Origin of the sequence: Nocardia aobensis NBRC 100429 (assembly GCF_000308375.1) — a bacterium.
GTDB classification, from domain to species: Bacteria; Actinomycetota; Actinomycetes; order Mycobacteriales; family Mycobacteriaceae; genus Nocardia; species Nocardia aobensis.
In genome coordinates, this window is sequence record NZ_BAFQ01000292.1 from 1 (window position 1) to 54,555 (window position 54,555).

The window sequence follows — 54,555 nt, forward strand, 5'->3', positions numbered from 1 at the left end:
GAGCCAGCGCGGCAGCTGCTGTTGCGGATACTCTTGCGGCGGAGCCACATTCGGCACCGTCGCACCACCGCAGCGCGGACCGTACTCGTCGCCGTAGTGCGGGCAGTCCTTCGCGGTGTACTGCTGGAACGGAGTGAGCGAGGCGTCCATCGCCCACACCATCTGTTGTTTCGGACCCCAGTGGAACGTGGTCTTCAGACGCTGCAACGCCGTGTTGAGGTTGGCGGCGGTGAACGGAATCGCCTCCGGATCCCTGGCCAGGCCGCCGAACAGATCGTCCAGACCGGCGACGAGGAATTTGCCCGAATCCGGATTGCGTGCGAACAGGTGGTTGACCGAGTCGACGGCGCCGCCCGCATTCGTCAGCAGCGCAACGAGATTCGAGCGGCGCTCGGTGAGGGTACGCGCGGTCGTCACCGAATCCGACAGCACTCCCACCAATTCCGGCGCCGACTGGCTCAGTGCGGTCGCGGCACGGCCCAGATCACCCAGCATGTCTCCGATACCGGGAATGTCGTGCACCTGGGTGAGCCAGGTGTCGAGCCGCTCCACGGTCGAACCCGGCACCCGCGCCGACGGTTCCAGCGCCGCGGACAGCGTCGCCAGCACCCGGCCCAGCTTCTCGGGCTGAATGTTGCTCAGCACATTGCGCAGCACGTTGAGCGTGGTCTGCAGTTGGATGGTCGCGGCACCGGTGTCCTGCGCGATGGTCGAGCCGGAATGCAGTGTCGCGGCGTCGGGCCCGTTGTCGACCAATTCGATCGCGGTCACGCCGAACAGGTTGTTGGGAATGACACGCGCGGTGACGTTGGCCGGAATCGCCTCGGCGACACGCGGTTTCAGTGCGATGTCGGCGCGCTGACGCTCCCCTTTCGCCACCACCTCGACCGAATCGACGGTGCCGACGACCATGCCGCGGAATTTCACGTCGGCATGTTTGGGCAGCCCGTCTCCGGTACTGGTGAGAACGGCGTGGACGGGAACCTTCTCGGTGAAACGACCGGTGTAGCGCAGCGCGAGCAGATACAGCAGCGCGGCCACCACGAGCAGCATCGCGAGACCGGCCAGCGTGAGCTGGCGAGCGGTCGCACCGCGGCCACTGGGATCGAGAATCACGAACGACACCTATCCTGAGATCCGGAATCCGGGGTCGATGCCCCAGATCGCCAGGGTGAGAAAGAGATTCGCGAACACCATCACGACGATCACCATCTTGATCGCTCGCCCGGCCGCCACTCCGACTCCCTCCGGCCCGCCGCTGGCGACATAGCCGTAGTAGCACTGGATGAAGGTGGCGAGCAGGGTGAAGATCACGACCTTCAGCAGTGAATAGAACACGTCCGGCCCGATGAGGAACTGGAAGAAGTAGTGGTCGTAGGTCCCCGCGGTGGTGCCGCCGAGGAACAGCACCGTGAGTTTGGTGGTCAGGTAGGCGGCGGCCAGACCGACGCTGTAGAGCGGGACGATCGTCACCGTCGCCGCGATCATCCGGGTGCTGACCAGATAGGGCAGCGGCCGGATCGCGCACGATTCCAGCGCGTCGATCTCCTCGGAGATCCGCATCGAGCCCAGCTGCGCGGTGAACCGGCAGCCCGATTGAATCGCGAAGGCCAGGGTCGCCAGAATGGGCGCCAGTTCCCGGGTGGTCGCGAAACCGGCGATGGCGCCGGTCAGCGGGCTCATGGTCAGGAGGTTCAACGCCGTGAACGACTCCATTCCGACGATGATCCCGCCGAACGAACACAGGATGAAGACGACGCCGATGGTGCCGCCACCGACGATCAGCGACCCGTTACCCCAGCTCACATCGGCCGTCAGCCGGGCGAGTTCCTTCCGATAGTGCTTGACCACGAACGGGATCGCGGCCAGCGCCTGGAAGAAGGTGATGGCCTGATGCCCCAGGCGCTGGTTCGCGTGCACCGGGGCCAGCGCCGCATGTCCGACGGCCCGCAGCGGCCGGGCCGCGGGCGGCGTGTAGGAACTGGCCATCTCAGGCGACCTTCGTCGGGAGCAGGGTATTCGACAGCTGGGTCAGAATGATGTTGGTGGCGAACAACATCAGCGCCGAGCTGACCACCGCGGAGTTCACCGAATTCGCGACACCGGCCGGGCCGCCGCTGGTGTGCAGACCCACATCGCAGGCGATGATCGCGGTGAGCGCGCCGAAGATGGCGGCCTTCGTCAAGGCGATCAGCAGATCGCTGGCCACCGCGAACGACGCGAACGATCCGATGAACGATCCGGGAGTGCCGGATTGGGCGTACACATTGAACATGTACGCCGTCGCGAATCCGACGAAAACGATGAAGCCGCAGAGCAATACGCTCACCAGCACCGCCGCGGCCAGCCGCGGAGCGACCAGCCGGCGCACCGGATCGACACCCATCACCCGCATGGCGTCGATCTCCTCGCGGATCGTCCGCGAGCCGAGGTCGGCACAGATCGCCGAACCCACCGCGCCCGCGATCATCAGCGCGGAGACCAGCGGCGCGCCCTGACGGATGATCCCCAGTGCGGCAACCGAACCGATGAACGTCGTCGCGCCCACCTGGTTCACCAGCGCACCGACCTCGATGGACACCACGACCGCGATCGGGATGGCCACGAACACCGTCGGGGCGGCCGAGACGTTGGCCATGAAGGCGCACTGCCTGATGAATTCCTGGTACGGAAACCGGCGCTGGATCATCGCGAGGAAGAGCTGAACGAACGCCTCTCGCCCCAGCGCGACCTGCCGGCCGAGGGTTTCCAGCGAACGTTGCGGATGCCGGCGCCAGAGGCCGCCGGCGGCATCGACGAGTCGCCGCAGTTCGCCCTCGTCGGTGGTCCGCCACGGCGGAGCCGGCGGGTCCGGCCGATCGGAGGCTCGGGTCGACGTCACAGCGGTCGTTCCTTTCTCACGCTCACCGCTTGTCACGGACAGCCGCAACCGAGCTGCCGGGCGTTGAGCGTGTGAAGTGTTACACACCGATTCGGTGCGACACAAGATAGTAAGTTATCGACTGTTCTCGCACTATCGAATCAGATCGAGTGCGAGATTACACAGTATTCAGCGCAGACTGGGCGGCATCAAGTTATGGAATATTCCGTCGTCAGACGGCCGCCACCGGGTCTATTCGGGGAGATTCTCCAAATAGTGCTGCAGTAGCACCACCAGCGCGCCGAGCAGTGCGATCCCGGCGCCCACCGCACACGACACCGCGACCCACAGGCCGAATCGGAGAACAGGATTGACCTTGATTCGCCCACCGAGGATCTTGACTCCGATCACCACGATGTCGATGAGCCACACCAGCGCCATCATGACTAGGTCATGCAGACGTTCGAGAAGGTGAGCACGGGCCAGCACACGATCGATCCCAGAAAGGAGATGACCACGTCGATGCCGTGCATCTGCTTCAGGTGCGAGGTGTGCGTCAGGGTCCAGATCACCCCGACGATGCCGTAGGGCACGGCGAGAATGATGAGCGTCCCGAGGAATTCGGACACCTTCATCTCGTAGCTCAGTAGCCGATCGAGTCGCTTCAGCATTGCGACGCAAGTCCTTTCACCCATCGGCCGGACATCCGGTGCACACGCCTCTGGCAGGCACCGGATACGGGCACCCTTGCCCGTCGGCCGCGGTCCCCGGCGATTCGCGGGTCCGCAGATGCGTATGTTACTGGAAATTCACGTTTTGTGAAGTTGTCGCCCGGAACTGGCCGGACGGTGAATAGTCGGTGCTCATACGATCAGCGGCGGCAGCTCAGGAAGTCGGCCGCAGGGGGGAAGTTACCGATAATTCCTGTGTATCCGGAGTCGCAGGGATTAGCATGGAAGGGTGCCGCCGACCGTAGGATGCGAACGGCCCACGGGTGTGACCACGGCGGGCCCGGCACGACCGGTGCGTGAGCCCGGCGATGTCGCAGGGGGATCGCCGGTCTCGGCAGCGGATCCCGGCCGGCTCGATTGTCGTTCACCGCCGCCACCGGGACCACCGAATCGAAGGATCACCGTGCCCAGCGAAATCATCCATCCGGACGGCGCATCCGGGCGGCGCAGTATCGCCGCTGTCCGATCGCGCGAAATTCTCAACTACTTCGGCAAATGCCAGGCCTGCGGCTACCCGGCACAGGCCGTCCTGCGCACCACCCTCTACAGCGACGGCACGATCACCGATGCGGTCATCGCGACCTGCGCCTCGCCGTGCGGATGGTCCGGCACATCGGCGCCCACGGTGATGACAGTGCGCACGGAGCTTTGATCTCTATTGTGCTGGGCGCCAACGTACCTCGTCAGCGGGCCGGCGGCCCGACCCAGCGCAGGGCCGCGGCCGGGCAGAGTTTGATCGCCTCGGTCGCGAGCGCGGGGTCCGGTTCGGAGCCGGTGAGGATGGGATAACCCCAGTCGTCCAGAACTATCTGCTCGGGCAGCACCTGCGCGCAGATGCCGTGGCCGGTGCAGGCGATGCGATCGACCGCCAGGACGCCGGACGGGGGCCGGGTGATACCGAGGGCTCGAGTTGTCAGGGACACGATTCATCCTTGTGGGCCGAAAATCGTTCGCTCCCCGGGCTTTCGACGAGCTGCGGGGTGCCGAACACGTCCAGGGCGGAAGCCAGGAACCGCGCCACGCCGTCGGGAAAGCGGCAAGCACCTCGCCCCGGAACACGGGTGAGCCTGCGCAGGAGCCGCTCGGCGGTCGCGGCCGAGGCTCGCCGCTCGAGCAGGTCGCTCAGATCGTCGCGCAGCGCGGGTAATCCGAACATGCACGGGCCGCACTGGCCGGCGGATTCTCCCGCCGCATAGGTCAGCGCGGACAGCACCACCTGCCACGGATCGCTGCCGGCGGCTAGGACGCGAAACGTGCCGACGCCGGGCCCGAGTCCGAACGGCGCCAAGGTTGATCGCGACCACAGCGTATGTCGCGCCTCGGCGGGCAGGAATCCGCCGCTCAGACCGTTCACCCACAGCGCCTGCGGGGAGGCGGTGAGACCGCCTGCCCGATCGAGGATTTCGGAGACCGGCAGGCCCGCCTCCGCGGCGTGGACACCGGGTGCGCGGACGCCGTCGGCAACGGTCACCAGCCGCGGGCCGGGCTCGTCGGCAGTGCCGTAGGAGCGGAACCAGCCCGGCCCGTATTCGGCGATCTGCTGGATCCGCCACACCGTTTCGACGTTGAGTACCAGTGTCGGCGCGAGTCGGCGCCCACGTGGGTCCCGGCCGCCGCCCGTGATCGGTTCGAACCGCATCACCGGTCGCGCCGGACCGCCGTGCGCCAGCCGGACCAGCGCCGACTCCTCCGAGGACACGTACCGCCGGGGCACGGCAAGGGTGTCGACCCCCGCCGCCTCCAGTACGGCCAGCGTCCGCGAACCGCGGTGCGCGGCCACCCGCACCCGCTGCGCCGTAATGCGCCGGGCGCCCTCGAGCACCTCGGGCAGATGATGCGCGACGACCCAGGCGTCCTTGGCCGAATCCCATTCTCCGTCACAGGCATTGACGATCAACTCGGCCCGGTGGCGGGCGGCGAGTTCGAGTTTGGCGGCGGTGGGAAAGTTCGCTCCACCGCGGCCGCGCAGCCCGGCGGCCGCCAGCATCTCCGGTAGTCCGGTCACGTCCACTCCTGAGCAGCGATGTCCGAGCGGCGATGTCGGTCCGCGTCGGGAAGGACCCAGCGCCATACGGCGCCGACCGCCAGCGCCACACCACAGGCGACGGTGACGGCGAACAGCGCCGGATCGCGCGCCGAGGCCATCGTCAGTCCGTGCACGACCGCCAGCGGCGCCATCGCGTACGCGAGCAGGTGCACCGCACGCCACATCCGGGTCGGCAGCCGGTGGCGCAGCACGGATGTCGTGACGACCGCCAGCAGGATATCCAGCGCGAGGGTGCCCAGCGCGACCCATTGCCGTTCGTAACCGGCGGTGAACGGCACCACCATCGACAGCCATCCGAGATGGACGTACGTATCGACCGTCGCGGTCACGATGTGCGCGGCCAGGAAGACGATCGTGCCGAGGGCCAGCGTGCGATGCAGACCCATCGCCACGGCCGATATCGCGAGCCGCGGACGCACCCGCGCGGCCGTGAACATTCCGAGCAGCGCGACCAAGGTCAGGAGCACGAGGGTGACCACTCCGGCGGCGCGCGAGACGTACCACAGCCACGGACCGGTCATGACACGTGCCGCTTGCGCGTCGCGGTCGGGGCGGGCCACCCCGGAGTCGTCACCACCTCGTGGCCGACGGTCATCAGGCAGGCGGGCACGCCGCGATCGGCCAGCCATCGCGGCGCCTGATCGTCGAGGATGATCGCGGCCGTCGAGGCCGCATTGGCCTGCACCGCATCGGGTCCCGCGCAGGTGACCTGTGCCCACCGCGTCCGGGCGGACCGGCCGGTGCGCGGGTCGATGATGTGATGGCGGCGAATGCCGCCGCGCACCCACGTGCGCAGCCGCGTCGACGAGGTCGCGAACGCCTGCCCGGTCGAGGTGACGACCTGCACCACGGCGTCGTTCCAGTCCCGCACCCCGATGGACCAGCCCTGCGGCGGTCCGGTGCCCGCGACGGCGATGTCGCCGCCCAGATTCACCAGATAGCCACCGGGCCCGGTCGCGGCCAGTTCGGCGGCGATCGTATCCGCCGCCCACGCCTTCGCACTCGCGCCCAGATCCAGTACGGTTCCCGGGGACAGCGCCACCTCCCCTCGCTGCTCGTCGAAGATCATGTGCCGCAAGGGAATCGAGTCCCGATCGGCTTCGGGCGGGCCCACGTCACCGCGGGCGCGCACCGCATCCAGATCGTCGTCGTAGCCGCAGGCGATCAGCGCGGCCCCCAGGGAGGCCGAGACCAACCCCGAGGTCAGGCGCTGGGTGCGCATCGCCGCCCGCAGACACGACGCGAGGGTCGCGCCGACCGGAATGCGCACCTGCTCCGAACGACCCGCTCGGGCCGATTCGGCGCTGCGCGAATTGATCACCGCGAGTTCGGAATCCGCGCGAAAGCGCGAGGCGGCACGATCGAGATCGTCAAGCCGCGCGCGGACCAGGTCGGCCGCGCGAGCCAGCTCCCGGGCATCGGTGCAGACGACCACGACCGATGTTCCGATCGCCGGAAACGTCTCCGAGGCCGCCGCCGCGCCTCGCGCGGTGCTCATGACCCGGCGGTGTGCTCGTGCGGCTCGCTGTCGGAATTCCGCACCGGCGGCGTGGGCGTCCACTCCCCCGGCCGGCTGCTTTCCGGTTGCGGCGCAGGGGAAGTCGGCGCCGAGACCGGATCGGCCGTGTGCACCTCCACGGACACCCGCTGCACGGTTCCCGCGGGTTTCGCCGCATGCCCGATGGTTCCGTCCTGCACCGCCAATTCCACGGCGAGTCCACCGACGGCGATCGTCGCGGCGACGAATATTCCGGTTGCGCCGCGCCGGATTCGGGAGAGATTCGGGTTCGTTGTCATCTCTGTTCTACCTTCGCCTCTGATACCGCTGTCGCCCGCGAAGTCGGCGAATCACCGGTTGGTCTGCGGGATTTCGATGCTCAGCGGCATCCGCAGTTCGGCCATGTACCACAGCACGAACTGCCGCAGGAATTCGTCGAACAACCAGGTCGCGTCGGCGGTCGGCGGGATCACGCCCATCACGCCCTCGCGCACCGCGACGAACGGTCCCCAGCTGAACTTCAGCAACGGATCCCACACCGGCTCGCGCGCGATCCGCAGATCATCGGCGATCTTGTCGCCCAGGATGAATCGGGTGAACGCGCCCAGAATGGGCTTGCTGAGCAGTGTCAGATCGAGGTCGAAGCCCAGGTCCATGAGGTTGTGCGCGAGCTCGATACCTTCCGGCGTCGCCTCGATGATCGGATCCAGTTGCTGCTTGGCCTGGGCGTCGGCCTGCTCCCACGTCGCGGGAATGTATTCGTCGCGAATGCCGAGGAAGTGGCCGGCCAGCTGCCACGTGTGCAGGTAGCCCTCCGCTTCGGCCACCGGGATCTGCACATTCCAGGTCCGGAAGGTCCGCATGATGGTCGTGGCGAGGCTGTGCCAGGTGACCATCTTGTCGTCCTGGCTGATCGGGGTGTGCTCGGACGGCCAATGCGGCGACCGGGGCAGCAGATGCCGGACCGCGGCATGGATGATGCGGGTCTTGACGCAGGTCACGATCATTTCGCCGCCCGGCTGATAGGCGTTGACCGTGCCGATGTCGTAGCCGAATTTCGCGGTTTTGGCGATGCGGTCCTTCAGGTGCGAACCGCCCCGGGAGTAGTAGACCGCGCGCGCCTCGTGCGGGATGACGTTCGCCATCATGCCGCTGGCGAAGGCGTAGAGCACGCCCAGATACGTTCCGCGCTTCTTGTTGAATTCGAAGCCGGCTGCCATCTTGGCCTCGTCCGCCCACGACGGCAGCTGCCGTGCGTACTCCATGAAGTCGCGCATATTCTGCGGCAACCCGGCCGGAATGGGCTGCTCGTTGCGCACCCAGGTCCGGAGCAGATTGTTGATCCGCGGAATGTCCTCGTGGTCCATGACGTCGGCGATCACCGGATCCGCCTCCGGATCCCACACGGTCAGCGGGTCGGCCCCGCCGCCGCTGCCGACCACGGAACCGCTCGGCGACCATGTCCACGGCTCCGCCCGCGCGGTCCGCGCGCCGAGTGCCAGCGCGCCCGCAGCGCCGATCAAACCACTGCCTGCTCGCAGGGCATCGCGCCTGCTGAGACCCAGTCCGTCCATGCTATTGTCCCTCTTCATTGAGAAGCAGATACAGAGATACAAACTCTGTTTCTGAGTATCTTGATGAGACCACACCGTGGCCGCGATCACAAGAAGTTGTCAGGATTTTCGAAACGAAGCGCGTGAGAGGACACCGTGAAGCTGGGATCACCGCCCTCGAAGGGTTCAGGAAACGGCACGTCACCACTCGAACGCGCGTACACCGACGCGGTCGACCGCGTCGACGAGGGTGACGACATCCGCTCGCGCATACTCGACGCGGCAGTCGAACAGTTCGGCGCCCTCGGCGTCCGCCGCTCGACCATGGACGATGTGGCCCGGCGGGCCAATGTCTCCCGCATCACCGTGTACCGCCGTTTCGCGACGAAGGACGCCCTGGTCGAACAGGTGATCGTGCGCGAATACCGGCGCTATTTCGACCAGTTCCTGATCGACATCCGGCACGCGCGCACGGCAGCCGACCGGGTCGTCCTGGGTTTCGTCAGCTCGTTGAAGGTGATCCGCAAGAACCCGATCATCGGCGGCCTGCTCGCCGCCGAACCCGACATGCTCGTCGGATCCATGATCGGCGATCAGGGCCATACGGTCGCCATGGTGCGCCGGTTCGTGGCCGACCAACTCCGCCGCGAACAGCGCGCCGGCCATGTCGCCCAGGAGGTCGACGTCGATCTGGTGGCCGAGTTGATGGTCCGGATCTCCGCCTCCTATCTGGCGGTCCCCAGCCAGGTCATCGACCTCGACGACGACGATCAGGTAGCGGCCCTCGCCCGGCAGTATCTCGTTCCGATGCTCGAGCCGCCCCTCGACCCCGGCGCGGATGCGCCCGCTACTGGGCGCTGATCCCCGCGGATCCCAGATCGAGCTGGTTGAGCAGATTCTGAATCAGGACATAGGGGTTCATCGTCGAAGCCTCCGTCTCCACGGTGAGCGGGCGGCTGCCGCGAGCGGTGCGGGCCCCACGGTCGGGCTCGCCTCTTGGCAGCTCAGAATATTGATTAACATACATAACTAAGCCCAGGGCTGTCTACACTTTCGATGAAGAATGGCGAGCAACTTAGGTGCCCTGCGGAGGCTGCGGGGAGGCGGCCGAGGACAGCAGATGAGCGGTGGCGATCGCGTGCCCCGAGGCGGTCGAGCAACCGTCGCGCGACCGCGGAGTCCGCGGTGATATGGAAAATTGGCCAGGGGCCGGAACAGCGACCGCGACGGTGTCGACGGGGCTGGTGCGCTCCACCGCGATCCAGCGCCGCCGAACCGCTGCAGCACCGACGAGGGCACCTACTTGTGGCCGGTATCCACGATGTATCGAGTTTTGCGGGAGAACAAGCAGGTCAGCGAGTGGCGGGGGTTGGTGCGGCAGCTGGCGAAGGTGTGTCCGGAACCGGTCGCGAACGCACCTCGGCAGTGATGGTGAGGATCACTGGTCGGAGCGGGTATGGACCGGCGCAATCACCGGAGCGGTGGGCAGAGCCGGACTGCGGTGCCTGACACCCGGATCTGCTCCTCGGCCGGATGCAGCGCAACTTCCAGCAGCGAGGGGCGGCCCATGTCGTGGCCCTGGTGGAGGGTCAGCTCGGCGTGCGGCGGGACCAGACCGAGCTGGCGGGCGTACGCGCCGAAGGCGGCAGCGGCTGCGCCCGTGGCGGCGTCTTCAACGACGCCGCCGACCGGGAATGGGTCGCGGACGTGGTAGACCGTCGCGGTTTCGCGCCAGACCAGCTGCACCGTGGTCAGGTTGAGCTGGCGCATCAGGGCAAGCAGGCGGTCGAAGTCGTAGTCCAGGTCGGCCAGTCGCTCCCGGGTGGCGGCCGCCAGCACCAGGTGGTGCACCCCCGCGTACGCGATCCTCGGGGGCAACGCGGGATCCAACTCCCGGTTCGTCCAGCCGAGCGCCGCCAAGGCTTCCGTGACATCCGCCGGGTCTGCCTCGTACACCCGCGGTGGCACGCTGGTGAGCGTGGCCTTCAGCGTTCCGTTTTCCTCGTGGACGGCGACCGGCACCCGGCCCGCCTGGGTGTGGAGGTCGAAGTTCCCGGCTCCGAATCGTTCGCCGAGCGCGATGGCGGTGGCCACAGTGGCGTGGCCGCAGAAGTCCACTTCCGCCTTGGGGCTGAAGAACCGGAGGGTGAAGGACCTGGGGTCGTCCGGGTCGGGGCCGGGGGTGAGAAAGGCGGATTCCGAGTAACCGAGTTCGGCGGCGATCGCGAGCATCGCGGCGTCGTCGAGTCCGGCGGCGTCGAGTAAGACGCCGGCGGGGTTGCCGCCGTGGGGGCTGGTTGCGAAGGCGGTGTAGTGCAGGACGTCGGTGGTGGTCGGAGTGGTCATGGGTGGGATCCCTTCTGGCGGAGCCGGATTGCGAAAGTGGAGGGGAATCGAGGGGGTCACTGGCCGTCGGTCGTGCCCCGTTTCCTCGAGGCGAACAGTGCTAGCAGGGTGCCGGTGGCAAAGGCCGCGGCAGCGAGGGTCGCCGACAGGCGCAGGCCGGGGATGAAATCGCCGGAGGCGGCGAGCGTGCCGAACAGCGCAACCCCGACAGTGCTGCCGACCTGCCGGGAGACGTTGAAGACGGCGGCGGCGATGCCCGCCCCCGACGCCGGGGCTGCGTCGATGATCGCGGCGGTAGCGGCCAGGGCCGTCGTGGTCTGGCCGAGGCCTGTGGCGATCAGGGCGAACAGCAGCACGTAATAGGGAGTGTGCAACCCGGCGACCAGCCAGCCGAGGAAGCCGGTGGTGCCCAGCGCCAGGCCCGCGGCCATCGGGACGTACGGGTCGGTGCGGGCAACGATCCGGCCGAACAGCGGGGCAGCGATCAACCCCATGCACACCGACGGCAGCAGAGCGACGCCGGTGGCCAGGGCGCTGAGGCCGCGTTCCTGCTGGAAGTACAGAGTGGTCAAAAAGAGCATGCCGTAATAGCCGAGGCTGATCAGGAGCCCGACGACAGCGGTGCCGGTGAAGGCCGGGGAGCGGAACAGCGACGGCGGGAGCAGTGGTGAGCGCTCGCCGCGGCCTCCCGCCGCCCGCTTCTCCAGAGCGCACTCGACCAGGGCGAAGGCGACCAGCGCGGCGGCGCCGAGGCCGAAGGCAGCCAGGACCGGCGCGGACGTCCAGCCGTGCGTGCCGGCCTCGTTGAGGCCGTACGCCAAGGCGACGAGCCCGACGACGCCGAGGATCTGTCCCAGCGGGTCCATCCGGCGGACTCCCATCGTGCGCGCGGGGGCGCGGAGGTGGCGCAGGGTGAGGTACACGGCGAGAGCGCCGACGGGCAGATTGAGCCAGAACACGAAGCGCCAGTCGAAGGCAGAGACCAGGACCCCGCCGACGACCGGACCGGCGCCGAAGGCAATGGAGGCAACCGCGCCCCAGAGGGCGACTGCCCTGGCCCGCATCGCGCGATCGGGGTAGGTGGCCTGCAAGAGTGCGAGCGAGGCCGGCACGAGCAGCGCGGCGCCCGCACCCTGGGCGAGCCGTCCGGCGACCAGCAATCCGGGAGATGTGGCGAGGCCGCAGGCCACCGACGCGGTAGTGAAAATCCCGAGGCCGGTCAGGAAGACCCGGCGGTGCCCGAACCGATCGGCGAGGCCGCCGCCGAGCAGGAGCAGCGCCGCGAAGACGGTGCTGTAGCCGTCGACGAGCCACCGCAGGGCGGAGGCTCCGGCGCCGAGGGAGGCGCGGATGTCCGGGAGGGCGACATTGACAACCGTCACGTCGAGCATCACCAGGAAGTAGCCGAGGCTGAGCGCGACCAGCGGGGCCGGCGCGAGCGCGGGTCGCGGGTTATCCGTGCCGGAAAGCGCTGCCGGTCGGGGTGTTCCGGCGGCGCGCTCGGGTCGAGCGGCGAAGTCCGTGAAGGTCATGGAAAAAATCATCGACCCCGGATGCTTCGTCAGCCATCGAAGTGTCGCTGTCCTACGCTGTCGTCATGCCGGATCCGCACCCGCTCAAGCACCAGACCGACATTGCCCGCGCCGCCGCCCTGATCGCCGATCCCTCCCGGGCCGTCATGCTCAAATGCCTGACCGATGGCCGCGCTCTGCCCGCGAGTGCGCTCGCGGGCGAGGCCGCGGTCAGCGCGGCGACGGCCAGCGCGCACCTGGCCAAGCTGGTGGAGGGCGGGTTCGTCACGGTCGCGCAGGAGGGACGGCACCGCTACTACCGCCTCGCGGGCCCTGAGATCAGCGCGGCCCTGGAGGCGCTGGCACTCGTCGCGCCGGCGCTGCCCATCAACTCCCTGAAGGAGAGCAACCGGACCAACGCCCTGTACCGCTCCCGCACGTGCTATGACCATCTGGCCGGACAGCTCGGCGTCGCCCTGATGCAGGCGCTGCTCGACCGTGGCGTGCTCACCGGGAACGACGGCTTCCACCGCCCCGCGCAAGCGGTGCGCGACCGCCTGTCGTCCTACGGGCACGACATCCGCTACGAACTCACCGACACCGGCCGGGAACAACTCCGCGAACTCGGCGTCGATACCGACCGCTTGCCACCGCGCCGGCCCGCGATCCGCTACTGCGTCGACTGGAGCGAGCACCGCAACCACTTGGCCGGCGGCCTCGGCGCAGCCCTGACCGCCCGACTATTCGACCTGGACTGGGTGCGCTGGGGCGCTGCCCCGCGCCTGGTCCACCTGACCGACCAGGGCGCCGCGGGCCTCGAGCAGTCACTCGGCCTGGTACTCGTCAGCGCTTGAACACCCACCGCCACAGGCAGTGGCGCCCTCCGTAATCTGGGCGTTCCCGGAGGAGGGCAGAGTCCTTGTGCCCGAACGCGTATGGAGCGAGAAGGAGTTGGTCGGGCGCGCGGACGGCGCCGGGCCGATCTACAACATGCCCGCGATCGGATCCGAAGACCGCGATCCAGTTCCTCGACTACCTTGTCGCCCGGTTGCCGTTCCAGATGGAGGAGCGATTCGCGGCGGGTAGCGCCTGGCAGGAGTGCGCGACGTTGTTGTACACGCAAGGAGTGGAGGCGACGACAGTGTCGTCAGAACGGACAAAAGGCCCAGCAAATGCCGGGCCTTCTACCTGGTGGGCCTAACGCTCCACAACCCGAACACTATGACCGTCGAGGGGCCGGCGATTCGGATGAGGCCAGTAGGCGTTCGACAAGTTGAAACAGGGCGCAACGGCGATGGGCATACGCCTCGTCGGCCGGCACGGTGAGAGGATGTGGTGCGCTGTCAGCGATCGTGATCGACCCGCTTCCCTGCACCCGGTACCGCTGCCAGCGCCGCGTTGGCCGCGGTACCGTCGGTGGTGGAGGGGATAACCCGCAGTATGACGACGATGCCGTGCGCGCTGCATACGTGCATCGTGTTGAAAAGCTCGAAAGGATAGGGGTCCAAGTGGGTTCGATGACTGCCGAGCTGCAGGTGCCGAGCAGAGGGTGACCATCCGGTCGGGTCGTAGACGACCTGTCGCACCAGTCCGAGGCGCGGCCGGAGGGCGGTGAGCAGTCCTGGAAGTTCGGCGGCCAGGTCTTGTGTGCGGGGCCACCAGACACCGTCGATGTGGCCGGTGCCATCGCGGCGCGGACGCAATCGCAATCGTGGTGTACAGAGCGGTGGGCGACGAGGCGGTGCGGGATGCAAGGTTGCCGATGGCTGCGCCATGAGACGCTCCTGTCACAGCCCGCCAGGGCCGGAATCCGAATCGGAGACGACGCGACCTCGACTGGTCGACATGCGGGATGCCTCCGGATACGGTCCAGCCTACTCGCTGACATCTGCCGGACGACCTGCGCGAATGGAATCGAGGGATGGCGCATGCCGCATCGCCTGTCGGATTCCGCGCTTATGTTGATCATCATCGGTGAACTGGGTCGGCTCGGCTGGCAAGGCCCTGATCGTCGCCCGGCCCGCCGGGCCGCACCGCGCTGGGGGGACACCCACCAGCCGACCGCGTTCCTCACCTCTCGGGTCGATACAACTGGTTCGCGCCATATATACCCGGATACCGTGCGGGAGCGAATCTGCAGATATGCGAGTTCGAGGCCCACACCGAGTGTCTCGACGACGGCCGGCACACGCTGCATCAATTGCGGCATTCCCGGCTGCGGAGCCGGATCAGTGGTGCGGATTACTGCGCGCGCTCACGGGCACGATGGTCGGTGGTCCACACCGGTTGCAGCATGTGCCAGTCGGCCGGGTGCGCGGCGATACCGGCGGCGAACCGGTCGGCCAGGGCTTGGGTCGTGGCCTGCACACCATCGGTGGTGTCGATCGGCGCGCCGACGTGGAAACCCCAGCCGTCGGGGGTGAACCAGCAGTGCACCGGGAGCAAGGGTGCACCGGTGTCGATCGCCAGCCGAGCCGGGCCGGCCGGCATGCAGGCCGGTTCACCGAAGAAGGTGACCGGCACACCCGCGCCGGTCAGGTCGCGTTCACCGAGCAGCCCGACGATCCGCCCCTGCCGCAGCCGCGCGGTCAGCTGCGCGAACGGCGGTGCGGCGCCGCCGGTGAGAGGGACGATCTCGAATCCGAGGCTTTCCCGGAATCGGACGAAGCGGTGGAACAGCGATTCCGGTTGCAGCCGCTCGGCGACGACGGTCGGTGTGCCGACCCGCTGGACCAGCCACACTCCCGCCAGGTCCCAGTTGCCGCTGTGCGGTAACGCCAGCACGGCCCCGCGCCCGTGCCCGACCGCCTGGTGGATGTGTTCGAGCCCGGTGGCCGCCGAGTCGATGGTCGCGGCGAGCCGCACCGGATCCATCGACGGCAGCCGGAACGCTTCACACCAGTAGCGAGCGTAGGAGCGTAGGCTCGCGCGCACGAGATCGTCGGGCACCTGCGCCGCGGTGGTGGACAGCACCCGGGCCAGATTTCGCCGCAGCTGAATCGGACCACCACCGCGAGCAGCGCGATCGGCCGCGACCTCGAACGATCGCATCGCCCACTGCTGCGGCAGGGCCCGCACCAGCCGCCAGCCGGCCGCATACCCGAGATCCCAGGCTCGGTCCTTCGTGGTCATCGGCCACCACCGGCCGATAACGTCACAGTTCTCGTAGCCGCGGCCGTCGGGAGGCATGCAGCAGCCGGCAGCACGCCGAGCCCGAAAGTGATGATCATGACGGCCTCCAACGCCGGTCGGGTGCGGGCCTTATGAGTCGGAGATACCCCATCCGACGGGACGACACCCCCGCGGAGGAAGTTACCTGCGATGCTTCGAACGTCGGCTTGTGCGTACGCGCGCTATCGGCCCGGTGGGCGCCGCGGGCGTGGGTAGGATGGAAGATGCCGGGGGCTTTTCGTACGAAACCACCCGTGATCTCGTCGTCGCCCGGCCAATGAACAGGGCCCGCCACGCGGCCCCGGTCAGGAGCGTCGTGATGACGCGACAACACGAGCCGATCCCGCAGGACCGCTCGCCACGCTTTACCCTCCACAGCCGACCGCCGGTATCACGCCGGTTACCGACACCGCGAGCACCGCGCCCAGGTTCGGTGGATGGGGCCCGGTGGCCCCGCACGACCGACTTGGTCGCCGAACTGTCCGATCTGGAGGCGCTGGGCCGGCGGGCAGGCAGCATCGACCGAATCATGTACAGCATGGACGCCTGGCAGCCGGCACCGAGGCGCGCGATGATCGGCGGACGTTCGGTTCGCCTGGACGGATACCGGCACCTGCCCGCCCACACACTCTGTGTCCTGAGACCGGACCCGACGGACCCGGCAGACCGCGGCACACGCAGCCCATCCTGCGCCCGATCCGCGTCCCGTGTGGGAGGCCTGATATGACACAGAACCCACCGCAGGACAGCGGCGGTGCCGCCGCCGACCGCGGCCCGGGCCGATTCCGGGCCGGCGCCGACGGTGGGCAACCATTCGACAAACCGACCCGCACACCGCGGCTGCTGCTGCGCGAGGGTGACGAGGAATCCGGCGGCGTAGACGGCGCATGGTGGCCCAGAACCGACAACCTCACCACCGAACTGCACGACCTGGTCACCGCCCTCACCGCGCGACTGGGCGCGACCGCCCGGATCAGCTTCGACTGGAATGCGCTGAGCCTGTCCCAACGTCGCATCGACGCGCCCGACGGGATCGAGGTCACCGGCCCGCTTCCGGACCAGCCACCCCAAGTGATGTATGTCTTCGGCCCACACGATCGGCACCTTCGATTGCTGGTGATCAATCCCGCCACCCCCGCAGACCAGGCACAAGCGCAGATGCGCAGGGCCGTAAGCGCCGGCGCCGACAAGCCGGAATCATGAACTACCCCGGGTGGCGACATTGCCGGCCACCGTGCCATGCCGCTGCCCGCCGCTGTCCGATGGTTTCTCGATCGGGACCCCTGTATCTCCGCGGCACCGACATGGACGGCTCGGTCGTCGCGCCTCGTCGCGGCATATTCGTGACGGAACGTGGTCGCGATTCAGGGTTCGCGGCCGTCACTGCCGGGCAGCGTCGTTCCGAGCGGTTCGCCCGGCCGCCGCGAGTACCGATGTCGCGAGGGCAGGATCGGTGCTCTCCGGGATGGCTTGCAACACGATCACGGTGCCGTTGGTCGCGCACAGATACATGATGCCGAACAACTCGAACGGGTACCGGTCCAGTCGCACAGCGCGTCCCGCGACGATGGGATGCCGGTCGGTGGTCGACCAGGTGCGCGGATCGTAGACGATGCGCCATATCTGTTCTGCTCGCGGCCGAACTGCGGCAATCAGATCGGGCAGCTCGGCTGTCAGATTGCTCGATCGTGGCCACCAAGTCGCATCGATATAGCCGCTCGCGTCAGAATCCGGGCGCGGACGGAATCGAGGGGGGTCGGTGAGCGTTCGATCACGGACGGACACAGACGCGCTCAGTGATGGTGGCGTCATGGGACGCTCCTGCCGCGGCCTCCGCGAAGACCGGATATCGCATTCGGGGGACGTCGCTACCTCTGCTGGTCAGCGCACGTGATGCCGCCGAATGCCTCGACTCTACACGCAGCGCTCGGCGCAAGTCCGCTCCCGCAGACCCGTCCCCCTGTTATCCGCCCCGGGCGTGGCAGCGAGCGCCTTTCGGCGAGTGCGGGCCTGCGGATCGGCACAATTCACCGGATGGTGCGGGCGATCCGGTTCCGGCGGCCGCTCGCATAAATTCTCGGTAGCCAGACATCGAAATCAGCGGCGAACCGGTGTCGGTCCGGTAACGACGCCCCTCACGCTGCTAACACCCGGCATCCTTGAGCGATGGTGTAGGTGTCGCCGATCCGACGACGCAGTCCGGCCGCTTCTGCCGACCCGGACGTGGACCCTCGATACGCGTCGGGGCGAATTTCAGCGGTGCGCGGCGCCAGTATCAGCTCGGCGGTTCGGCCAGGTGGCACGCACCTTCGCCGCCCGGCATCACCTATTTCGCGAGACGAACGGTGTGCGATGAAGGACGAGCTCCGTCCCCGTAACGGTACTTCGACGACCAACGCTGCAAGTTTGACCACCTTGCTGCGAGAGACCGCGAACGGCAACACCGATTCCTTCGCCGCGTTCTATCGATCGACCAGACCTCGGTTGCTCGCCAGGCTGACCTTCATCCTGCACAGTCCGGTTCTGGCCGAGGAAGTCAGCCAGGAAATATATCTTCACATCTGGATCGCGGCCGGGGACTACGATGCCGACCGCGGAAGTCCGATGGCATGGCTGATGATGTTCGCGCATCGTCGCGCTGTCGACCAGGTGCGTTCGGAGCAAGCGCTGGCCGACCGCGAACGCGCTTTCGGCCGTAGACAGTTCCCTCCCGACCATGACGTGGTCTACGACGAGGTCGGCCAGCGCCTCGACGAACGCGCCGTCGCCGGGGAAGTGTGCAAACTTCGCAGCCGCCAGCGCGAAGCCATCGAGCTGGCCTTCTACGGTGACCGCACCTACGCTCAGGTCGCCATCGACCTCGACATCCCGCTACCGACCGCCAAAGCGCGGATCCGAGCCGGACTGAAAACCCTCGGCCGCCGCCTGTCATCAAGCTCGCACGACCTTCCGTGAAAGGCGGTCATCCTTCCTCCGCCCCGCGGGCAGCGGCATCGCGTGTGGCGGGATCCGCGCGGGGATGTGACAGTGTGGCCGTGAGGCCGGCCAGCAGGATGTCGAGTCCACGTTCCAATTCGGCGCGGCCGTCGTAATCGGCCAGCAGCGGGGCGAGTCGGCGTAGCAACGGGAATTCTGTGACCGGCAACCGATGCAGACCGAGACGCAGCACTTCGTCGGTCTCTTCCGGGCGTTCCACCAATTCTTGGAGCTCATTGAGCACATGGCCGTAGAGGAAGCCGAACAATGCACGATAGATGTGCAGAGCATCGGCTCCGGAGAAACCGGCACGGGTCAGCAATGCCAGTACGTCCTCGAGCGGCCGTACCACCGCTGGGGAACGTTGCCCGAGCGGTGTCGCCAGCGGCCGCGTCACCAGCAACGGCACCACCCGGGGATGCGCCAGCGCCAGGGCACGGAAATCGCGAGCGACCTTCCGTAGCCCGCCGGCCCAGTCCGGGTCGGCGCTGTCCACTCGCAGTTGCGCGAAGACGATCTCGGCAACACCGTCGAGCACCGCCGCCTTGTTCGGTACATGCCGGTAGATAACCATCGGGTCCCGGCCCACCGCCTCGGCCAAGCGGCGCATCGACAATCCCTCGACGCCGTCACTGTCGATGATCGCCAGCGCCGCCGCGAGTACTCCCACGCGGGTGACCCGACCGGCGCCACGACCATTCGCGGCACGACCCATGCGGGCACCACCTGTCGGATCTTGGACCTCCGATGACGTTTCGTTCATGACGCGGGCTCATTTCCTCCGATGCCGACAACCGTAGATATAAACTGTATACCTACAGCGTTGACATTGTCTCGACATGGGCGTCTACTGGAGTAGTCACTCCCATTCGAGCGTCGGCACCCGCGTCCCTCTTCTTTCGGCGAGTCGGCAGCCACGGATTCGGGCACAGGCAACAGTCGACATGCCGATCATTGCCACCACATCCCGCCTCGACGAGTAAGGACCGGTCCATCATGACCATCGCTCACACAATCGCAACGAAGACCAAGGCTTTTCCGGAAGCAATTCGCCGCTACCTCGATCCCCTACCGGAACGCGCCTCCCCCGCCCCGGCTCCCCTCTCGACGGGCCCGCCCGAAGCCGCGGTGACCCACCACCCACCGCGACTGAGCCTGAAGCCGAAAAATCGTCACTCGGACTACATCGACGGTGCGTGGTGGCCCGAGTCCGCCGACCTCGCTACCGAACTCCCGGATCTACTGGCTGTCTTGACGATTCGGCTGGGTCCGGTCGATCGGATCGTCTACGACCCGGACGGCTGGTCACGGCCACCCCGGCAGATGACGGTCGGAAGTCGTTCGATCGGCCTCGAGCCCTATCCGTTCCACTTGCGCAACACGATGTATGTCGTCGGCGCCGACACCGCCGTCATGGTGCTCCGCGTGATCCTTCCATCCACCGACGCCCGCGCCGCCCACTCCCAATTGGTGGCCGCCGGCACTCCACGGGAGGGATAGATCATGCCCCGCCTCCATACACGACGTCCGATCGTCAACCACTTCGAGACGGACACGTCCGCCTCGGACGAGCGACAGCCCTTCCGCACACCCACACGCACACCCCGTCTGATGCTCCGCGAACGCGGTGCCGTCCCCGGAAACGTCGACGGCGCCTGGTGGCCGTGGACCCCGAATCTCACGTCGGAACTGCACGACCTGATCAGCGCCGTCGCCCCACGCCTCGGGACCACGATGCGCGTCGGATTCGAATGGAACGCAACAAGTCTCGCCCAACGACGCATCGGTACCGACGACCACATTCGCATACAGGGCCGCAGCGACGACCAACCGCCCGAGGTCGTGCATCTCTACGGAGCGCACAACACCGCACTCGCGCTGCTCGTCATCCCCGCCGCCACGGCGCCCGAGGTCGCCCGGGAACGCATGCGGCTTGCCGCGGCCGGCCATCTCGGCCCACCACCCGGACCGTGACACCAGCAACGGACCGATACCCGCTCGAGACAGGAGCGTCGACCATGACACCGGAGAATGTTCACCCGAACAGGGAGAACTCGGGCTCGGTCGGGGAATTGGTACCGCGGCTGCGGCTGAAACCGGACTCGGCGAAGATCGGCTACGTCGACGGAGCGTGGTGGCCGCGCAGCGACGACCTCGTTGTCGAGTTGCCCGCGCTGCTGGCGAGCGTGTCCGGCCGGCTCGGACCCGTCCGCCGGATCACCTACCGCCTCGGTGAGTGGGCGAACGCGCCCAGCGATCTGGTCGTCGAAGGGCTGGCCATCCGCCTCGAAGGCCACCGCAACGGGACCGTCAACACGATCGAAATGCTGGGCACCCGCGACCGTCGACTGGTCATCCTGGTCGTCCCGCCCTACACCGACGACGATCGGGCCCTCGCCGCGATGAACGCCGCCGCCACCACCGGCGACGCCTCAACCGTGGACGAACTGCTGATGATCACCCCGCGAGAACGGCGCAACCGCACCGCTCAAGCGGACGCGGTGCGGCGATGGCGAACCGGCGACCCGAATCCGCACGACCGATGAAAAATCGCAGCGGGCGCGTGCCCGCCGCGCCGACTCGTCGCGGGCTCGTCAACCGGCACACACACTGGGCCGGTCGAACGCGTCGGCTACTCGTTTGAACCGACGCGTTCTCGATCGCTGCATATTCCCGGGAAGATGCGGTGACCTGCCCAGCCCATACCCGAACGGAAGCGACCCAAACCGACTGTCCCTCGTCGAGGGCCTGCTGCCGCAACCCGCGCACAGGCACATCGACCCCAGCGAAGCATCCGCAGTGATCGCCGGCTTCGTCGTACTCATCTTCGGCGATCAACTAGCGCAACGAGTTCGCGCGATGCCACATAACAGCGAATCCGCAGGTCAGTGACCTGCGGATTCGCTGTGAAGTGGAGCTAAGGGGACTCGAACCCCTGACCCCCACACTGCCAGTGTGGTGCGCTACCAGCTGCGCCATAGCCCCAGATTTTCGCACCCCGGGGGTGTTCCCCGCGTGCTTGAAAGAAGTTACACCACCTGAGTTCGGCGCACCAAATCGCCTGCATACAGGGGTGGTGGAACACACGTTCGAACGATAGACTCGAACACATGTTCGATGGCAGAGAGCTTCAGGCGATGAGCGACGAGGGGCTGGTCGATGCGCTGCGACGGGCACATGGGGCGGCGGCATTCGCACAGGCGGCGGAGGTGCGGGCGGTGCGCGAGTTGTATCGGCGGCATCGCGCCGGCAACGCCGCGCCCGGACCGGGCGGGGTGCGGGCGGGAGAGTTCGCCGCGGCGGAAGTCTCGACGGCGGTGCAGGTTTCCGAGCAAGTCGCGGCCGCGCTGATCGATATCGGGCTGGCACTGGACGCGCTGCCGCATACGCGGGAGGCGTTCGGATCCGGCCGCATCGATCTGTCGCGGGTGCAGGTGATCGTCGACAATGCGCGCGGACTGTCCAGCGATCTGCTGGCCGATCTCGAAGTCCCGCTCGTCGAGGCCGCCGCACGGACCACACCGGCCCGGCTACGGCAGACCGCGCGGCGCTGGTTGAGCCGACTCGACGGCCCGGGTGAGCAGCGGCGGCGGGAACAGCGTGAGGACTGTCGCGATATCCGCCTGACCGCGGTCCAGGACGGCGCCGCGGTCGTGGCGGGTCTTCTGCCCGCGGACGGGGCAGAAACGATCGCGATGCGACTGCGGGACATGGCATACGAGGTGTGCCCCGAGGACCCGCGCACCATGCCGCAACGCCGCGCGGACGCGCTCGTCGCCCTCGCCGAGGGGGCGCAGCGGCTCGACTGTGCCTGTGGACGCGGAAAGCGCTGTACCGCAACAGTTTCCGAGAACCTCGCGTCGGATGCGCGACGCACGTCCGGACGTGCCAGGACTCGCCGCCCGCTGATCCAGGTCGGTGTCAGCGCCGAAGCTCTGAGCGGGGAGAGCGAGGAACCCGCCTATCTGGCGGGCTACGGGCCGATCGACGCCGAGCTTGCGCGGCGGATCGCCGAGCGGGGCGAATCGGTCTCCGTGGCCGAATCCGCCGTGCGAATGGACGGCCTGTGCGCATTCCCGGGCTGCGTAATGCCCGCCGCGACAACAGACTTGCCCGTACCGGAGGGGAGCACGGGCAATACCGACGGGAATCGGCCCGGTGGTGCCGCCGGCAGCCAGAAGAATCGGGATGTCGCGCCCGGAACGGAATCGCCGATCGGGAAATCCGCATACGCCCGCGGCAACGGCCGTACAGCAGCGGGGGCATCCCACGCGAGTTCGCCGAGCGGACAACGGTTTACGTTGTGTTCCCATCATTCCCGCTTGGCGCTGCTCACCGTGCAGCGCAGGACCCGGTGGGAGGTGCGCCGGCTCGATGCGGACCGGGTGCGGTGGACGAGTCCGACCGGCGACGTGCACACCACGGTCGACGAGGTGGCTCGCTACCTGTTCCCGCATCGGGATACCGAGACGCCGATGGTCGGCTCGGGCCCGGTATCCACATCCGTTGCGGCATGGCCTGTTTCGACGCTCGACCCGGCATACCCGATCGGGGATCACGCCCTGGTGCATCGACGCCTCGCGGAGGGCACACCGGAGGACTGTCTCCTGGCCGGTGAAAGTTACCGGCGCTGAACATCTTTCGCACCACAACTGCACACACGAGTGATCGGAGGACACCGCGAACACCATGACTTGCCAGGATCGTCCACCCGCGCCGACCGTTATCGACGCCGGTGTGGAACGGGAACGGATCGCCGCGCTCGAGAAGTTGCGGCTCCGGCTGGAATCCGAACTCGACCGCACGGCCGCGGGCACCGGTTATGCCGCCATGGCAGGGCAATTGCGTGACACCGTGAACGCGATCGCGGACGCGCGCAATCGCATCTACGAGGTGCTACTCGGCGACGACGAGATCTGTTGAACGCCGGTACTACGACTCCGGCCCGGGCGGTTGGGGATACCGTCCGGGCCGGGACCTCGACAAGCGCGACAGTGCCGCGCGGAGGTGATCAGCTCACCAGTTTGGTGACCCAATCCGAATTCTCCACGTCGACGTTCTTGCCGCCGTCGAGCACGGTGGGGGTCTGCACCTGGCCGACCGCGTCCTTCAAGGCCGCGAGCGACGACTGGGCGTGGTTACGCGCCGAGTCCACCCGGTCCCCCTTGGCGATGCAGGATTGCACGTCGGCGGGCGCACCGGAATCCTTGGCGATCGCGGCCAATTGATCGTTGGTCAGATTGCCGCCGTCTTCGCTGGGCTGCTTCGTGGTGAACAGCGCCATGTGGAATTTCGAAAACACCGGGCCGTCACCGGCATCGGCCACACATTCGCTGGCGGCCACCGCGCGGGTGGAATAGTCCTTACTGCTCGACTTGGGATCCAGGAAGTTCACGAACCGGTAGCGCACCGCGAGCTTCCCCTGGTCTATCGCTTTGGCGATCTGCTGTCCGTAGTAATGCTCGAGCGCCCCGCAGGACGGGCACATCGGATCCTCGAACATATCGATCGTCTTCGCCGCGGCGGTCTTACCGAGCACGATCGCGCCGTCGGAATCCAGTAGCGCCTGCACGGCGGGATCGTGCGCGGCGCCGTAGCCGTCCTCCTGCACCGTCAGACCATGGTCGCTGTTCCAGCGCACGACGAGCACCACGATCACCGCGACGACGACCAGAGCCACCGCGCCCAGCGCATACGTGGTGCGGTTCGACATCGGTCGCGGTGTGTATTTCGAATCCGAGGAATTCACGGCGTCCACTCTGCCAAAACCGGTCCCTCGCCGGAATCCGGCCGTCCGATTTCCCGGCAACCGGATATCGCCGGCCTACGCCCGCGGTTCCTCCGCCTCGCCTGCGGGCACACCGACCAGTCCGTAGAGGACCAATTCCTCGAGCGAGCGGGCGAACCCCTCCGTATCGTCGATATCCCGGATACACATGGCGAACAGCGCGGCGCCGGCGATCATATCCAGCACGGTGTCCGAATCGACCCCGCCGCGGACGGCCCCGGAATCCAGATATCGCGCTAGTTCGCGCCGGGTCGGCGTATCAAGCCGTGCCGAAAGTTTCTGATACAGACCGGAATCCGCACGCATCTCGGTCATCAGCCCGGGCATCGCCTCGCGCGCGGGCCGCGCCCCGAAGAGCTGGATCGTGCCCCGGATCACCGTGCGGATCTCTTCGACCAGATCGGTCGCCACCTCTTCGCCGCCGACGTCCGGAAAGACCGCTCGCGCGATCAGATGCGCCTTCGACGGCCAGCGCCGGTAGATCGCGGGCCGGCTCACCCCGGCGCGGGTGGCGATCGCATCGATCGACACGGCGGCATAGCCCCGTTCCACCAGCAGCTCGCGGGCAGCCTCGAGGATCGCTCGATCCACCTCCGGATCGCGATGCGGCCCGAGTCGATGGCGAGCGTTCACGACACAACCGTCCTTGTCAGCGCGAGCATCAGTCGTTACAGTCTGTCACATCTGAGTCGTTACATTCTGTAACTGCTGAATTCGAGGAGACGTCGTGTCCACTACCGACCAGCCGATCGCCGCCACGGATACCTATCGGCCACTCCCCCTGCTCGAGGGCAAGGTCGTCGTACTGTCGGGTGTGGGCCCGGGTCTCGGCCGCGCACTGGGCGCCGAGGCCGCCCGGATGGGCGCGGATCTGGTGCTGGTCAGCCGCACCGAGCGACGGCTGGAGAAGATGGCCGAGGTGGTGCGGTCCCACGGCCGCAAGGCGCTGGTGGTGCCCACCGACATCACCGACGAAGAGCAGCGCAGTGCGCTGGTCGAGCGGGCCCTCGCCGAATTCGGCCGAGTCGACTGCCTGATCAACAACGCCTTCGCCATCCCGCCGATGGAACCGATCACCGGGATCGAGCTGGACGCGCTGCGCACCGCGAACGAGACGAATGTCTTCGCGCCGCTGCGGCTTTCGACACTGTTCGCCGATGCGCTGGCCGCCACGCGCGGCTCGATCATCATGCTGAATTCCTGTGTGAGCTTCGATTCCGAGCCGATCTACGCCGGGTACAAACTGTCGAAGGGCACACTCGCCCATCTCGCCTCGTCGCTGGCCACCGAACTGGGCCCGCGCGGCATCCGGGTCAACAGCGTCGCGCCCTCCTACATCTACGAGGACGTGAACAAGGCCTACTTCGACTGGCTCGCCGCCCAGGACGGCGTCACCCACGAGGAGATCTACCGGCGCAAGGCCGAACCCACCGACCTCAAACGCCTCGCCGCCCCGGAGGAGGTGGCCCGCGCCGCCCTGTTCCTCGCCAGCGACCTCGCCTCCGCCGTCACGGGACAGATTCTCACCGTCGACTGCGGCGAATACCACAATTGAAATAATCACGGCTGCAAGGAGTTCCGGTGACCGACGCGAAGAAGCGAATCGTCCTCTGGGGTACCGGGGTGGTGGGCTCGATGGTGCTCGCCGAGATCATCCGCCATCCGGTCTTCGAACTGGTGGGCGTCGGTGTCAGCAACCCGGACAAGGTCGGGCGTGACGCCGGACTGCTGTGCGGCGGCGGCGAAACCGGTATCCGCGCCACGGATTCGGTGGCGGAACTGATCGCGCTGCGCCCCGACGCGGTGGTGCACTACGGGCCGACCGCACAGTTCGCCGACGAGAACATCCGGGTCATCGGGTCGTTCCTGCGGGCGGGGATCGACGTGTGCTCGACCGCGATGACACCGTGGGTGTGGCCGGAGATGGCGCAGACACCCGCCGCCTGGCGCGATCCGATCACCGAGGCGTGCGCCGCTGGTGGCGCGTCCTGCTTCACCACCGGTATCGATCCGGGCTTCGCCAACGACCTGTTCCCGATGACACTGCTGGGCCTGTGCGGGGAGGTGGAGTCGGTGCGCGCCTCGGAGCTGCTCGACTACACCTCCTACGAGGGCGATTACGAAGTCGAGATGGGCATCGGGCGGCCGCCGGAATTCCAGGCCATGCTGGAGATACCCGAGCTGCTGATCATGGCGTGGGGCGCCACCGTGCCGATGATCGCGACGGCCGTCGGCATCGAACTCGACACCATCACGACCACGTGGGAGAAATGGGTGACTCCCGTGGATCGGCCGTCCGCGAAGGGTGTCGTCGCGGCCGGCGACGTCGCCGCCATCCGGTTCACGATCAACGGGGTCTACCGCGGCCGCGAGGTCATCACGCTCGAGCACGTCAACCGCATCGGCACCGACGCGGCTCCCGACTGGCCCGCCGGCACGAAGGACGATGTGTACCGGGTCGACATCGTCGGCTCGCCGTCCATCTCGCAGGAAACCTCCTTCCGGTTCACCGACGGATCGGGGCGCACCCCCGCTGTGGCCGGATGTCTCGCCACCGGGATGCGGGCCCTGAATGCCGTTCCCGCGGTCAACGCCCTGCCGCCCGGTTGGGTGACACCGCTGGACCTGCCCCTCGTCCCCGGCATCGGCACCATTCGCTGAGATACCGGAAGGCGCTCTCCCGCAGCGTCTTTCGGGGGCAGCTCCGAATTCGCGCCGCAGGCCGAGTAGGCCGGCGACGCGAACTCGCAGCCTGTGCTCACTTCGCCGGCTGCCCCTTCGGGACGAACGGCTCGTTGATTGTGGTGAAGTACTGAATCACCGAGGCGACGGCCACCGGGGCCGCGACCAGCAAGGCGCCCGCGAAGGCGCCGATCCCCGCACCCACGGCGATCCCGGCCAGACAGCCCGCCAGGGGCCCCGCACCGAACAGCGCCGCGAGAATGCCGGTGACGACGGCGCCGACCAGCGCTCCGCCGATACATCCGGCGATACCGCCGATCGCGGTGCCGACCGCGGCGCCACCCGCGGCGGCGGTCGTAATCTGCAGCGCGGCACGGGAAAACGCCGCCTGCTCTCGCTCGTAGCGGGTACGCCACGGCGCCTCGTCCTCGAACGGCAGCGCGACCGGAGTGAGGGTGGCGGTGTGGTCACGAATCGATGCCTCGACCGGATAGGCGACGTCGTCGATACGAATCGTCAGCGGGATCCCCGCCAGTACCGCACCGGCGGCGGATCTGATCCGGAAGATCCCGTCCGAGACGTCCATCGAGCCCGAATCGGTGGTGATCACCGCTGCGGCACCGGTATTCATGGCCCGGTAGTGCACGGCGCCGTCCGTGGCAGCACTGTTCGGTGCCGGCGCCGCGGTATCCGGCAGGGCAGGGTCGGCCGCGGCGTACGCGGACGAGGCGGTGACGGTCGCGATGGCGAGCGTGGTGGCGGCTACCCAGCGTTGAACCCTCATCGGTTCTCCTCTCGAAAATCACCGTGGCACTGCACAATTGCGGACACGGCCGACGGTGATACGCAAACAACATGCCTGTGGAACATGTCACAGCGCGGCGCGTGCAGGGAGCGGCCTCTCGTTCAGCGGGACACGGGCGGTGAACCGGGGATCCGCGCCGGATCGCCGGCTGTCGGCACACACTTCGGTCAGCGCACGACGAATCGCCGCCGGCACGGGCCGGCGGCGAGACACTCTGTGTCGCAGTGAGTTTCAGTGACCGCAGGAGGTGGCGGTCGGCTCGCCCGCCATCACCCGCGCCACGAAATCCTGAGCGTCGGCCAGTGACGCGGGCACACTGCCGCGATGATCCTGGCCGTCGTAGACCCGGTAGTCGATGCGAACTCCCCTGCCGCACAGCGTTTTCACCAGAGCGTCGGTACCCGGTTTCGCGACGGCGGCATCGGCCGTGCCCTGGGCGATCATCGTCGGCACGGTCGGGGTCACGCGGCTGGGGTCCTGCTCGTCCAGATAGCGGGTCAGCGGTCCGACGTCCGCGTTCGGCGCGAAGACCTGCGCCGGCGGCACCGGTGGCACCGCGCGGATCTGGGCGAGGCAGCCGGTCCGCGCGGCGGTGAGCAGCGGCGCGGCCTGCGGCGTCACCAACGCGTCCGGATCGATGGCCGGTTCGGCGGCGTGCGCGCCCAGCAGAATCACCGGCAGGAAAGCTTCGGCCCCTTCGGCGCCGGGGCGATTCGATCGCAGGTAGTCGACGGTCCCGCTCAGCCCCACCCCACCGGGCGCGATCGACACCGCACCCTTCAGCTCCAGTTCAGGCGCCCGCGCGGCCCCGGCCTGCGCGGTGAACAACGCCGCCTGCCCGCCCTGACTGTGCCCGGCGACGACCCAGCGCTTCCCGATCGTGGGATCCAGCGCCCGGGCCGCGCGCACGATGTCGACGACCGTATCGGCCTCGCTCGCGCCGTTGATGTACGGATGCCCGCCGGGAGTGCCGAGCCCTTCGTAATCGGTCTGAACCACGGCATAGCCCTTGGCGACCCAGCTGCCGAGGATCCGGTTCACCGGTCCCAGGTAGTCGTGATCCGGACCGTCCGCGGTGTCGGCGGAGGGCGCGCAGGTGTCGGCGTAGCCGGTGGTCCCGTGGGCCCAGCTCAGCACCGGCCAGCCGTCCTTCGGCGGTGCTCCCGCAGGCACCGCGACGGTGCCCGACACCACGATCGGCTGCCCGTGCGCATCGTCGGAGACATAGGTGATCAGGCGCGTGCTCGCCGCACCGGACAGGGCGGCGGCACTCGTCAGCGGCCGCGCGGTCAGCAACTGTCCCGCGCGCAGGGTGGCGGGATCGGTCTCCGAGGCGCCGGAGCAGGCGACGGCCGCCAAGCCCACTGCCAGGACACCGACGCCGATCCGAGCCGATTTCCGTATTCGACGAGCCGGCACGGTGATCTCCGTTCTGTGGATCCAGTAGGTCGGCCACAGGGTAGGGCGGTCTCGGCGATCGAAGGCCGATGCTCCCGCCAGGTAGGACCGCGCGGCCGACGTCGCGGCACTCAGTCGGCGGACGCGGTGACCAGATGCCTCCGCAGCGGCTCGCGCACCACCGTCCATCCGGCCGCGGCCACCACCAGCAGCGCACCGGTCACCGTGAGCGCGAATCCGAACGACACCCGCTGCGCCAGCCACCCGATGGCGATCGGCCCCACGACGGTGCCCAGATCGGCGGCCATCTGATAACCGGCCAGCACCGGGCCACCGCGCGCCCGCGGGCCGATCACATCGGCGACCGCAGCCTGCTGCGCGGGTGTGTACATTCCGGAGCCGAGACCGGCCACGAACGAGGCCCCCAGCAGCCACACCACATTCGGCGCGAGCCCCAGCGCGATCGTGCCCGTCGCGCACACCAGGGTGCCGGCGATCAGGAAGGGTCTGCGCCCCCATTGGTCCGACAAGCGGCCGGAGGCGAACAGCACCGCGGCATTCCCCGAGGCGAAGACCGTCAACGCCACCCCCGCGACTCCCGGCGACTCGCCGAGAACCTCCACGACCAGCAGCGGAACCAGCGCCATCCGCACGCCGAACACCGCCGCGCCGTTGGCGAAGTTGGACCACAGCACGGCCCGGTACACCGGATCGGCCAGTGCGCGACCGAAACTCACCACCGACATCGGCTCGGCGCCCACCGGTTCGGCCAGATGCGAACCGCGCAGCTTCCAGAACACCACGCCACTCGCCGCCAGCAGGGCCACCGCGTAGATCGCGAACGGCGCACGCAGCCCCAGCCCGCTCAGCGCACCACCGAGCAGCGGACCGGCCAGCGAGCCGATCAGGAAACTGGTGGACCACAACCCGGACACCCGCCCCCGCTCACCGGGCGGCGACAGCCGGATGACCAGTCCCAGCGAGGAGACCGTGAACATGGTCGATCCGATCCCGCCCAGCGAACGCAGCACGATCAGCTGCCAATAGGTCTGTGCCAGCGCACACGCGCCGGTGGACAGGGCCACGACCAGCAGACCCGTGAGATACAGCGCGCGCTCACCGAACCGCTGCACCAGCCGCCCGCTCACCGGCGCGAACAGCAGGCGCATCAGCGCGAAACTGCTCACGATCGCCGAGGCGGCCGCGACATCGACGCCGAAGCTGCGGGCGAACTGCGGCAACGCCGGTGCGACCAGCCCGAATCCGAGCGCGATGATGAATGCCGCGCCGATCAGCACCCAGGTCTCGGCGGGCAGCCGGGAACCGGCACCGTGACTGTCGTTCACCACATGCCCGCGAATCAGTCGACCGCGGACTCCTCGATGCCGAGTGCGCGTCCGACCACTTCCTCCGCGGCCGCCTGCACCTGCGCCAGATGTTCGGGTCCCTCGAACGATTCGGCGTAGATCTTGTACTTGTCCTCGGTGCCCGACGGGCGGGCCGCGAACCACGCGTTCTCGGTGGTGACCTTGACCCCGCCCAGCGCCGCGCCGTTGCCGCGGGCGCGGGTCTGCACCGACAGCACCGATTCCCCGGCGATGTCGGTGGTGGTGATGTCGTCCGGTGTCAGTGCGGCCAGCCGCCGCTTCTGCTCGGCATTCGCGACGGCATCGATGCGCGCGTAAGCCGGTGTGCCGTAACGCTTTTCGAGTTCGGCGTAGCGCGCCGACGGACTCTGGCCGGTGACCGCGGTGATCTCGGCGGCCAGCAGCGCCAGCAGGATGCCGTCCTTGTCCGTGGTCCACACCGTGCCGTCGTGGCGCAGGAACGAGGCCCCGGCGCTCTCCTCACCGCCGAAAGCCAGGGAACCGCTGAACAATCCGGGGACGAACCATTTGAAGCCGACCGGCACCTCGTGGGTCTGCCGGCCCAGCACGCCGACCACGCGATCGATCATCGAGGAGGTCACCGCGGTCTTGCCGATCTTGGTCAGCGCGTCCCATCCCATCCGGTTGGCGACCAGATATTCGATGGCGACCGCCAGGAAGTGGTTGGGATTCATCAATCCCGCATCGGGTGTCACGATGCCGTGCCGGTCGGCGTCGGCGTCGTTGCCGGTGGAGATGTCGTAGTCGTCGCGGATCGCCACCAGCGAGGCCATCGCATAGCGCGAGGACGGATCCATCCGGATCTTGCCGTCGCTGTCGAGAGTCATGAACCGCCAAGTGGGGTCGACGAACGGATTGACCACCTCGAGTTCGAGGTCGTAGCGCTGGCCGATCTCCTCCCAGTAGTCGACGCTGGCGCCGCCCATCGGGTCCGCGCCCAACCGGATTCCGGCGCCGCGCACCGCGTCCAGATTCAACACGTTGGGCAGATCGGCGATGTATTGGTCGAGATAGTCGTAGCGCTGCACACCGGTGGCCAGCGCATGCTGCAGCGTGGTGCGTTTGATTCCGGCCAGCCCGCCACGCAGCAGTTCGTTGGCGCGCTCGGCGATGGCGTCGGTCGCGACCGTATCGGCCGGCCCGCCGTGCGGCGGGTTGTATTTGAAACCGCCGTCGCGGGGCGGATTGTGCGACGGCGTGACCACGATGCCGTCGGCCTGATGGCGGGTGCCGCCCCGATTGTGGCGCAGCACCGCGTGACTGAGCGCCGGGGTCGGCGTATAACGCCCGCGGCTGTCGATCACGGCGGTCACATCGTTGGCGGCCAGCACCTCCAGCGCGGTGGTCCACGCCGGTTCCGAGAGCGCGTGGGTGTCGCGAGCCAGATACACCGGGCCGGTGATGCCGCGGGTGGCGCGATACTCCACGATCGCCTGGGTGATGGCGAGGATGTGGGCCTCGTTGAACGCGCAATCGAGGCTCGAACCGCGATGGCCGGACGTGCCGAAGACCACCTGCTGGGCGGGTTCGGCGGGATCGGGGATGCGGCTGTAGTACGCCGTCACCAGATGCGGCAGATCCTCGAGATCGCTGGCCCGCGCCGGTCGGCCGGCTCGATCGTGGGCCATGCTCGGGCCTCCCTTCCTCGGCGCCTGCGCCCGGCTCGTCATCACAATCACGGCGACACCCCGCCCGACTGCCACACCTGGACCGCGGACAGGGTCACGGTCCCGGATTCGAAGAGTTCGGCGTTGGCCACCACGAAATCGCGCAGCAGCTGCGAATCGTCGATGATCATCACCATCACGGGCAGGTTCTCGGCGAGATCCAGCATGCGGCTGGTGTGGATGCGCGAGGAGACGCCGTAGCCCTCCATACCGCGCCAGACGCTGGCCCCGGCCAGGCCGCTGTCGCGCGCCCGCCGCACGATCTCGTGATAGCGGGGCCGATGCTTGTAGTGGTCGTCCTCACCGAGCAGCACCGTCAAGCGGGCCGCGGACCGCCAGCGTGGATCCGGCTGCCACGCATCGGCTTCGGTGACGATCTGCATCGCGGACTCGTCCGGTGCTTCACTCATCGCCAACCCCCTGTCGTCGTGCCGTACCAGTTGTCCGTTCTGCCGCGCCGCGCGCTGTCACCACCACCGCCCACCGATCCGAGCGGCGGACCCACCACACCCGATCCGTGCAGTCTAGAGCGTCGTCCGATCGGGCGGAGCAGCGGTCGCATATGCCACAGAGAGCTGTCCAGACTAACGGATTCGCTTGCGACGAGCAAAAACTCGTCCGGGCCACGCTCGGCCCCTCCGGCGTGACCACCACCGCGGCGCCGGTTCGCGAACCCACCTGGTGCACCTCCCTGCCCGACCGAATGTGTGGAGACATGCTAACTGTCAGCGATCGCGCCGCGGCCCGGCATCCGGGTCGCACGGGCCCGCCACATCGACTGCGCGGCCCCGACCGGGCGATGTCCGGGCGACGGATTCGGCCTGCCCTGTTCGGCTCCCATCCGCGATCCGCCGTATCGCACACGACTCGGCAGCCCCCGTCCCGAACCGCTTCACCAGCGCCGCCCTGCCGCTAGCCGTCGGTTTGCTCTCCGGCGGCACGGAGAGGAGTAACCGAATCCGCACCGGTCACTGCCCGGACGGGTGCCGGCGCATCGCGGCCCCGTCCACGGCAGTAGCCACCGAACGACGCTCGGGCGCGTCCCTCGTGTCGCCGCGGCCGGCCGGTGGCTCCGGCGACGAGACGACGCGGCCCGTGCCGTACGCACCCGGGACAGCGGCGGACCCGTTCGCGGACTTCACCCAGCGCGACCCGCACCGAGAGACGACGGTGCCCCGGACTCGTCGAGTCCGGGGCACCTATCCGATTGTCACGCAGGGTGATTCACCCTGTGACCGCGGTCGTGCTCAGTGCGCCAGCACCGGCTCGCCCTCGGCCGGGGCCGGTGCGGTGCTGGGCATCAGCACCGCCGCGGCGACCGCGCCGACCACGAAAATCGCTGTCGCCCACCAGAAGCTGGTGGTGTAGCTCTTGATCAGCGATTCGGCGACCGCGAGCTGGGTGGGCTGGCGGCCGGACAGGTAGTTCGCCGCCGCCGAGGACGCGATGGTGCTCAGCAACGCGGTACCGATCGAGCCACCGACCTGCTGGCTGGTGTTCACCATCGCCGAGGCCACACCGGCGTCCTCGTGGTGCACACCGGCGGTCGACCCCTGGAAGGCGGTCGACATGGCGCCACCGAGACCCAGGCCCAGCAGGATCAACGCCGGGAGGATGTGCGAGGCGTAGCCGGTGTCCAGTCCGATCCGGGTCAGCCACGCCATCCCGGCGGCCGCGATCAGGAAGCCGGCGGCGACGGTGATCTTCGGTCCGATCCTGGGCAGCAGCAGCGAGGGCACCGTGGTCGAGGAGGCGATCATCGCCGCGATCATCGGCAGGAACGCGACGCCGGTCATGATCGGCGAGTACTTCAGCGTCAGCTGCATGTAGTAGGTCAGGAACAGGAAGATCGCGAACATCCCGATACCCATGACGAAGACCGTCATGTAGGAACCGGCCGGGTGCGGTCGAGCAGGATCCGCAGCGGCAGCAGCGGGTGCTCGACGCGGGTCTGGAGCCACGCGAACACGCCCAGCAGCACCGCACCGCCGATGAGGAAGGTCAGGGTGAGCCCGTTGGACCAGCCGTGCGATTCCGCGTGCGAGAAGCCGTAGACGATGCCGAACAGGGCGGCACTGACCGTGATCGTGCCCGGGATGTCGAGCTTGGGCCGGTGCTCGGCGGTGTGCTTGGCCAGCAGCAGCACGGCGCCGACCAGCGCGACGGCGGCGAAGATCAGGTTGACGTACATCACCCAGCGCCACGAGGCCCATTCGGTGAGCGCGCCACCGAGCAGCAGGCCGAGCGCGCCACCGGTACCGGCGACGGCACCGAAGATGCCGAAGGCCTTGGCCCGCTCCGACGGTTCGGTGAAGGTCACCGTCAGCAGCGACAACGCGGCGGGCGCGAGGAGAGCGCCGAACACACCCTGGGCGACACGAGCCACCACGAGCATTTCGAAGCCGTTGGCCGCGCCACCGACCGCGGAGGCGACCGCGAAGCCGACCAGTCCGATGATGAAGGTGGTGCGTCTGCCGAACAGATCGCTCAGCCGGCCGCCCAGCAGCAGGAGGCTGCCGAAGGCCAGGGCATAACCGGTGACCACCCACTGGCGGTCGGCGTTGGAGAAGCCGAGGTCCAATTGGGCCTCGGGAAGTGCGATATTCACCACGGTCGCGTCCAGCACGACCATCAGCTGGGCGACGCCGAGCACGGCGAGCACCCACCAGCGCATTGCGTGCGAGCCACGGCGGCCCGCGGAGCCGGACGAATGCCTCGACGGCAGGTCCGACCGGCTCTTTTCGAGATCGATCGCGGAAGTCATGGGGTTCCTTGTCCGACGGCGGTTGAGGTGGAAGTTGAAGTGGAGGAGTCGCCTCCGCTTGCATGGAAAGCTATCACGATAACGGAGAGAGCGCCTCCGGTTAATCCCCGAACTTGGTAATATCGCAGTGTGAATCACGCCACGGCCGCTCCCGCTCCCCGGCGCCTGCGCGCCGATGCCGCCCGCAACCACGCGCGGATCCTCAGAGCGGCCAGAGACCTGTTCGCCGATCGTGGCCTGGAGGTGACCCTCGACGACGTCGCGGAGGCGGCCGGCGTGGGCGTGGGCACGGTCTACCGGCGCTTCGCGAACAAGCAGGAGCTCATCGGCGAGGTCTTCGACCAGACCGTCACCGATATGGCCGAGGCGACCGAGGCCGCCTATGCCGATCCCGACACCTGGCACGGACTGACCGTGCTGTTCGAGTGGTGCTGCGAACATATGGCCAGCAACCGCGGCTTCGGTGAGGTGATGCTCGAGCTGCCCGACGCCATGGAGCGCTTCGTCTCGGTTCGCGAACGGATCAAGCCGATGGTCACCAGGTTGTTCGACAAGGCCGCCGCCGAGGGCGTCCTGCGGCCCGGGATCGCCGCGTCGGACTTCTTCGCGATGATCAACATGGTGGAGGCGATCGCAAGCTTCGCCAAGCCGGTGAATCCCGAGGTCTGGCGCCGCTACATGGCCATCGTCCTGGACGGCGTGCGCGGCGACTGCATCCCGCGGCAACAGCTGACGGTTCCGCCCCTGAACGACGACGACGTCGATCAAGCGAAGGAAGCCGTATTCGCCTGCCGCAGAAGGTAATTCCCTGCCCGGCACCGTGCACCCGCCAACGTTACCGAGCGATCACCCCGCAACGTAAGTACCGCGTCCCGATCGCGGACGTGTGATCGGACACGTTCGCGCTCGAACGAGGGCTGGCGCACAGTTCGGCCATGTTCTAAAGTTGGACGCATGACCAATTCGTGGGTGAACTGGGCCGGCGATCAACGGTGCGCGCCGGCCACCTACGCCGCTCCGCGCACACGTGACGACGTCGCCGAACTTCTGGCCCGGGCCGAGGCCGAGGGCCATACCGTGCGCGTGGCCGGAGCCGGGCATTCGTTCACCGACACCGTGCTCACCGACGGCACCCTGTTGCAGCTCTCGCAGCTGAACCGGATTCTGCAGGTCGACCGCGCCACGGGCCTGGCGCGCGTGGAGGCGGGTGCGACGCTGAACGAGCTGAGTACCGCCCTGCACCCGCTCGGCCTGGCCTTCCCCAACCTCGGCGACATCGATGTGCAGTCGATCGCCGGCGCGACCGCGACCGCCACCCACGGCACCGGCGCGGCGCTGCAGAACATTTCCGCCGCACTGCATTCGGTGGAACTGATGCTCGCCGACGGGAGCGTGATCGAACTCGACGAACGCAGCGACCCCGACGGCTGGCGCGCGGCACGGGTGAACCTCGGCGCACTCGGTGTGGTGACCGCGGTGACGCTGCAGCTGGTGCCGTCGTTCGTCCTCGAGGGAGTCGAGCGGCCCGTTCCGGTCGAGGAGGTGCTGACCGATCTGGACGAATTCGTCGACGGCAACGAACATTTCGAGTTCTACATGTTCGCGCACAGCCCACTGGCGATGACCAAGCGCAACAACCGCGTCCAGCTCGCCGAACAGCCCCGCGCCAAGGCCGTGGACTGGTTCGCCGACATCCTGATGTCCAACCACACCTTCGACGCGCTGTGCCGCCTCGCCCGCCGGCAACCGAGCCTGATCCCGTGGATCCACCGCGGCGCGGCCTATGCCGGCAGCTACCGCCGCCAGATCGACCGCTCCTACCGAGTCTTCGCCTCCCCCAGGCTGTTTCGCTTCACCGAGATGGAATACGCCATCCCGCGCGAATACGCCGTCGACGCCATTCGCGAGATCAAAGCCGTTGGGCAGCACTTCGATTCGCCGATGCCGACCGAGGTGCGATTCGTGGCGCCCGACGACGCGTTCCTTTCCCCCGCCGGAGGTCGCGACACCTGCTACATCGCCGTGCACCAATACCGCGGCATGGACTACGAACCGTATTTCCGTGCCTGCGAAGCGATTTTCGATCGCTACCACGGCCGGCCGCACTGGGGTAAGCGCCACTTCCAGACCGCGGAAACACTGCGCGGGCGCTATCCGGAGTGGGATCGCTTCCAGGATGTGCGACGGCGGCTGGATCCGAAGGGCCGCTTCGCCAACGCTTATGTCGAGCGGGTGCTCGGTCCCCTCGACTGAACGGACCGCCTCGTCCGGCTCCGGGAAACGTTGGCGGCGAGGCTGTTTCGCCCGCTACCGCGCCCGCGCGGTGCGGCCGCGATCGGCGAGCCGCAACTCCAGCGACACCGGCACGGCGTCGACCTCCAGCGCCTGCCGCAGCCGGCCCACCGCATCGGAGAGAATGCGCCGGCGCAGCGCGGTCAGATCGGCGTCGGGCTCCGCCGTGACCACCAGGTGCAGTTCCGGTGCGCGACCCGGACCCGACAGCCTGGCCTGCGCCGACCGCACCTCCGGATAGGACTCGATATCGGTCGCCACCGGGGCGGCCGCGACATTCGAATCCATCAGCGTCTCACCGGAATTACCGACCGTGCCGATATGCCAGCGCATCCGTGCCGGCAGCCGCGCGAACTGGGCGGCCAGCCATCGCAGCGCCGCCAGGCCCACGACCACCGCGCCCGCCACCACCGCCACGAACACCCACTGCGACGGTTCGGCGGTGCCGGGTACCAGCGGCGCGTCCCGGTCGACCCAGTGCAGCACCCCGGCGTACGCGAGAATGGCATAGGCGCCCGCGAGAATCAGCGCCAGCCCGATGAGCGCGAGCAACGCCCGATTGAGCCGTGCAGGACGATTGGCCGAGCTCGAACTCACAACACCTCCTGTGACCTGCGGGACACCCGCACCCGGTCGGTGTCGCGAGCCGCTGCGCGATTGTCGCTCACAACACCTCCTTGCGAACATGCACTCGCTTGTCCACCCGCTCCGGCTGCTGCGCCGCGCGCAGGCGGGTGCTGACGGGTGGGGCGGATTTCGGGGCGATGCGGGCCAGGCGGTCGCCGACGGCGGCGTTGACCGTCTGCTCCAGATCGGCGTGGTCGGGGTGGGCGGCGCGGCCGGTGACCCGAATGTTCTTGCGGCCGCGGCGAACTCGCGCCGCTTCGAGGCCGGCGACCGAGCCCGCGGCATCGGTCAGGGCGCCGTCCAGACTGCGCCGGGTGATTCCGGCGTCCATCCCTTCCTCGGCGTCCAGCGCTTCCACCACGCGCCGGCCGGGCAGCAGCGCCGCGAGCAGCAGCACCGCACCGAGCACCACCAGCGCGATGCCGACACCGAGCACCCAGTAGCTGTGCCAGGTCGTGTCGTGCAGACGCACCGCGATGCTGTGGTAGGACACCAACTCCTTCGCGTTGCCCAGGTTCTGGATCAGCGACACCGCCACGAGGACCGCGATCACCAGCAACGCCAGTGCGACCAGTACGGCCGGGGTGATGCGCCGGGGCCTGCGGTTCATCGCAGCCGTCCGGTGGGTTCGATCGTGTTGACCAGTTCGGACACCTCGATGTCCACGCGTGGAACGACCAGTCCGGACAGTTCGTGGGTGCGCTGCATCAGATGCTCGCGGCACGCCTCGGTGACCACCGCGACCGGCGTCGGATAGCTGATCGGCAGGCGTACCCGCAGCACGGCGGTATCGGCCGTCACGCGCGCGGACACCTCGGGGCCGGCGGCGACACCGTCGACCTCACGCGCCGCCCGCGCCGCCAAGCGCCGCACCGCACGCTCGGACACGGTGGTGCGACCCCGGTACTCGGCCGCGGAGAGCAGCGACGCCGGCGCCGTCTCCGCGGCGGCACTCATTTCCGGCCCCGATCCTGCGCCGAACGGATCAGGCCGGACAGGTCGACATGGCCGTCGAGCCAGCGGCCGATCACCAGTCCCAGCGCACCGAAGATCAGCACCACCGCGAAGGCCCCGAAACCGCCGAACGCCGCGGCGAAACCGAGGGAGAGACCGAAGATCAGGCAGATCGTGGTGGCGTTCATATCACTGCACCCGTTCGCGGGCCGGCGGCTGATCCTCGTCCTCTTCGATGAAGACGTCATTGACGTTGATGTTCACCTCGACCACCTCGAGTCCGGTCATCTGCTCGATCGCGGTGATGACGTTGCGGCGCACCGCGCGAGCCAATTCGGCGATGGACACGCCGTATTCGACGACGATCTCCAGGTCCACCGCCGCCTGCGTCTCGCCGACCTCGACCGAAACCCCTTGTCCCACACTGGCCGAAGCACCGGGAATGCGATCGCGGAAGGCGCCGAACGCGCGCGCCGCGCCACCGCCGAGGTTGTGCACCCCGCGCACCTCGCGGGTCGCCAACCCGGCGATCTTCTGGACGACGGCATCAGCGATGGCGGTCGTGCCCTGATCGCTGACCAGCGCGCTGCTGGTCCGGGCGGGCGCTTTGGCCGCGGCTCCGCTCTGGCCCGCGCCGCCCCCGGTGTCCTTACCCGCTTCGGCCCTGGCGTTCTCCGCGCCCTTACCGGCTGTCGTGCTGGTCATGATTACCTCCAGTTCAGTTCCCTTGCGGTACAGCGGATAACGAACCTTCACTAGCTACGACACCGCCGACGGCGAAATGTCACGGGCGAGATCGATGATCTAGGTAATCGCGGTGTCGAACGCTTCGGCGTCCAGATCGGTGACCACGATCCGCAGTCGCGCACCGGCCCACCGGGTGGCGTCCTGCAGTTCGCCCACGGCCGCCGCGAGCTTGTCCAGCAGTGGCGGCAGCGGCAGCGCCGAGGCGATCACGCGGATCTCGACGACCTCGGCACTCACGTCCACCGCCGAGCGCGGACCCAGCCGCGGCACCCACTCGGCGAGGTCGACGCCCGGCGGCACGGCCGGACGCAATCCCGCCACCGATTCGATCGCGGCGACGATGTCGCCGGCCAGCTCGTCCTCGCTCACGGCCGCCGTCACGACGCTCCCGGTGCGATATCGAGAATCGCCACCGACACCGCGTCGACGAGCATCCCGGTCTGTTGCGCGACCATCCGGACCACCTCCTGCTGTACCGCCTGCCCGACCTCGCCGACCTGGCATCCGCCCCGCACCGACAGGTCGACCTGCACCTTCAGCCAGCCACCGCTGTGGCGGACGCGCACGCCCGCACCGGGTGCGATGTCCTGGCTGCTCCACCACTGCCGTCCCGTCCGGGCCAGATGGCCGAGCAAACCGAGAACACCGGGCTCCAGCCGCGCCACCCCGGGAACCGAGGCCGCGGCCCGAGCCGCTACTGCGGCGATTACCGCATCCGAGGCGATATATTCCGCTTTCTCCGCGAATCCCGCGCTCACGGCTCCTCCTGGTAGACGTCCACCACGGTGATATCGAGCCGCTCCAGCGCCAGACCGGCCCGGGCCGTGGCCGCCGCCCGCACTCGTTCGCGCACCTGCGGAACGACGCGTTCGACCATGGTGTCGCCGTGCCGCAGCGAGATCGACAGCGCCACCGTGATCGCGTGGCGGCCGTCGGGATCGGCCCCGTGGTCGTCGATGCGGCAGCTGCGGGCGCGCACACCCGGCACGGTGTCGGCGGCATAGCGCAGCACCGCCGCGATGGCCTGTTCGCTCACCTCGATCGAGCCCGGATGCGGCGTGGTGAGGCTCACCATGCGTCCGCGCCGGACCTCGGCCCGTACCGCCGACATGATCCGGTCGAACATCGCGGGCGGCGGTGGATCCGGCTCGTCGACGAGTTCGCGGGTGGCGGCGCGCAGCGTGAGCAGACTCTCGCGCGCGGCCCCGCAGTGCGGGCACTCCGATTCGTGTTCGTCGGCCAGCCCCGCCTCCACGGCGTCGAGCCGGTCCCACACCTGTTCGACGCTGCGCCCGCAGGGCAGCGTGTAGTCGCTGTCGGTCATCTCCTTCAGCGCCACGGCTTCATCACCTCCGCCAATTGCGCCCGGGCTCGGGCGATCCGCCCCCGAACCGCGGTGGTGTTGGTGCCGACGATCTCGGCGATCTCCTCGTAGGAGCGGCCGTGCACCTCCCGCAGCAGCCAGCAGGCACGCTGTTCGGGTGTCAGCCGCTGCAACGCCGCGGTGAGCGCGGCCATCTCATCGTGCACCTGTGCCGCGTGTTCCGGCTGGGTCGCACGTTGCGGCGATTCGGTGGTGTCGAGATCCACGTCGGCGCGGTCCGGCCGGGACCGGATGACGTTGAGGCACCGATTGGTGGTCATCCGGTACAACCACCTCGGGAAGGCGCTGTCGTCCTGCAATTGAGCCAGGCGGCGCCACGCGGTGAGGAACACCTCCTGGATGACGTCCTCCGCCTCGGACCGGTCGGCCAGCATCCGCGCCGCCAACCGGAACATCGCTCCCTGATACCGCAGCACCAGTTGCTCGTAAGCCCGGACATCGCCGTCACGTGCGCGCCCGGTCAGGGTGGCGTCGTCCAGCGCTGCCTCGGGTGCCGTTGCCGCCTCGGTCACACAGCACCTCCTCCGCTGCTCGAATCGATAGACACCGGCCGGCAGGAATCCTCACGTTGGATTATGCGTGATCGGCGTCTCACGAGTCGCGGACCGCGGATTCCGTGTCCGGATCGACAGCTGAGCGGACTCGGGCGCGGAGGTTATTCGTTGACCAGTCGTAAGGCGGGGGTGCGCACGGCGCGCCGGTCGACCAGCCACACCTGCACACTCTGATCGATTGCCGGACTGAGTGTTTGGATCTCGACCTCTACCTCGCCGCGTTGCGGATGGTCGATGTGCAGCGCACCGGACCGGAATTCGGTGACCCGGTGTTCCCGCCAGCGGCAGGAGAATTCCGGAAATCGGTGCAATCCCTGGATCAGCGCGTCGAGCCCGGGATCGTCGGGCCAGTGCGTGCGCGCCGAACGCAGCGTCGACACCATCATCTCCGCGGCGACCGGCCAGTCCCGCCACCGCTGCGGCGCCTGCGGATGCGCGAAGAAGTAGGTGGCCAGATTGTGTTCGGCGACCTCGTCGAGCAGTCCCAGCGGTTCGGCGAAATCGCGCCACGCCGGATTCCAGGCGAGGATGTCGAGCCACCGGCCCACCACGAAGGCCGGGGTGGGATGCATCGCATCGAGGACGGCCTGCACGGTATCGGTGACCTGTTCCCGCGCCTGACCCGAGGACGGGCACTCACGCGCGTGTTCCATACCGACCGCGAGATTGCCGAAATGGTGGCGTTCGACCTCGTTGAGCCGCAGCGCCTCGGCCAGCGCACCCAGCACCGCCATCGAGGGGTTGGTATCGCGGCCCTGTTCGAGGCGGGCGAGATAATCGACACTCACCCCGGCCAGCGCCGCGACCTCTTCGCGACGCAGTCCGGGGGTGCGTCGCCGGCGGCCGACCGGCAACCCGACATCCTCGGGTTGCAGCTGCGCCCGCCGCGCGATGAGAAACTCGCCGAATTCCGATCGTGCCACCACACCATCCTGTATCTGTCCGGGCCCCCTTATCCACGCCCTGGCAGTCCCAGGATAACCGCGGTGTGGCTAACCGGACCACGGTCCGCAAATCTGGTGGACATGACCACTTCCGAGCAGACCACTCTCGCTACCGGCTCCTGGGCCCTGGACCCCGCCCACTCCTCGGTGAACTTCACCGTCCGCCACCTGGGCATCTCCAAGGTCCGCGGCCGCTTCAACAACTTCGAGACCAGCTTCGTCGTGGACGCCTCGGGTGCGGCCACCATCGAGGCCACCATCTACCTCGACTCGTTCGACACCGGCAACTCCCAGCGTGACGAGCACGTTCGCAGCGCCGAACTGCTCAACGTCACCGATCGCCCCACCCTGCATTTCAAGGCCGTCGAGCCGGTGCGGGTGGCCGAGGAGTTCGAGGTCACCGGTGAGGTGACCCTCGGCGGCGTGACCAAGCCCGTCACCCTCGACGTCGAATGGGGCGGCGTACAGCCGTTCGCGGACGGCAGCCGCCACGCCGGATTCACCGCCACCGGCGCCATCAAGCGCAGCGAATTCGACGTCGCGCCCGGCCTGCCCACCGCCATGCTCAGCGACAAGGTCGCCATCGAACTCGACATCCAGCTGGTCGAGCCGCAGGCCTAGTCCACACCGATCACGGTCACACCGCTACGGCCGCGTCGCCGGGCGGAACAGCATCTGCCGGTCCGGTTCTCCGGGCCGGCAGTCGCGTATCCGAGGCCGTTCAGCGTCGGACAGCATCACGGCAGCAGACCGCAGCGGCGCGCCCGGACCACCGCCTCGTGCCGGGTGTGGGCGCCGAGTTTCGTCATGGCACTGCGCAGATAACTTTTCACCGTTTCCGGGCGCAGCGAAAGCCGCTGCGCCGCTTCGCTGTTCGTACAACCGAGGGCGACGTACGACAGCACGTCGAGTTCGCGCGGGGACAGTCCGGGCGCGGCGTCGGCCGCCACGGGCTCATCGGACCCGCCCATCAGGCGCACCAGGGTGTCCGATACCGCGCGCAGCCGTTTGCGAGCCTCGGCGTCGGTGAGCGTCTGCGCGATCCCGCGCACCTCGGCGTGCAGATCCCGAAGTTGTTCCGCGACAACGGCATCCGGTGGCGGGGCGGTGGTGACTTCCGCAGTCCCGCGCGCCGCCGCCTGCAGGCGCAGCCGCCGGTCCACCTCGTCGCGCACCGCCAGTTCCACCGCCAGCCGCCGGCTCGACCGCAGCACCAGCTCGGCGATCCGATCGCCGATCGGCCCCGGTTCGCGACTGGCGACGTAGAGCACGGCCCGGGAACTCCCATCCACCACGACCGGTACCCCGACCACCGCGCGCAACCCCTCCATCGAGACCGGCGCGTCGTAGTGATGGGTGATGGTCGCCGCTGCCCGATAGTCCGCGACCGAGGTCGGACGCCGGCTCGCGACGGCCGCGCCACCCACCCCCGAGGTCGGCGAGACCACCAGTCCGCGCATCGCGGCGGTCCGGGTGCCGAAGAACTCGCTCAGGATCAGCGCCCCGTCGCAAACCTCTCCTCCGAACACCACCGGCATCCCGGACAGTGCCGAGACCTGCCGCAACTCGGCCCGCAACGCATCGGCGTCGCGCGGGCGGAGCAGATCGGCGGAGGCCATCGGCGCTACCCCTTTCCGGGGGTGGTGGAGAGCAAAGTGTGACGTGAATCCTATATCCGTGAGCGCGAGTATGGGCCGGGTCCGGCCGGTCAGTTATACGCACGGGGTATGGGATGTGCCGCTGCTGGGCGAGACGATCGGGGCGAATCTCGATCGCACGGTGGCCGCCCACGGTGATCGAGACGCACTCGTGGACCGGGTGACCGGAGTGCGCTGGACCTACCGCGAATTCGCCGCCGAGGTCGACGCCGTGGCACTCGGCCTACTGGAATCCGGAATCGGCAAGGGTGACCGGGTCGGCATCTGGTCTCCCAACCGTGCCGAATGGACGCTGGTGCAGTTCGCCACCGCGAAGATCGGCGCGATCCTGGTCAACATCAATCCGGCCTACCGCAGCGAGGAAGTGCGCTACGTGATCACCCAGGCCGGGATCCGGATGCTGATCTCGGCGCGGGCGCACAAGAGCTCGAACTACGCGGAGATCATCGGCCGGGTACGGCCCGAATGCCCGGAGCTGGAGCGGGTGGTTCTGTTCGACAGCGCCGAGTGGGAGGCGTTGGTCGCCGCCGGTCGCGCCGCCGATCCCGCGCGCCTGGCCAAGGCCGGAGCGGCACTCGCCGCCGACGACCCGATCAACATTCAATACACGTCGGGCACCACGGGTTTCCCCAAGGGCGCGACGCTGTCGCACCACAACATCCTCAACAACGGCTATTTCGTCGGTGAATTGTGTGGCTACGCCGAGGCCGACCGGATCTGCATTCCGGTGCCGTTCTACCACTGCTTCGGCATGGTGATGGGCAATCTGGCGGCGACGAGTCACGGTGCGGCCATGGTGATTCCGGCGGCCTCCTTCGAACCGGGGGCCACCCTGGCCGCCGTCGCCGAGGAACGCTGTACCTCGCTGTACGGGGTGCCGACCATGTTCATCGCCGAACTGGCCGATCCGGACTTCGAATCCTTCGACCTGAGTTCGCTACGCACCGGCATCATGGCCGGCTCACCGTGCCCGGTGGAGGTGATGAAGCAGGTGATCGAGCGGATGGGCATGGCGGAGGTGTCCATCTGCTACGGCATGACCGAAACCTCGCCGGTCTCGACTCAGACCCGGCGCGACGACACCATCACCCAGCGCACCGCCACGGTCGGCCGGGTGGGCCCGCACCTCGAGATCAAGATCGTCGATCCCGACACCGGGCTGACGGTCCCGCGCGGGGAACCGGGTGAGCTGTGCACGCGCGGCTATTCGGTGATGCTCGGCTACTGGAACGATCCGGACAAGACCGCCGAGGCGATCGACGCCGCCCGCTGGATGCACACCGGCGATCTGGCCACCATGGACGACGACGGCTACGTCGCGATCACGGGCCGGATCAAGGACATGGTGATCCGCGGCGGCGAGAACATCTATCCGCGCGAGATCGAGGAATTCCTCTACACCCACCCCGACATCCTCGACGCGCAGGTCGTCGGAATCCCGGATCCGAAATACGGTGAGGAATTGGTGGCCTGGATCCGGATGCGCGAGGGCGCGGCCCGGCTGGACGCGCAGACGCTGGCGCAGTTCTGCGGCGGACGCCTGGCCTATTACAAGATTCCGCGCTATGTCCACGTCGTCGACGAATTCCCGATGACGGTCACCGGCAAGGTGCGCAAGGTCGATATCCGCGCGACCTCGGTCCGCCTGTTCGGCGAGCCGGAGCAGGATCAGCAACAGACAGGAGTGCAGTGATGACGTCCAACACCGAGGTGTATCGCCAGGCGCGCGACCGGCTGGTCGACTTGGCGACCGACTACGACACCGCGGTGCGGACGTTTCACTGGCCCCGGCTGACGGGCGCGTTCAATTGGGCCGTGGACTGGTTCGACGTGATCGCACGCGGCAACGACCGCACCGCGCTGTGGATCGTCGAGGAGGACGGCAGTGAACTGCGGGTGAGTTTCGACGAGATGGCGCGGCGCTCGGATCGGGTAGCGACCTGGCTCGCCGGACTCGGTGTGCGCCACGGTGATCGGGTCATCCTGATGCTGGGCAACCAGGTCGAGCTGTGGGAGTCGATGCTCGCCGTCGCCAAACTCGGCGCGGTGGTCATGCCCACCACGGGCGCGCTCGGGCCGGCCGATCTGATCGACCGGATCACCCGGGGCGAGGTGCGTTTCGTCCTCACCAACGCTCGCGACACCGCGAAATTCGACGAGGTCCCCGGCGACTACCGGCGCATCGCGGTCGGCGGTCCGGTCGAGGGCTGGCACGACTACGCGGAGGCCGCCGCGGTGGAGTCCGCGGGCCCCTTCCCGACCGTGACGCAGGTGGGCGACGAACTGCTCGTCTATTTCACCTCCGGCACGACGAGTAAGCCGAAGATGGTGCAGCACAACCAGATCAGCTATCCGGTCGGACATCTGAGCACCATGTACTGGATCGGCGTCCGTCCCGGTGACGTGCATCTCGCGATCAGCGCGCCGGGCTGGGCGAAGCACGCGTGGAGCTGCTTCTTCGCGCCCTGGATCGCCGAAGCGACGATCTTCGTCTACAACTACGGCCGGTTCGACGCCGAGGCGCTGCTCGGTCAGCTGCGGCGTGCGGAGGTCAACACCTTCTGCGCGCCGCCGACGGTGTGGCGCATGCTGATTCAGGCCGACCTCGGCGAGCGTCCGTCCGGACTGCGCGAAATCCTCGGCGCCGGCGAACCGCTCAACCCCGATGTGATCGCCCAGGTGGAAAACGCCTGGGGACTGACCATCCGGGACGGATTCGGGCAGACCGAGACCACCCTGCAGATCGCCAATACCCCCGGACAACCGGTCAAGGCCGGCTCGATGGGCCGCCCCATGCCGGGTGTGCCGGTGGTGCTGGTCGATCCGGTCACCGGCAGGCCCGCCGACGAGGGCGAGATCTGCCTGGATCTGAGCGCCCATCCGGTCAATCTGATGAACGGCTACCTCCAGGACCCGGAACGGAACGCGGCGGTGATGGAGGGCGGCTACTACCACACCGGCGATGTGGCGGCCCGCGACGAGGACGGCTACATCACCTATATCGGCCGCACCGACGACGTGTTCAAATCCTCCGATTACAAGGTGTCGCCGTTCGAACTCGAAAGTGTGCTGATCGAACATCCGGCGGTGGTGGAGGCCGCGGTGGTGCCGCAACCCGACGACACCCGCCTGGCCGTCCCCAAGGCGTATGTCACGCTGGCCGCCGGCTGGGAGCCGGACCGCGAAACCGCAAGGGCCATCCTGGAATACGCGCGCGATCACCTCGCACCGTATCTGCGGGTGCGGCGGATCGAATTCACCGAACTGCCCAAGACGATCTCGGGCAAGATCCGCCGCGTCGAGCTGCGGCAGCGCGAGGAGGCCGCCCATGCCGCCGGCACTGGGATCGCGGCGGAATTCCGCTACGAGGATGTCCTTGCACAACCGACCGTTTAGCGGTTCGCCACAGCTTTGCCGATGAGTTGCTCGCCGCCGGAGGCTTGCCGGCGGCGCTACACTTTCGGTGAATAGTTTGGTCGAAACCGCCTGCGGGTACAGAATTCTCACGCAGATTCCTCGCGGCCGTCGAAATGTGAAAATGGCACATTTGCCCGGATGTGGCGCGTTCGGCGCTGGCCCGATTCCGACAGCGTGACAAGACTGACGAAGTACGCGCAGCGCGTTCCGGATGTGTAGCTACGACCGATGGGAGAGCACCGTGTTGTACACCTTCGAAACCGCCACCCAGTACGTGATCGCCGAACTGGAGGCCAAGGGCACGGCGACCCGCGAAGACTTCGATGTACCGGCCATCGTCGCCACCTCCCACGCCATCGCCGAGAGCTGGGATTTCCAGGCACTGGACCGGCATACGTTCTGGAGTATCGCGGCGAGCAATCTGCGGGCATAGCGCAGCCCGCGGTGCCGCTCGATCACCCACTTCGGCGTCGGTGCTACACCCGCACGCCGAGGCCGGTGATCGAACGAAGCGCTCCGCGGCTACGCAGCCCCGCGATCAGGGGCGCGTCCGGTGAACTAGGCCTGACAGTCGGCCGATCCCGCAGTGCGCGTGTGCGCCACCATCGACCAGCGCCGCGCCGCACGCCGCATCGAGCCGGCGTCCGCATAGCCGAGCAACGCCGCCTGCCGCTCCCGGCTCAGCGGTCCCGCGGCCTGGGCCCGGGCCAAGCGGGCCCGATCCAATTCGCGCCGCCATGTGGTCCCCGCCTCGGACAGCCGCCGCTGCAGAGTGCGCGGACTGATGGCGAGCCGCCGCGCCACCTGCTCGAGCGAGACCTCGCCCTCCGCGAAGGCGTCGGCCAAGGCCCGCGAAACCCGCTCCGGCCAAGCGGAGGCCAGCGGCGGTGGCGGCGGCAGCGCGGCGGCCAGCGGTTGCAGCACATCCGCGAGCACCGGATCGGCGGTGGTCAGCGGCAGATCCATATCGGCCGACCGAAAGGTCATCGAATCCACCGGGGCACCGAATTCCACGTCGGCCGAACCGAATACCTCGGCGAACGCCTCCAGACGACGCGGTGCCGGCTGTCGCAGGGATACCCGGGCCGGGTCCAGCGGTGCCGCCACAACGCGACGGGCACGGGTCAGCACGGCGACCAGTCCCCACAGTTGCACCAGTTCGCGGCCGCGACCCTCACCCTCGATCATGTCCAGGTAGAGGGTGGTTTCGGCCTCGTTCTCCGCCACCAGATCGAAACGGTGATTGGTGGTCACGGCCGTGACATACGGGCCGCAGGTCGCCAGGCCGGCGCCCACGGTCGGCGCGCTCGCGAACAGATAGTCGTAGAGCCGCGTGGCGGCCAGCTGATATCTGCTGGCCACGTGCAGCGCCACGTCGGGGTCGTCGAGCCAATTCTCCCCGATCTCCCATAACCGGGAAAAGACCCGCGCGGGCACATGAACGCCTTCGCCGGCCAGTGTCCATTCCGGTAGTTCGCATTCGCGCAGCAGTCGGTCACGATCGATCCCGGCGTCGGTCATCTGCGAGATCACGAAACGATGCAGCAATGTCTGGTCGGTACCCATTTCCCTCCTGCCCTCATTCGCGTCCCCGAACACGTTGGAGGAAACGCTAATCACTCGGACCAGCGTTTCGACCTAAATTCACTCCGATTGTGGTGGTCAGCACGTTGCGGTTATAGATTGATCCTGGTCACCAGGCTTTCGATCCCGAATTGTGACAAAACCAGCCACGCCGTCCGATTCGTTCAAGACGGCACCCCCGGCGGCGCTCTACGGTGACGCCATGGCACCTCAACTCAACGCAATCGGCGTGGTCGTCTCCGATCTGACGGCCGCGCTCGGCTTCTACCGGCGGCTCGGTCTCGAATTCGGCGAGGTCGTCGGGGGTGGGCACGTGGAAGCGCCGCTGCCGGGCGGATTCCGGCTGATGCTCGATTCCGAGGAGAACATCGCCCAGGACGTCGGCGGCGATCGGCGCTGGAACGCGGCGGCGGGCCGGATCGGATTGGCCGTCGAATGCGGTTCGGCGGCCGAGGTCGACGCGGTATTCGATGATCTGGTCGCGGCCGGATACCACGGGGAGACGAAGCCCTTCGACGCTGTGTGGGGCCAGCGCTACGCCACCGTGCACGACCCCGACGGCAACGGCGTCGATCTCTACGCGCCGCTGGGCTGAGCGTCCCCGGGGCGCGCGGCGGCTCCTCGGATACGACCGGGAGATCGCCCGGTCAACGCCCGGACCTCGCGGGTCATATGGGCCTGATCCGCATATCCGGCCAGCGCCGCGGTCTCGGCGAAACCCACGCCCGTGCGAGTCAGATCCAGTGCCCTGCGCATCCGGAGCACGCGGGCCAGCATCTTCGGCCCGTATCCGAAGGCCGAAACCGAGAGCCTATGCAGCCGCCGCGCACCCAGCCCCAGTGCGTCGGCGGTGGCCGCGACCGTCTCCCCCGCATCCAGGCGGCGCACGATCTGCGCCACCACCGGGTCGGGCGGGGTGGTCGCCGCCGCGCAGCGACGAGCCACCTCCTCGAGTCCGCGCAGCGGATCCGGCGCCGCCGCGACCACGTCGGTCATGACGCGGGCCCGCCGCGCCGACCACAGCTCGTCCAGCTGGGCGCGCCGATCCAGCAGTTCCGGCGCACGCACGCCGAGCAGTCCCGGCGCGGTGCCCGGCGCGAAACGAATCCCGTACACGGTCTGTGCGGCAGCCCCGCTGTGGTAGGCCCGGGTATCCGGCCCGGCCACCACCAGCCGGCCACCGAGCCACAGCAGATCCATACAGCCGTCCGGCAACACCGTGGCCGACTCCCCCGTCACCTCCCGCTGCCACACCATCGCGCCCGCGGACGCCCGCGAGCGGCGTTCGCGATAGAGCTCCGGCGAATTCTCGGCCACGCCGGAAAGGTTATCGTCCGGGACCGACGGATTCGGATCCGAACACGTGATCGAGCCCACAACGAGTTGCTGCTGGTTCGCTGCTCGCCGTTAGACTGCCGGTCCGAGACAGCGTTGATGTGTTCGGATCGATCGTGAGGCTGACATGCTCAAAGGGTTCAAAGACTTCCTGATGCGCGGCAACGTCATCGAATTGGCGACCGCGGTGGTGATGGGCACGGCCTTCACCGCGATCGTCACCTCGGTGACGAAGGGAATCGTCGAGCCGCTGCTGGCGGTCGTGGGCACCAACGGGCAGCTCGGATTGGGCGTGCAACTGGTCGCCGGAAAACCGGCCACGTTCATCGCCCTCGGACCGATCATCAGTGCGGCCGTCAATTTCCTCATGGTGGCGACGGTGCTGTATTTCGTGCTCATTCTTCCGATGAACACCTTGCAGAAACGGTTCAGCCGCAAGAAGAAGGCCGTGCCGACCCAAACGGAATTGTTGATCGAAATCCGCGATCTGCTCGCCGGCCGGAACGAAACCGCCACCACCGACGCTGTCGTCGACACCGATGCGACAGAAGCGCAGCGCCGGGTGGCCGAGATGGTTCACGAGCGCTGAGCCGAATATCGGTGTCGTCGTTACATTTTCGCTCCCACGAAGTCGACGGTGGCGACCATCTGCCGGGCCAGCAGTTCGGGATCGGCGCCGCCGAGTTCGGAGTCGGTGAGCGCACCCTCGCGCCACAGTGACGCGAAGCCGTGCACGAGCGACCAGGCCGCCAGTTCGGTCGCCGGTCGCGCGGATTCCGCGACGCCCAGTTGGGCTACGCCGGAACGCAACTCCTCGCCGGAGACGGTGCGCGCCGCGATCAGCTCCGGATCGTCGGCCCGCAGCAGGTCGTGCCGGAACATGACGTCGAAATGCCCGGGATGGCGGCGCGCGAAGCGGATGTAGGCGACCGCCATCTCCCGGAAATCGTCGCGGGCGCCCCGCAATTCGTCGGCCAGCAGCTCGTATCCGCGGATCGCGAGCGCGGTGAGCAAACCCTGCCGATTGCCGAAATGGTGGGCGGGCGCGGCATGTGAGACGCCGGCGCGCTGGGCCAGTGCTCGCAGCGACACCGCGTCGACGCCGTCGGCAGCGATCTGCTCGGCCGCCGCCGTCAGCAGCGTGGCGCGCAGATCTCCGTGGTGATAGGAGCTCTTGGTCACCCCACGATCGTGGCGCAGGGACCGGGTCCGCGTCCACCAACACGCCCGGAGCGAGCGCACCGTGAACCGACAGCGTTCTACCAACCGGCCCTCGAGCTGTACACAGCTGCGCGCGGTTTCTGGAGGATATGAACACTCCGTCCGGCCGTCCGCGCCGGCGCGCACTGGCTGTCGCGGCATTCGCTGTGGTACTCGCGATTTCGGGAATCGCGGTGGCACATGTGGCGACCGGAACCGCCGCGGCACATCCCGGTTCCGGCACCGCCGCCGCGGCGGCAGCCACCGTCGGCGCCGATGCCCCGGCGACCACCGCTGTGGCCCAGCCGATTTCGTCGAATCCGGTGGCGCAGCAGATGCAGAACGCGATCCTCACCGCCGAACCCGGCAGCCGGATTCGGATACCGCCGCGCTGCTGTCGCAGATGCTGTCGGCCAGCGACGACGATATCGCCGACGCGCTGTGGGATACCGACGGCGGCCCCGGCATCGTGTCCCGCGTCGCGGCGGACATCGGACTCGGCGCCACCCAGCCACCGGACGATCCGGCTCAGTGGGGTGAAACACTGACCACTCCGGCTGATGTGGTGCGGATCTATCACTACATCGCTGCCGAGATCCCGCAATCGGCCCGCGATCTGATAGTCACGGCGCTGCATCAGGCGAGCGCGACCGCCGCCGACGGAACCGATCAGTACTTCGGAATCCCCGACGCCCTCACCGGGACGGACTGGGCGATCAAACAGGGCTGGATGACGCTCGACGACTCCACGACGCTGAATACCACCGGTCTGGTTTCCACCGATCCGGCCCAGCCCGGCCGCTACGTGGTCGTCGTACTCACCACCCAGCCCGCCGGAACCGCGTGGACCACCGGCGGCGCGGCCGTCACCGCCGCGGTCACCGCCCTGCCGCAGACTCTCGCGCCGACCTCGGCGGTTGCCGCCGCTTCCGTCGAAACTGTAACATGTTCTAGCGTGTGCCCGGTCGGCTAAAAGTAGCGAACTCGGCAGAACATCAAGGTCGCGCGACCAGCACGCAACGTCCTGGATGGATCGCTGTGAGCTGGTATAACAAAAGAACCAATCGCGGATCGCCTCCTGCTTCATCGTGAGCAGAGAGGCGAACCGCTATTTACTTATGGGTGGTGCGGCGACTAGTCTGACGCCGATACCGATCAGAAAGGACCTCGTATGAAGCTCGAGAATGCGGTCGCCGTGGTCACCGGTGGCGCGTCGGGTCTGGGCCTGGCCACGGTGAAGGAACTGCACGGCCAGGGCGCCAAGGTGGTGATCATCGACCTGCCGTCGTCCAACGGTGAGGCGATCGCCAAGGAGCTGGGCGACGGTGCGGTCTTCGCCGCGACCGACGTCACCAACGAGGAGCAGGTGAGCGCGGCTCTCGACGCCGCCGCGCAGCTGGGCACCCTGCGGATCGCGGTGAACTGCGCCGGTATCGGCAATGCGATCAAGACGGTCAGCAAGAAGGGCGCGTTCCCGCTGGCCGACTTCACCAAGATCATCAACGTCAACCTGATCGGCACGTTCAACGTGATCCGGCTGGCCGCCGAGCGCATCGCCGCCACCGAGCCCGAGGGTGAGGAGCGCGGTGTCATCATCAACACCGCCTCGGTCGCGGCCTTCGACGGCCAGATCGGTCAGGCCGCCTACTCCGCCTCCAAGGGCGGCATCGTCGGCATGACCCTGCCGATCGCCCGGGACCTGGCGAGTGTGAACATCCGCGTGGTCACCATCGCGCCGGGCCTGTTCCACACCCCGCTGTTCGCCACCCTGCCCGAGGAGGCCATCAAGGCCCTCGGCGCGCAGGTCCCGCACCCCGCCCGCCTCGGCGACCCCACCGAATACGCGGCCCTGGCCCGCCACATCGTGGAGAATCCGATGCTCAACGGCGAGACCATCCGCCTCGACGGTGCGATCCGCATGGCGCCGCGCTGATTTCGTACGCGAAGGCCCGGCTTCCTCGGAAGCCGGGCCTTGTGTGCGCTACGGCTCAGCTGCGGTGTCGGGCGCGCACACCACATCGGTCGCGGGTAACAGGCCATCGGCGAAGTATCCGTTGATCGCCGCGCCGACGCAGCGGCTGAGGCCGGGGCGAAACGTCATGTGAATCCGCACATCCGCCAGTGTGACGAGGCGGGACGCGCTCAGATCGCGATGAAGTGCGACGGCGTGATCGTACGGGGTGCGGGGGTCGCCGGTCGCCTGCACGATCAGCGCCGGTACCGAATTCCGCACCGTGGTCATGCTTTCCACGGGCCGGGGCCAGAAGGCGCAGGGCTGAATGTTGGCCGCCAGCGCGCCGAAGATCGGCTGCGTGGCGCGGCGGCGTTCGATCTCCGACCGGTAGTGCACCGGATCCTCGGGGGCGGCATCGTCACCGCAGGCGGTGAACGCCAGCGCCGAATCCTCGTACTGCCGAAGGGAATCCAGCGTATCCGTCAGCCAGGGCGTGTGGCCGGCCGGCGGCATTCCGCCGGCCGCGGCCCGCAGTTCGGCGACGGTGTCGGCCATCTTCTCGTTCAGCCGGAAGTTGCCCAGCAGATTGTGCAGCAGGAACGGCAGCCAATGATCGTCGATGACGAAGTCGTTCACCGTAATGGGCTGTCGGGCAATGTCGTTCAACAACTCCTCGACCGCACCGCGTACCTGTGCGGCCGTCGTGCCGAAGTGATAGTC

62 protein-coding genes, 1 tRNA gene and 1 pseudogene (1 of these 64 only partly in view) are annotated in these 54,555 nt (G+C 68.0%); 23 read left to right on the forward strand and 41 right to left on the reverse strand.

The annotated features are described in order from the left end of the window. From RJ03_RS31755 to RJ03_RS31775, 5 genes are all read right to left on the reverse strand, one after another. On the reverse strand, positions 1 to 1,116 hold a 1,116-nt coding region (locus RJ03_RS31755; protein WP_036509886.1), incomplete at its 3' end, for an MlaD family protein. Between the two features lie 9 nt (positions 1,117 to 1,125). Continuing rightward, positions 1,126 to 1,989, reverse strand: coding sequence for an ABC transporter permease (locus tag RJ03_RS31760; protein WP_036509797.1), 864 nt, complete (start codon positions 1,987 to 1,989; stop codon positions 1,126 to 1,128). Position 1,990: 1 nt separating this feature from the next. Then, on the reverse strand, positions 1,991 to 2,809 hold the full coding sequence (locus RJ03_RS31765) for an MlaE family ABC transporter permease (protein WP_036509890.1): 819 nt from the start codon (positions 2,807 to 2,809) through the stop codon (positions 1,991 to 1,993). A 303-nt stretch (positions 2,810 to 3,112) separates the two neighbouring features. Continuing rightward, complete coding sequence (locus RJ03_RS31770) at positions 3,113 to 3,304, reverse strand: hypothetical protein (RefSeq protein WP_036509799.1); 192 nt, start codon at positions 3,302 to 3,304, stop codon at positions 3,113 to 3,115. Positions 3,305 to 3,306: 2 nt separating this feature from the next. Continuing rightward, positions 3,307 to 3,531 carry a hypothetical protein gene (locus tag RJ03_RS31775; protein WP_036509801.1) on the reverse strand — a complete coding sequence of 75 codons (225 nt, stop codon included), beginning with the start codon at positions 3,529 to 3,531 and terminating at the stop codon, positions 3,307 to 3,309. A gap of 463 nt (positions 3,532 to 3,994) precedes the next feature. Between RJ03_RS31775 and RJ03_RS31780 the strand changes: the two genes are divergently transcribed. Then, positions 3,995 to 4,243: a hypothetical protein gene (locus tag RJ03_RS31780; RefSeq protein ID WP_036509803.1), complete on the forward strand. Its 249-nt coding sequence runs from the start codon at positions 3,995 to 3,997 to the stop codon at positions 4,241 to 4,243. A 31-nt stretch (positions 4,244 to 4,274) separates the two neighbouring features. On the opposite strand, the gene RJ03_RS31785 is transcribed toward RJ03_RS31780, so the two are convergent. The 6 genes from RJ03_RS31785 to RJ03_RS31810 are packed head-to-tail and all read right to left on the reverse strand — an operon-like array spanning position 4,275 to position 8,710. Beyond that, entirely contained in the window at positions 4,275 to 4,514 is a 240-nt protein-coding gene (locus RJ03_RS31785) for a ferredoxin (protein WP_036509805.1), read from the reverse strand. Beyond that, positions 4,505 to 5,596 (reverse strand): NADH-ubiquinone oxidoreductase-F iron-sulfur binding region domain-containing protein, encoded by a 1,092-nt coding sequence (locus RJ03_RS31790; protein ID WP_051025550.1) that lies wholly within the window; start codon positions 5,594 to 5,596, stop codon positions 4,505 to 4,507. Before RJ03_RS31790 ends, RJ03_RS31785 begins: the two co-directional genes overlap by 10 nt. After that, on the reverse strand, positions 5,593 to 6,159 hold the full coding sequence (locus RJ03_RS31795; protein ID WP_036509896.1) for a ferric reductase-like transmembrane domain-containing protein: 567 nt from the start codon (positions 6,157 to 6,159) through the stop codon (positions 5,593 to 5,595). Before RJ03_RS31795 ends, RJ03_RS31790 begins: the two co-directional genes overlap by 4 nt. Beyond that, positions 6,156 to 7,136 carry an FAD:protein FMN transferase gene (locus RJ03_RS31800; protein WP_036509807.1) on the reverse strand — a complete coding sequence of 327 codons (981 nt, stop codon included), beginning with the start codon at positions 7,134 to 7,136 and terminating at the stop codon, positions 6,156 to 6,158. The genes RJ03_RS31795 and RJ03_RS31800 overlap by 4 nt, the downstream gene beginning before the upstream one ends. Further along, the gene (locus tag RJ03_RS31805; protein ID WP_036509809.1) at positions 7,133 to 7,435 is read right to left on the reverse strand and encodes a hypothetical protein; all 303 of its coding nucleotides are present in this window, start codon (positions 7,433 to 7,435) and stop codon (positions 7,133 to 7,135) included. Before RJ03_RS31805 ends, RJ03_RS31800 begins: the two co-directional genes overlap by 4 nt. 51 nt (positions 7,436 to 7,486) lie before the next feature. Continuing rightward, entirely contained in the window at positions 7,487 to 8,710 is a 1,224-nt protein-coding gene (locus RJ03_RS31810; protein ID WP_036509811.1) for an oxygenase MpaB family protein, read from the reverse strand. Positions 8,711 to 8,845: 135 nt separating this feature from the next. On the opposite strand from RJ03_RS31810, the gene RJ03_RS31815 reads away from it, so the two are divergent. Next, complete coding sequence (locus RJ03_RS31815; protein WP_083871485.1) at positions 8,846 to 9,550, forward strand: TetR/AcrR family transcriptional regulator; 705 nt, start codon at positions 8,846 to 8,848, stop codon at positions 9,548 to 9,550. A 609-nt stretch (positions 9,551 to 10,159) separates the two neighbouring features. Here the strand turns inward: RJ03_RS31815 and RJ03_RS31825 are convergent. After that, positions 10,160 to 11,035 (reverse strand): PhzF family phenazine biosynthesis protein, encoded by an 876-nt coding sequence (locus tag RJ03_RS31825; protein ID WP_036509815.1) that lies wholly within the window; start codon positions 11,033 to 11,035, stop codon positions 10,160 to 10,162. A gap of 56 nt (positions 11,036 to 11,091) precedes the next feature. Next, a complete protein-coding gene (locus RJ03_RS31830) occupies positions 11,092 to 12,567 on the reverse strand; it encodes an MFS transporter (protein ID WP_083871494.1) in 1,476 nt (491 codons plus the stop codon). Positions 12,568 to 12,632: 65 nt separating this feature from the next. On the opposite strand from RJ03_RS31830, the gene RJ03_RS31835 reads away from it, so the two are divergent. Beyond that, positions 12,633 to 13,400: an ArsR/SmtB family transcription factor gene (locus tag RJ03_RS31835; protein WP_036509905.1), complete on the forward strand. Its 768-nt coding sequence runs from the start codon at positions 12,633 to 12,635 to the stop codon at positions 13,398 to 13,400. A gap of 489 nt (positions 13,401 to 13,889) precedes the next feature. Here RJ03_RS31835 and RJ03_RS31840 read toward each other — a convergent pair whose 3' ends face one another. Both RJ03_RS31840 and RJ03_RS31845 read right to left on the reverse strand, forming a co-directional pair. Continuing rightward, entirely contained in the window at positions 13,890 to 14,321 is a 432-nt protein-coding gene (locus tag RJ03_RS31840) for a DUF5994 family protein (protein WP_063820489.1), read from the reverse strand. 466 nt (positions 14,322 to 14,787) lie between these two features. After that, positions 14,788 to 15,678, reverse strand: a complete 891-nt coding sequence (locus RJ03_RS31845) for a phosphatidylinositol mannoside acyltransferase (protein ID WP_036509911.1) — start codon at positions 15,676 to 15,678, stop codon at positions 14,788 to 14,790. 358 nt (positions 15,679 to 16,036) lie between these two features. Here RJ03_RS31845 and RJ03_RS39150 point away from each other — a divergent pair, with 358 nt between their 5' ends. Continuing rightward, positions 16,037 to 16,444 (forward strand): DUF5994 family protein, encoded by a 408-nt coding sequence (locus tag RJ03_RS39150; RefSeq protein WP_373281742.1) that lies wholly within the window; start codon positions 16,037 to 16,039, stop codon positions 16,442 to 16,444. Next, entirely contained in the window at positions 16,441 to 16,920 is a 480-nt protein-coding gene (locus RJ03_RS31855) for a DUF5994 family protein (RefSeq protein ID WP_051025532.1), read from the forward strand. Before RJ03_RS39150 ends, RJ03_RS31855 begins: the two co-directional genes overlap by 4 nt. A gap of 177 nt (positions 16,921 to 17,097) precedes the next feature. Here RJ03_RS31855 and RJ03_RS38700 read toward each other — a convergent pair whose 3' ends face one another. Then, positions 17,098 to 17,529, reverse strand: coding sequence for a DUF5994 family protein (locus tag RJ03_RS38700; protein WP_245552454.1), 432 nt, complete (start codon positions 17,527 to 17,529; stop codon positions 17,098 to 17,100). A 594-nt stretch (positions 17,530 to 18,123) separates the two neighbouring features. Between RJ03_RS38700 and RJ03_RS31865 the strand changes: the two genes are divergently transcribed. After that, complete coding sequence (locus RJ03_RS31865) at positions 18,124 to 18,672, forward strand: sigma-70 family RNA polymerase sigma factor (protein WP_051025536.1); 549 nt, start codon at positions 18,124 to 18,126, stop codon at positions 18,670 to 18,672. Between the two features lie 7 nt (positions 18,673 to 18,679). On the opposite strand, the gene RJ03_RS31870 is transcribed toward RJ03_RS31865, so the two are convergent. Then, complete coding sequence (locus RJ03_RS31870) at positions 18,680 to 19,408, reverse strand: TetR/AcrR family transcriptional regulator C-terminal domain-containing protein (RefSeq protein WP_051025538.1); 729 nt, start codon at positions 19,406 to 19,408, stop codon at positions 18,680 to 18,682. Positions 19,409 to 19,689: 281 nt separating this feature from the next. Here RJ03_RS31870 and RJ03_RS31875 point away from each other — a divergent pair, with 281 nt between their 5' ends. From RJ03_RS31875 to RJ03_RS31885, 3 genes are all read left to right on the forward strand, one after another. Beyond that, positions 19,690 to 20,193, forward strand: a complete 504-nt coding sequence (locus tag RJ03_RS31875) for a DUF5994 family protein (protein ID WP_067880461.1) — start codon at positions 19,690 to 19,692, stop codon at positions 20,191 to 20,193. Between the two features lie 111 nt (positions 20,194 to 20,304). Further along, positions 20,305 to 20,667 carry a DUF5994 family protein gene (locus RJ03_RS31880; protein ID WP_245552455.1) on the forward strand — a complete coding sequence of 121 codons (363 nt, stop codon included), beginning with the start codon at positions 20,305 to 20,307 and terminating at the stop codon, positions 20,665 to 20,667. A 44-nt stretch (positions 20,668 to 20,711) separates the two neighbouring features. Beyond that, a complete protein-coding gene (locus RJ03_RS31885; protein WP_036509819.1) occupies positions 20,712 to 21,239 on the forward strand; it encodes a DUF5994 family protein in 528 nt (175 codons plus the stop codon). Positions 21,240 to 21,605: 366 nt separating this feature from the next. Here RJ03_RS31885 and RJ03_RS31890 read toward each other — a convergent pair. Further along, positions 21,606 to 21,678, reverse strand: a tRNA-Ala gene (locus RJ03_RS31890). 125 nt (positions 21,679 to 21,803) lie between these two features. Between RJ03_RS31890 and RJ03_RS35420 the strand changes: the two genes are divergently transcribed. Together RJ03_RS35420 and RJ03_RS31900 are read left to right on the forward strand one after the other, a co-directional pair. After that, positions 21,804 to 23,327 (forward strand): DUF222 domain-containing protein, encoded by a 1,524-nt coding sequence (locus tag RJ03_RS35420; RefSeq protein ID WP_083871487.1) that lies wholly within the window; start codon positions 21,804 to 21,806, stop codon positions 23,325 to 23,327. 55 nt (positions 23,328 to 23,382) lie between these two features. After that, entirely contained in the window at positions 23,383 to 23,616 is a 234-nt protein-coding gene (locus RJ03_RS31900; RefSeq protein WP_063012258.1) for a hypothetical protein, read from the forward strand. An 88-nt stretch (positions 23,617 to 23,704) separates the two neighbouring features. On the opposite strand, the gene RJ03_RS31905 is transcribed toward RJ03_RS31900, so the two are convergent. Together RJ03_RS31905 and RJ03_RS31910 are read right to left on the reverse strand one after the other, a co-directional pair. After that, complete coding sequence (locus RJ03_RS31905; RefSeq protein ID WP_051025551.1) at positions 23,705 to 24,406, reverse strand: DsbA family protein; 702 nt, start codon at positions 24,404 to 24,406, stop codon at positions 23,705 to 23,707. A 111-nt stretch (positions 24,407 to 24,517) separates the two neighbouring features. Further along, complete coding sequence (locus tag RJ03_RS31910) at positions 24,518 to 25,114, reverse strand: TetR/AcrR family transcriptional regulator (RefSeq protein WP_036509825.1); 597 nt, start codon at positions 25,112 to 25,114, stop codon at positions 24,518 to 24,520. Positions 25,115 to 25,208: 94 nt separating this feature from the next. Here RJ03_RS31910 and RJ03_RS31915 point away from each other — a divergent pair, with 94 nt between their 5' ends. Next, entirely contained in the window at positions 25,209 to 26,036 is an 828-nt protein-coding gene (locus tag RJ03_RS31915; protein WP_232329285.1) for an SDR family oxidoreductase, read from the forward strand. Positions 26,037 to 26,116: 80 nt separating this feature from the next. Beyond that, positions 26,117 to 27,142: an NAD(P)H-dependent amine dehydrogenase family protein gene (locus RJ03_RS31920; RefSeq protein ID WP_051025552.1), complete on the forward strand. Its 1,026-nt coding sequence runs from the start codon at positions 26,117 to 26,119 to the stop codon at positions 27,140 to 27,142. A gap of 97 nt (positions 27,143 to 27,239) precedes the next feature. Here RJ03_RS31920 and RJ03_RS31925 read toward each other — a convergent pair whose 3' ends face one another. The 6 genes and pseudogenes from RJ03_RS31925 to RJ03_RS31950 form a co-directional block, all read right to left on the reverse strand. Beyond that, complete coding sequence (locus tag RJ03_RS31925; protein ID WP_036509829.1) at positions 27,240 to 27,947, reverse strand: DUF8020 domain-containing protein; 708 nt, start codon at positions 27,945 to 27,947, stop codon at positions 27,240 to 27,242. Positions 27,948 to 28,199: 252 nt separating this feature from the next. Then, on the reverse strand, positions 28,200 to 29,393 hold the full coding sequence (locus RJ03_RS31930) for an alpha/beta hydrolase family protein (RefSeq protein WP_371507202.1): 1,194 nt from the start codon (positions 29,391 to 29,393) through the stop codon (positions 28,200 to 28,202). Positions 29,394 to 29,497: 104 nt separating this feature from the next. Next, positions 29,498 to 30,712, reverse strand: coding sequence for an MFS transporter (locus RJ03_RS31935; RefSeq protein ID WP_174372367.1), 1,215 nt, complete (start codon positions 30,710 to 30,712; stop codon positions 29,498 to 29,500). A gap of 14 nt (positions 30,713 to 30,726) precedes the next feature. Then, on the reverse strand, positions 30,727 to 32,382 hold the full coding sequence (gene pgm, locus RJ03_RS31940; RefSeq protein WP_036509833.1) for a phosphoglucomutase (alpha-D-glucose-1,6-bisphosphate-dependent): 1,656 nt from the start codon (positions 32,380 to 32,382) through the stop codon (positions 30,727 to 30,729). Positions 32,383 to 32,429: 47 nt separating this feature from the next. Further along, positions 32,430 to 32,831 carry a DUF190 domain-containing protein gene (locus tag RJ03_RS31945; RefSeq protein WP_083871489.1) on the reverse strand — a complete coding sequence of 134 codons (402 nt, stop codon included), beginning with the start codon at positions 32,829 to 32,831 and terminating at the stop codon, positions 32,430 to 32,432. An 837-nt stretch (positions 32,832 to 33,668) separates the two neighbouring features. Next, positions 33,669 to 35,095, reverse strand: a pseudogene (locus RJ03_RS31950) (MFS transporter). A gap of 219 nt (positions 35,096 to 35,314) precedes the next feature. Between RJ03_RS31950 and RJ03_RS31955 the strand changes: the two are divergent. After that, positions 35,315 to 35,989 (forward strand): TetR/AcrR family transcriptional regulator, encoded by a 675-nt coding sequence (locus tag RJ03_RS31955; protein ID WP_036509835.1) that lies wholly within the window; start codon positions 35,315 to 35,317, stop codon positions 35,987 to 35,989. Between the two features lie 150 nt (positions 35,990 to 36,139). After that, positions 36,140 to 37,438: a D-arabinono-1,4-lactone oxidase gene (locus RJ03_RS31960; protein ID WP_036509837.1), complete on the forward strand. Its 1,299-nt coding sequence runs from the start codon at positions 36,140 to 36,142 to the stop codon at positions 37,436 to 37,438. A gap of 54 nt (positions 37,439 to 37,492) precedes the next feature. Here RJ03_RS31960 and RJ03_RS36860 read toward each other — a convergent pair whose 3' ends face one another. The 10 genes from RJ03_RS36860 to RJ03_RS32010 form a co-directional block, all read right to left on the reverse strand. Beyond that, entirely contained in the window at positions 37,493 to 38,074 is a 582-nt protein-coding gene (locus RJ03_RS36860; protein ID WP_036509839.1) for a hypothetical protein, read from the reverse strand. 67 nt (positions 38,075 to 38,141) lie between these two features. Beyond that, the gene (locus RJ03_RS31970; RefSeq protein WP_051025544.1) at positions 38,142 to 38,714 is read right to left on the reverse strand and encodes a DUF6286 domain-containing protein; all 573 of its coding nucleotides are present in this window, start codon (positions 38,712 to 38,714) and stop codon (positions 38,142 to 38,144) included. Further along, entirely contained in the window at positions 38,711 to 39,061 is a 351-nt protein-coding gene (locus RJ03_RS31975; protein ID WP_036509841.1) for a hypothetical protein, read from the reverse strand. Before RJ03_RS31975 ends, RJ03_RS31970 begins: the two co-directional genes overlap by 4 nt. Further along, the gene (locus RJ03_RS31980) at positions 39,058 to 39,246 is read right to left on the reverse strand and encodes a hypothetical protein (RefSeq protein WP_030515548.1); all 189 of its coding nucleotides are present in this window, start codon (positions 39,244 to 39,246) and stop codon (positions 39,058 to 39,060) included. The genes RJ03_RS31975 and RJ03_RS31980 overlap by 4 nt, the downstream gene beginning before the upstream one ends. A gap of 1 nt (position 39,247) precedes the next feature. Next, positions 39,248 to 39,763: an Asp23/Gls24 family envelope stress response protein gene (locus tag RJ03_RS31985; protein WP_036509943.1), complete on the reverse strand. Its 516-nt coding sequence runs from the start codon at positions 39,761 to 39,763 to the stop codon at positions 39,248 to 39,250. Positions 39,764 to 39,862: 99 nt separating this feature from the next. After that, positions 39,863 to 40,186 carry a hypothetical protein gene (locus RJ03_RS31990; RefSeq protein WP_232329284.1) on the reverse strand — a complete coding sequence of 108 codons (324 nt, stop codon included), beginning with the start codon at positions 40,184 to 40,186 and terminating at the stop codon, positions 39,863 to 39,865. Next, a complete protein-coding gene (locus RJ03_RS31995) occupies positions 40,183 to 40,563 on the reverse strand; it encodes an Asp23/Gls24 family envelope stress response protein (protein ID WP_036509844.1) in 381 nt (126 codons plus the stop codon). Before RJ03_RS31995 ends, RJ03_RS31990 begins: the two co-directional genes overlap by 4 nt. After that, positions 40,560 to 41,144 (reverse strand): anti-sigma factor family protein, encoded by a 585-nt coding sequence (locus RJ03_RS32000; RefSeq protein ID WP_198163799.1) that lies wholly within the window; start codon positions 41,142 to 41,144, stop codon positions 40,560 to 40,562. The genes RJ03_RS31995 and RJ03_RS32000 overlap by 4 nt, the downstream gene beginning before the upstream one ends. Beyond that, positions 41,135 to 41,701 (reverse strand): RNA polymerase sigma factor, encoded by a 567-nt coding sequence (locus RJ03_RS32005; RefSeq protein ID WP_083871492.1) that lies wholly within the window; start codon positions 41,699 to 41,701, stop codon positions 41,135 to 41,137. The genes RJ03_RS32000 and RJ03_RS32005 overlap by 10 nt, the downstream gene beginning before the upstream one ends. Positions 41,702 to 41,844: 143 nt before the next feature. Continuing rightward, complete coding sequence (locus RJ03_RS32010) at positions 41,845 to 42,666, reverse strand: helix-turn-helix domain-containing protein (RefSeq protein WP_036509958.1); 822 nt, start codon at positions 42,664 to 42,666, stop codon at positions 41,845 to 41,847. A 102-nt stretch (positions 42,667 to 42,768) separates the two neighbouring features. On the opposite strand from RJ03_RS32010, the gene RJ03_RS32015 reads away from it, so the two are divergent. Further along, positions 42,769 to 43,308 carry a YceI family protein gene (locus RJ03_RS32015; RefSeq protein WP_036509847.1) on the forward strand — a complete coding sequence of 180 codons (540 nt, stop codon included), beginning with the start codon at positions 42,769 to 42,771 and terminating at the stop codon, positions 43,306 to 43,308. Between the two features lie 116 nt (positions 43,309 to 43,424). Here RJ03_RS32015 and RJ03_RS32020 read toward each other — a convergent pair whose 3' ends face one another. After that, the gene (locus RJ03_RS32020; protein ID WP_036509851.1) at positions 43,425 to 44,306 is read right to left on the reverse strand and encodes a LuxR C-terminal-related transcriptional regulator; all 882 of its coding nucleotides are present in this window, start codon (positions 44,304 to 44,306) and stop codon (positions 43,425 to 43,427) included. A gap of 70 nt (positions 44,307 to 44,376) precedes the next feature. Between RJ03_RS32020 and RJ03_RS32025 the strand changes: the two genes are divergently transcribed. The 3 genes from RJ03_RS32025 (at position 44,377) to RJ03_RS32035 (ending at position 48,195) form a co-directional block, all read left to right on the forward strand. Beyond that, the gene (locus tag RJ03_RS32025) at positions 44,377 to 46,038 is read left to right on the forward strand and encodes an AMP-binding protein (protein ID WP_036509854.1); all 1,662 of its coding nucleotides are present in this window, start codon (positions 44,377 to 44,379) and stop codon (positions 46,036 to 46,038) included. Further along, a complete protein-coding gene (locus tag RJ03_RS32030) occupies positions 46,038 to 47,741 on the forward strand; it encodes an AMP-binding protein (protein WP_036509857.1) in 1,704 nt (567 codons plus the stop codon). Before RJ03_RS32025 ends, RJ03_RS32030 begins: the two co-directional genes overlap by 1 nt. A gap of 262 nt (positions 47,742 to 48,003) precedes the next feature. After that, positions 48,004 to 48,195 (forward strand): hypothetical protein, encoded by a 192-nt coding sequence (locus tag RJ03_RS32035; protein WP_030515537.1) that lies wholly within the window; start codon positions 48,004 to 48,006, stop codon positions 48,193 to 48,195. A gap of 125 nt (positions 48,196 to 48,320) precedes the next feature. Here the strand turns inward: RJ03_RS32035 and RJ03_RS32040 are convergent, their stop codons facing one another. Continuing rightward, positions 48,321 to 49,328, reverse strand: coding sequence for an AraC family transcriptional regulator ligand-binding domain-containing protein (locus RJ03_RS32040; RefSeq protein ID WP_036509860.1), 1,008 nt, complete (start codon positions 49,326 to 49,328; stop codon positions 48,321 to 48,323). 151 nt (positions 49,329 to 49,479) lie between these two features. Between RJ03_RS32040 and RJ03_RS32045 the strand changes: the two genes are divergently transcribed. After that, the gene (locus tag RJ03_RS32045; RefSeq protein ID WP_306304690.1) at positions 49,480 to 49,941 is read left to right on the forward strand and encodes a VOC family protein; all 462 of its coding nucleotides are present in this window, start codon (positions 49,480 to 49,482) and stop codon (positions 49,939 to 49,941) included. On the opposite strand, the gene RJ03_RS32050 is transcribed toward RJ03_RS32045, so the two are convergent. Continuing rightward, positions 49,923 to 50,663, reverse strand: coding sequence for a helix-turn-helix domain-containing protein (locus tag RJ03_RS32050; RefSeq protein WP_232329283.1), 741 nt, complete (start codon positions 50,661 to 50,663; stop codon positions 49,923 to 49,925). The genes RJ03_RS32045 and RJ03_RS32050 overlap by 19 nt on opposite strands. A gap of 145 nt (positions 50,664 to 50,808) precedes the next feature. Here RJ03_RS32050 and mscL point away from each other — a divergent pair, with 145 nt between their 5' ends. Continuing rightward, the gene (mscL, locus tag RJ03_RS32055; RefSeq protein ID WP_036509865.1) at positions 50,809 to 51,270 is read left to right on the forward strand and encodes a large conductance mechanosensitive channel protein MscL; all 462 of its coding nucleotides are present in this window, start codon (positions 50,809 to 50,811) and stop codon (positions 51,268 to 51,270) included. A gap of 20 nt (positions 51,271 to 51,290) precedes the next feature. Here mscL and RJ03_RS32060 read toward each other — a convergent pair whose 3' ends face one another. Then, positions 51,291 to 51,863, reverse strand: coding sequence for a TetR/AcrR family transcriptional regulator (locus RJ03_RS32060; RefSeq protein WP_036509868.1), 573 nt, complete (start codon positions 51,861 to 51,863; stop codon positions 51,291 to 51,293). Positions 51,864 to 52,284: 421 nt separating this feature from the next. Between RJ03_RS32060 and RJ03_RS32065 the strand changes: the two genes are divergently transcribed. After that, positions 52,285 to 52,854 (forward strand): hypothetical protein, encoded by a 570-nt coding sequence (locus RJ03_RS32065; protein ID WP_051025547.1) that lies wholly within the window; start codon positions 52,285 to 52,287, stop codon positions 52,852 to 52,854. Between the two features lie 198 nt (positions 52,855 to 53,052). Next, a complete protein-coding gene (locus RJ03_RS32070; RefSeq protein WP_036509871.1) occupies positions 53,053 to 53,814 on the forward strand; it encodes a 3-hydroxyacyl-CoA dehydrogenase in 762 nt (253 codons plus the stop codon). 48 nt (positions 53,815 to 53,862) lie between these two features. Here the strand turns inward: RJ03_RS32070 and RJ03_RS32075 are convergent, their stop codons facing one another. Further along, positions 53,863 to 54,555 carry the 3' end of an alpha/beta fold hydrolase gene (locus RJ03_RS32075; protein ID WP_036509967.1) on the reverse strand. 813 nt of this gene lie beyond the right edge of the window, so 693 of the gene's 1,506 nt are visible here — the last part of the coding sequence; its start codon lies off the right edge, out of view — the gene reads right to left on this strand; the stop codon is at positions 53,863 to 53,865.

Excerpts from the sequence above, each read along its gene's own strand:
- RJ03_RS32040 (WP_036509860.1), bottom strand. The coding sequence starts at position 49,328 with ATGGGTACCGACCAGACATTGCTGCATCGTTTCGTGATCTCGCAGATG.
- RJ03_RS32025 (WP_036509854.1), top strand. The coding sequence starts at position 44,377 with ATGGGCCGGGTCCGGCCGGTCAGTTATACGCACGGGGTATGGGATGTG.
- RJ03_RS31805 (WP_036509809.1), bottom strand. The coding sequence starts at position 7,435 with ATGACAACGAACCCGAATCTCTCCCGAATCCGGCGCGGCGCAACCGGA.
- RJ03_RS35420 (WP_083871487.1), top strand. The coding sequence starts at position 21,804 with ATGTTCGATGGCAGAGAGCTTCAGGCGATGAGCGACGAGGGGCTGGTC.
- RJ03_RS31945 (WP_083871489.1), bottom strand. The coding sequence starts at position 32,831 with ATGAGTGAAGCACCGGACGAGTCCGCGATGCAGATCGTCACCGAAGCC.
- RJ03_RS39150 (WP_373281742.1), top strand. The coding sequence starts at position 16,037 with ATGACGCGACAACACGAGCCGATCCCGCAGGACCGCTCGCCACGCTTT.
- RJ03_RS31905 (WP_051025551.1), bottom strand. The coding sequence starts at position 24,406 with ATGTCGAACCGCACCACGTATGCGCTGGGCGCGGTGGCTCTGGTCGTC.
- RJ03_RS31970 (WP_051025544.1), bottom strand. The coding sequence starts at position 38,714 with ATGAACCGCAGGCCCCGGCGCATCACCCCGGCCGTACTGGTCGCACTG.
- RJ03_RS32015 (WP_036509847.1), top strand. The coding sequence starts at position 42,769 with ATGACCACTTCCGAGCAGACCACTCTCGCTACCGGCTCCTGGGCCCTG.
- RJ03_RS31830 (WP_083871494.1), bottom strand. The coding sequence starts at position 12,567 with ATGACCTTCACGGACTTCGCCGCTCGACCCGAGCGCGCCGCCGGAACA.
- RJ03_RS32020 (WP_036509851.1), bottom strand. The coding sequence starts at position 44,306 with ATGGCCTCCGCCGATCTGCTCCGCCCGCGCGACGCCGATGCGTTGCGG.
- RJ03_RS31845 (WP_036509911.1), bottom strand. The coding sequence starts at position 15,678 with ATGACCACGAAGGACCGAGCCTGGGATCTCGGGTATGCGGCCGGCTGG.
- RJ03_RS31885 (WP_036509819.1), top strand. The coding sequence starts at position 20,712 with ATGACACCGGAGAATGTTCACCCGAACAGGGAGAACTCGGGCTCGGTC.
- RJ03_RS31980 (WP_030515548.1), bottom strand. The coding sequence starts at position 39,246 with ATGAACGCCACCACGATCTGCCTGATCTTCGGTCTCTCCCTCGGTTTC.
- RJ03_RS31960 (WP_036509837.1), top strand. The coding sequence starts at position 36,140 with ATGACCAATTCGTGGGTGAACTGGGCCGGCGATCAACGGTGCGCGCCG.
- RJ03_RS31880 (WP_245552455.1), top strand. The coding sequence starts at position 20,305 with ATGCTCCGCGAACGCGGTGCCGTCCCCGGAAACGTCGACGGCGCCTGG.
- RJ03_RS31840 (WP_063820489.1), bottom strand. The coding sequence starts at position 14,321 with ATGGCGCAGCCATCGGCAACCTTGCATCCCGCACCGCCTCGTCGCCCA.
- RJ03_RS31800 (WP_036509807.1), bottom strand. The coding sequence starts at position 7,136 with ATGAGCACCGCGCGAGGCGCGGCGGCGGCCTCGGAGACGTTTCCGGCG.
- RJ03_RS32065 (WP_051025547.1), top strand. The coding sequence starts at position 52,285 with ATGCTGTCGGCCAGCGACGACGATATCGCCGACGCGCTGTGGGATACC.
- RJ03_RS31795 (WP_036509896.1), bottom strand. The coding sequence starts at position 6,159 with ATGACCGGTCCGTGGCTGTGGTACGTCTCGCGCGCCGCCGGAGTGGTC.
- RJ03_RS31835 (WP_036509905.1), top strand. The coding sequence starts at position 12,633 with ATGCCGGATCCGCACCCGCTCAAGCACCAGACCGACATTGCCCGCGCC.
- RJ03_RS31985 (WP_036509943.1), bottom strand. The coding sequence starts at position 39,763 with ATGACCAGCACGACAGCCGGTAAGGGCGCGGAGAACGCCAGGGCCGAA.
- RJ03_RS31775 (WP_036509801.1), bottom strand. The coding sequence starts at position 3,531 with ATGCTGAAGCGACTCGATCGGCTACTGAGCTACGAGATGAAGGTGTCC.
- RJ03_RS32070 (WP_036509871.1), top strand. The coding sequence starts at position 53,053 with ATGAAGCTCGAGAATGCGGTCGCCGTGGTCACCGGTGGCGCGTCGGGT.
- RJ03_RS31870 (WP_051025538.1), bottom strand. The coding sequence starts at position 19,408 with ATGGGTCGTGCCGCGAATGGTCGTGGCGCCGGTCGGGTCACCCGCGTG.
- RJ03_RS31810 (WP_036509811.1), bottom strand. The coding sequence starts at position 8,710 with ATGGACGGACTGGGTCTCAGCAGGCGCGATGCCCTGCGAGCAGGCAGT.
- RJ03_RS31875 (WP_067880461.1), top strand. The coding sequence starts at position 19,690 with ATGACCATCGCTCACACAATCGCAACGAAGACCAAGGCTTTTCCGGAA.
- RJ03_RS31760 (WP_036509797.1), bottom strand. The coding sequence starts at position 1,989 with ATGGCCAGTTCCTACACGCCGCCCGCGGCCCGGCCGCTGCGGGCCGTC.
- RJ03_RS31925 (WP_036509829.1), bottom strand. The coding sequence starts at position 27,947 with ATGAGGGTTCAACGCTGGGTAGCCGCCACCACGCTCGCCATCGCGACC.
- RJ03_RS31855 (WP_051025532.1), top strand. The coding sequence starts at position 16,441 with ATGACACAGAACCCACCGCAGGACAGCGGCGGTGCCGCCGCCGACCGC.
- RJ03_RS31920 (WP_051025552.1), top strand. The coding sequence starts at position 26,117 with ATGGTGCTCGCCGAGATCATCCGCCATCCGGTCTTCGAACTGGTGGGC.
- RJ03_RS31770 (WP_036509799.1), bottom strand. The coding sequence starts at position 3,304 with ATGATGGCGCTGGTGTGGCTCATCGACATCGTGGTGATCGGAGTCAAG.
- RJ03_RS31825 (WP_036509815.1), bottom strand. The coding sequence starts at position 11,035 with ATGACCACTCCGACCACCACCGACGTCCTGCACTACACCGCCTTCGCA.
- RJ03_RS31900 (WP_063012258.1), top strand. The coding sequence starts at position 23,383 with ATGACTTGCCAGGATCGTCCACCCGCGCCGACCGTTATCGACGCCGGT.
- RJ03_RS31975 (WP_036509841.1), bottom strand. The coding sequence starts at position 39,061 with ATGAGTGCCGCCGCGGAGACGGCGCCGGCGTCGCTGCTCTCCGCGGCC.
- pgm (WP_036509833.1), bottom strand. The coding sequence starts at position 32,382 with ATGGCCCACGATCGAGCCGGCCGACCGGCGCGGGCCAGCGATCTCGAG.
- mscL (WP_036509865.1), top strand. The coding sequence starts at position 50,809 with ATGCTCAAAGGGTTCAAAGACTTCCTGATGCGCGGCAACGTCATCGAA.
- RJ03_RS38700 (WP_245552454.1), bottom strand. The coding sequence starts at position 17,529 with ATGACGCCACCATCACTGAGCGCGTCTGTGTCCGTCCGTGATCGAACG.
- RJ03_RS32030 (WP_036509857.1), top strand. The coding sequence starts at position 46,038 with ATGACGTCCAACACCGAGGTGTATCGCCAGGCGCGCGACCGGCTGGTC.